The sequence below is a fragment of the Aeromicrobium sp. P2_G6 genome, assembly GCF_056403535.1.
Window position 1 is genome coordinate 386,410 of the sequence record NZ_JBFUFH010000002.1, and the last position, 54,389, is coordinate 440,798.

General features: G+C 68.4%; 62 protein-coding genes and 3 tRNA genes (2 of these 65 only partly in view). 37 read left to right on the forward strand and 28 right to left on the reverse strand.

Going from position 1 to position 54,389, the window contains the following annotated elements; genetic code table 11:
- The 5 genes from AC1DVU_RS08380 to AC1DVU_RS08400 all read left to right on the forward strand — a co-directional run.
- On the forward strand, positions 1-802 hold the 3' portion of the coding sequence (locus AC1DVU_RS08380; RefSeq protein WP_476921981.1) for a DEAD/DEAH box helicase. 893 nt of this gene lie to the left of the window's left edge; 802 of the gene's 1,695 nt are visible here — the last part of the coding sequence; its start codon lies off the left edge, out of view; its stop codon occupies positions 800-802.
- The gene (locus AC1DVU_RS08385) at positions 802-1,746 is read left to right on the forward strand and encodes an alpha/beta hydrolase (RefSeq protein ID WP_476921982.1); all 945 of its coding nucleotides are present in this window, start codon (positions 802-804) and stop codon (positions 1,744-1,746) included. Before AC1DVU_RS08380 ends, AC1DVU_RS08385 begins: the two co-directional genes overlap by 1 nt.
- 40 nt (positions 1,747-1,786) lie before the next feature.
- Positions 1,787-2,662 carry an oxygenase MpaB family protein gene (locus AC1DVU_RS08390; RefSeq protein ID WP_476921983.1) on the forward strand — a complete coding sequence of 292 codons (876 nt, stop codon included), beginning with the start codon at positions 1,787-1,789 and terminating at the stop codon, positions 2,660-2,662.
- 66 nt (positions 2,663-2,728) lie between these two features.
- Positions 2,729-5,239: a hypothetical protein gene (locus tag AC1DVU_RS08395; RefSeq protein ID WP_476921984.1), complete on the forward strand. Its 2,511-nt coding sequence runs from the start codon at positions 2,729-2,731 to the stop codon at positions 5,237-5,239.
- Positions 5,240-5,343: 104 nt separating this feature from the next.
- Complete coding sequence (locus AC1DVU_RS08400) at positions 5,344-6,369, forward strand: LLM class flavin-dependent oxidoreductase (RefSeq protein ID WP_476921985.1); 1,026 nt, start codon at positions 5,344-5,346, stop codon at positions 6,367-6,369.
- On the opposite strand, the gene AC1DVU_RS08405 is transcribed toward AC1DVU_RS08400, so the two are convergent.
- The 4 genes from AC1DVU_RS08405 to AC1DVU_RS08420 form a co-directional block, all read right to left on the reverse strand.
- Positions 6,366-6,851: an N-acetyltransferase family protein gene (locus AC1DVU_RS08405; RefSeq protein WP_476921986.1), complete on the reverse strand. Its 486-nt coding sequence runs from the start codon at positions 6,849-6,851 to the stop codon at positions 6,366-6,368. The genes AC1DVU_RS08400 and AC1DVU_RS08405 overlap by 4 nt on opposite strands.
- A 2-nt stretch (positions 6,852-6,853) precedes the next feature.
- Positions 6,854-8,146, reverse strand: coding sequence for a GNAT family N-acetyltransferase (locus AC1DVU_RS08410; protein WP_476921987.1), 1,293 nt, complete (start codon positions 8,144-8,146; stop codon positions 6,854-6,856).
- 323 nt (positions 8,147-8,469) lie between these two features.
- Entirely contained in the window at positions 8,470-9,027 is a 558-nt protein-coding gene (locus AC1DVU_RS08415) for an isochorismatase family protein (protein ID WP_476921988.1), read from the reverse strand.
- Positions 9,024-10,340, reverse strand: coding sequence for a nicotinate phosphoribosyltransferase (locus AC1DVU_RS08420; RefSeq protein ID WP_476922466.1), 1,317 nt, complete (start codon positions 10,338-10,340; stop codon positions 9,024-9,026). The genes AC1DVU_RS08415 and AC1DVU_RS08420 overlap by 4 nt, the downstream gene beginning before the upstream one ends.
- 292 nt (positions 10,341-10,632) lie before the next feature.
- Between AC1DVU_RS08420 and AC1DVU_RS08425 the strand changes: the two genes are divergently transcribed.
- From AC1DVU_RS08425 to AC1DVU_RS08435, 3 genes are all read left to right on the forward strand, one after another.
- A complete protein-coding gene (locus tag AC1DVU_RS08425; protein ID WP_476921989.1) occupies positions 10,633-11,628 on the forward strand; it encodes a CHAP domain-containing protein in 996 nt (331 codons plus the stop codon).
- Positions 11,629-11,717: 89 nt separating this feature from the next.
- Positions 11,718-12,014 carry an ATP-dependent Clp protease adapter ClpS gene (gene clpS / locus AC1DVU_RS08430; RefSeq protein WP_159541240.1) on the forward strand — a complete coding sequence of 99 codons (297 nt, stop codon included), beginning with the start codon at positions 11,718-11,720 and terminating at the stop codon, positions 12,012-12,014.
- Positions 12,015-12,108: 94 nt separating this feature from the next.
- Positions 12,109-12,693, forward strand: a complete 585-nt coding sequence (locus AC1DVU_RS08435; protein WP_476921990.1) for a DUF2017 domain-containing protein — start codon at positions 12,109-12,111, stop codon at positions 12,691-12,693.
- A gap of 4 nt (positions 12,694-12,697) precedes the next feature.
- Here AC1DVU_RS08435 and AC1DVU_RS08440 read toward each other — a convergent pair whose 3' ends face one another.
- Entirely contained in the window at positions 12,698-13,591 is an 894-nt protein-coding gene (locus tag AC1DVU_RS08440; protein ID WP_476921991.1) for an alpha/beta fold hydrolase, read from the reverse strand.
- 19 nt (positions 13,592-13,610) lie between these two features.
- Positions 13,611-14,204 (reverse strand): TetR/AcrR family transcriptional regulator, encoded by a 594-nt coding sequence (locus tag AC1DVU_RS08445; RefSeq protein ID WP_476921992.1) that lies wholly within the window; start codon positions 14,202-14,204, stop codon positions 13,611-13,613.
- A gap of 111 nt (positions 14,205-14,315) precedes the next feature.
- On the opposite strand from AC1DVU_RS08445, the gene AC1DVU_RS08450 reads away from it, so the two are divergent.
- The 13 genes from AC1DVU_RS08450 to rdgB all read left to right on the forward strand — a co-directional run bounded on the left by AC1DVU_RS08450 (position 14,316) and on the right by rdgB (position 24,210).
- Positions 14,316-15,446, forward strand: a complete 1,131-nt coding sequence (locus AC1DVU_RS08450) for a sensor histidine kinase (RefSeq protein ID WP_476921993.1) — start codon at positions 14,316-14,318, stop codon at positions 15,444-15,446.
- Entirely contained in the window at positions 15,443-16,105 is a 663-nt protein-coding gene (locus AC1DVU_RS08455) for a response regulator (RefSeq protein WP_476921994.1), read from the forward strand. Before AC1DVU_RS08450 ends, AC1DVU_RS08455 begins: the two co-directional genes overlap by 4 nt.
- Positions 16,106-16,225: 120 nt before the next feature.
- A complete protein-coding gene (locus tag AC1DVU_RS08460; protein WP_476921995.1) occupies positions 16,226-16,474 on the forward strand; it encodes an SHOCT domain-containing protein in 249 nt (82 codons plus the stop codon).
- Complete coding sequence (locus AC1DVU_RS08465; RefSeq protein WP_476921996.1) at positions 16,471-17,379, forward strand: ABC transporter ATP-binding protein; 909 nt, start codon at positions 16,471-16,473, stop codon at positions 17,377-17,379. The genes AC1DVU_RS08460 and AC1DVU_RS08465 overlap by 4 nt, the downstream gene beginning before the upstream one ends.
- Complete coding sequence (locus AC1DVU_RS08470) at positions 17,372-18,232, forward strand: ABC transporter permease (RefSeq protein ID WP_476921997.1); 861 nt, start codon at positions 17,372-17,374, stop codon at positions 18,230-18,232. Before AC1DVU_RS08465 ends, AC1DVU_RS08470 begins: the two co-directional genes overlap by 8 nt.
- 70 nt (positions 18,233-18,302) lie before the next feature.
- Positions 18,303-18,779 (forward strand): M67 family metallopeptidase, encoded by a 477-nt coding sequence (locus tag AC1DVU_RS08475; RefSeq protein WP_476921998.1) that lies wholly within the window; start codon positions 18,303-18,305, stop codon positions 18,777-18,779.
- A complete protein-coding gene (locus AC1DVU_RS08480) occupies positions 18,779-19,066 on the forward strand; it encodes a MoaD/ThiS family protein (RefSeq protein WP_476921999.1) in 288 nt (95 codons plus the stop codon). Before AC1DVU_RS08475 ends, AC1DVU_RS08480 begins: the two co-directional genes overlap by 1 nt.
- 10 nt (positions 19,067-19,076) lie before the next feature.
- Complete coding sequence (locus tag AC1DVU_RS08485; RefSeq protein ID WP_476922000.1) at positions 19,077-20,024, forward strand: PLP-dependent cysteine synthase family protein; 948 nt, start codon at positions 19,077-19,079, stop codon at positions 20,022-20,024.
- 118 nt (positions 20,025-20,142) lie between these two features.
- On the forward strand, positions 20,143-21,120 hold the full coding sequence (locus AC1DVU_RS08490; RefSeq protein WP_476922001.1) for a ribose-phosphate diphosphokinase: 978 nt from the start codon (positions 20,143-20,145) through the stop codon (positions 21,118-21,120).
- Between the two features lie 88 nt (positions 21,121-21,208).
- Positions 21,209-22,018 carry a glutamate racemase gene (gene murI, locus AC1DVU_RS08495; protein ID WP_476922002.1) on the forward strand — a complete coding sequence of 270 codons (810 nt, stop codon included), beginning with the start codon at positions 21,209-21,211 and terminating at the stop codon, positions 22,016-22,018.
- On the forward strand, positions 22,015-22,776 hold the full coding sequence (locus AC1DVU_RS08500) for an MBL fold metallo-hydrolase (protein WP_476922003.1): 762 nt from the start codon (positions 22,015-22,017) through the stop codon (positions 22,774-22,776). Before murI ends, AC1DVU_RS08500 begins: the two co-directional genes overlap by 4 nt.
- A 16-nt stretch (positions 22,777-22,792) precedes the next feature.
- Positions 22,793-23,512: a ribonuclease PH gene (gene rph / locus AC1DVU_RS08505; protein WP_476922004.1), complete on the forward strand. Its 720-nt coding sequence runs from the start codon at positions 22,793-22,795 to the stop codon at positions 23,510-23,512.
- Positions 23,509-24,210 carry an RdgB/HAM1 family non-canonical purine NTP pyrophosphatase gene (gene rdgB / locus AC1DVU_RS08510; protein ID WP_476922005.1) on the forward strand — a complete coding sequence of 234 codons (702 nt, stop codon included), beginning with the start codon at positions 23,509-23,511 and terminating at the stop codon, positions 24,208-24,210. The genes rph and rdgB overlap by 4 nt, the downstream gene beginning before the upstream one ends.
- On the opposite strand, the gene AC1DVU_RS08515 is transcribed toward rdgB, so the two are convergent.
- The 3 genes from AC1DVU_RS08515 to AC1DVU_RS08525 form a co-directional block, all read right to left on the reverse strand.
- Positions 24,207-24,914, reverse strand: a complete 708-nt coding sequence (locus AC1DVU_RS08515) for an SGNH/GDSL hydrolase family protein (protein ID WP_476922006.1) — start codon at positions 24,912-24,914, stop codon at positions 24,207-24,209. The two genes, rdgB and AC1DVU_RS08515, sit on opposite strands and share 4 nt — an antisense overlap.
- Before the next feature lie 132 nt (positions 24,915-25,046).
- Positions 25,047-25,511, reverse strand: a complete 465-nt coding sequence (locus AC1DVU_RS08520) for a tRNA (cytidine(34)-2'-O)-methyltransferase (protein WP_476922007.1) — start codon at positions 25,509-25,511, stop codon at positions 25,047-25,049.
- A 1-nt stretch (position 25,512) separates the two neighbouring features.
- Positions 25,513-26,691, reverse strand: coding sequence for a benzoate/H(+) symporter BenE family transporter (locus AC1DVU_RS08525; protein WP_476922008.1), 1,179 nt, complete (start codon positions 26,689-26,691; stop codon positions 25,513-25,515).
- 58 nt (positions 26,692-26,749) lie between these two features.
- Between AC1DVU_RS08525 and AC1DVU_RS08530 the strand changes: the two genes are divergently transcribed.
- Genes AC1DVU_RS08530 through AC1DVU_RS08540 form a run of 3 tightly spaced genes read left to right on the forward strand, consistent with a single transcriptional unit; the run spans position 26,750 to position 28,755 of the window.
- Positions 26,750-27,175 (forward strand): SRPBCC family protein, encoded by a 426-nt coding sequence (locus AC1DVU_RS08530; protein WP_476922009.1) that lies wholly within the window; start codon positions 26,750-26,752, stop codon positions 27,173-27,175.
- Positions 27,176-27,206: 31 nt separating this feature from the next.
- Positions 27,207-28,100, forward strand: a complete 894-nt coding sequence (locus AC1DVU_RS08535; RefSeq protein ID WP_476922010.1) for a DMT family transporter — start codon at positions 27,207-27,209, stop codon at positions 28,098-28,100.
- Positions 28,101-28,131: 31 nt separating this feature from the next.
- Complete coding sequence (locus AC1DVU_RS08540; RefSeq protein ID WP_476922011.1) at positions 28,132-28,755, forward strand: GntR family transcriptional regulator; 624 nt, start codon at positions 28,132-28,134, stop codon at positions 28,753-28,755.
- Positions 28,756-28,762: 7 nt separating this feature from the next.
- On the opposite strand, the gene AC1DVU_RS08545 is transcribed toward AC1DVU_RS08540, so the two are convergent.
- From AC1DVU_RS08545 to bcp, 4 genes are all read right to left on the reverse strand, one after another.
- Positions 28,763-28,924, reverse strand: coding sequence for a hypothetical protein (locus tag AC1DVU_RS08545; RefSeq protein WP_476922012.1), 162 nt, complete (start codon positions 28,922-28,924; stop codon positions 28,763-28,765).
- A 289-nt stretch (positions 28,925-29,213) separates the two neighbouring features.
- Positions 29,214-29,295, reverse strand: a tRNA-Leu gene (locus AC1DVU_RS08550).
- Positions 29,296-29,318: 23 nt separating this feature from the next.
- Positions 29,319-29,807, reverse strand: a complete 489-nt coding sequence (locus AC1DVU_RS08555) for an HNH endonuclease signature motif containing protein (RefSeq protein WP_476922013.1) — start codon at positions 29,805-29,807, stop codon at positions 29,319-29,321.
- Positions 29,808-29,841: 34 nt separating this feature from the next.
- Positions 29,842-30,309, reverse strand: coding sequence for a thioredoxin-dependent thiol peroxidase (bcp, locus tag AC1DVU_RS08560; RefSeq protein ID WP_476922014.1), 468 nt, complete (start codon positions 30,307-30,309; stop codon positions 29,842-29,844).
- A gap of 73 nt (positions 30,310-30,382) precedes the next feature.
- Between bcp and AC1DVU_RS08565 the strand changes: the two genes are divergently transcribed.
- From AC1DVU_RS08565 to AC1DVU_RS08575, 3 genes are all read left to right on the forward strand, one after another.
- Complete coding sequence (locus tag AC1DVU_RS08565) at positions 30,383-30,631, forward strand: DUF3618 domain-containing protein (protein WP_476922015.1); 249 nt, start codon at positions 30,383-30,385, stop codon at positions 30,629-30,631.
- Between the two features lie 34 nt (positions 30,632-30,665).
- On the forward strand, positions 30,666-31,784 hold the full coding sequence (locus tag AC1DVU_RS08570; protein WP_476922016.1) for an FUSC family protein: 1,119 nt from the start codon (positions 30,666-30,668) through the stop codon (positions 31,782-31,784).
- Positions 31,785-32,517: 733 nt separating this feature from the next.
- Complete coding sequence (locus tag AC1DVU_RS08575) at positions 32,518-32,685, forward strand: hypothetical protein (RefSeq protein ID WP_476922017.1); 168 nt, start codon at positions 32,518-32,520, stop codon at positions 32,683-32,685.
- Between the two features lie 67 nt (positions 32,686-32,752).
- On the opposite strand, the gene AC1DVU_RS08580 is transcribed toward AC1DVU_RS08575, so the two are convergent.
- Positions 32,753-33,628: an HpcH/HpaI aldolase/citrate lyase family protein gene (locus AC1DVU_RS08580; RefSeq protein ID WP_476922018.1), complete on the reverse strand. Its 876-nt coding sequence runs from the start codon at positions 33,626-33,628 to the stop codon at positions 32,753-32,755.
- An 8-nt stretch (positions 33,629-33,636) separates the two neighbouring features.
- Positions 33,637-34,686: an HpcH/HpaI aldolase/citrate lyase family protein gene (locus tag AC1DVU_RS08585; protein ID WP_476922019.1), complete on the reverse strand. Its 1,050-nt coding sequence runs from the start codon at positions 34,684-34,686 to the stop codon at positions 33,637-33,639.
- Positions 34,687-34,837: 151 nt separating this feature from the next.
- Here AC1DVU_RS08585 and AC1DVU_RS08590 point away from each other — a divergent pair, with 151 nt between their 5' ends.
- Genes AC1DVU_RS08590 through AC1DVU_RS08600 form a run of 3 tightly spaced genes read left to right on the forward strand, consistent with a single transcriptional unit; the run spans position 34,838 to position 38,818 of the window.
- Positions 34,838-36,766: an APC family permease gene (locus AC1DVU_RS08590; protein ID WP_476922020.1), complete on the forward strand. Its 1,929-nt coding sequence runs from the start codon at positions 34,838-34,840 to the stop codon at positions 36,764-36,766.
- Between the two features lie 4 nt (positions 36,767-36,770).
- Positions 36,771-38,147 (forward strand): sensor histidine kinase, encoded by a 1,377-nt coding sequence (locus AC1DVU_RS08595; RefSeq protein WP_476922021.1) that lies wholly within the window; start codon positions 36,771-36,773, stop codon positions 38,145-38,147.
- Positions 38,144-38,818, forward strand: a complete 675-nt coding sequence (locus AC1DVU_RS08600) for a response regulator (protein WP_476922022.1) — start codon at positions 38,144-38,146, stop codon at positions 38,816-38,818. The genes AC1DVU_RS08595 and AC1DVU_RS08600 overlap by 4 nt, the downstream gene beginning before the upstream one ends.
- Before the next feature lie 9 nt (positions 38,819-38,827).
- Here AC1DVU_RS08600 and AC1DVU_RS08605 read toward each other — a convergent pair whose 3' ends face one another.
- Positions 38,828-39,448, reverse strand: coding sequence for an FMN-binding negative transcriptional regulator (locus AC1DVU_RS08605; RefSeq protein ID WP_476922023.1), 621 nt, complete (start codon positions 39,446-39,448; stop codon positions 38,828-38,830).
- Between the two features lie 8 nt (positions 39,449-39,456).
- The gene (locus AC1DVU_RS08610; RefSeq protein WP_476922024.1) at positions 39,457-39,753 is read right to left on the reverse strand and encodes a DUF503 domain-containing protein; all 297 of its coding nucleotides are present in this window, start codon (positions 39,751-39,753) and stop codon (positions 39,457-39,459) included.
- Positions 39,754-39,789: 36 nt separating this feature from the next.
- Here AC1DVU_RS08610 and AC1DVU_RS08615 point away from each other — a divergent pair, with 36 nt between their 5' ends.
- Both AC1DVU_RS08615 and AC1DVU_RS08620 read left to right on the forward strand, forming a co-directional pair.
- Complete coding sequence (locus AC1DVU_RS08615; protein WP_476922025.1) at positions 39,790-40,374, forward strand: DUF6198 family protein; 585 nt, start codon at positions 39,790-39,792, stop codon at positions 40,372-40,374.
- 89 nt (positions 40,375-40,463) lie between these two features.
- A complete protein-coding gene (locus AC1DVU_RS08620) occupies positions 40,464-41,297 on the forward strand; it encodes a class I SAM-dependent methyltransferase (protein WP_476922026.1) in 834 nt (277 codons plus the stop codon).
- 10 nt (positions 41,298-41,307) lie between these two features.
- Here AC1DVU_RS08620 and AC1DVU_RS08625 read toward each other — a convergent pair whose 3' ends face one another.
- The 7 genes from AC1DVU_RS08625 to AC1DVU_RS08655 form a co-directional block, all read right to left on the reverse strand.
- Positions 41,308-42,162, reverse strand: a complete 855-nt coding sequence (locus AC1DVU_RS08625) for an NAD-dependent epimerase/dehydratase family protein (protein ID WP_476922027.1) — start codon at positions 42,160-42,162, stop codon at positions 41,308-41,310.
- Positions 42,163-42,290: 128 nt separating this feature from the next.
- On the reverse strand, positions 42,291-42,563 hold the full coding sequence (locus tag AC1DVU_RS08630) for a TFIIB-type zinc ribbon-containing protein (RefSeq protein WP_476922028.1): 273 nt from the start codon (positions 42,561-42,563) through the stop codon (positions 42,291-42,293).
- A 63-nt stretch (positions 42,564-42,626) separates the two neighbouring features.
- On the reverse strand, positions 42,627-43,748 hold the full coding sequence (locus tag AC1DVU_RS08635) for a glycosyltransferase (protein WP_476922029.1): 1,122 nt from the start codon (positions 43,746-43,748) through the stop codon (positions 42,627-42,629).
- 2 nt (positions 43,749-43,750) lie between these two features.
- Positions 43,751-44,350, reverse strand: coding sequence for a TetR/AcrR family transcriptional regulator (locus AC1DVU_RS08640; protein ID WP_476922030.1), 600 nt, complete (start codon positions 44,348-44,350; stop codon positions 43,751-43,753).
- Between the two features lie 57 nt (positions 44,351-44,407).
- Positions 44,408-44,752 carry a TraR/DksA family transcriptional regulator gene (locus tag AC1DVU_RS08645; protein WP_476922031.1) on the reverse strand — a complete coding sequence of 115 codons (345 nt, stop codon included), beginning with the start codon at positions 44,750-44,752 and terminating at the stop codon, positions 44,408-44,410.
- 59 nt (positions 44,753-44,811) lie between these two features.
- Positions 44,812-44,884, reverse strand: a tRNA-Lys gene (locus AC1DVU_RS08650).
- On the reverse strand, positions 44,875-46,503 hold the full coding sequence (locus tag AC1DVU_RS08655) for a phytoene desaturase family protein (protein ID WP_476922032.1): 1,629 nt from the start codon (positions 46,501-46,503) through the stop codon (positions 44,875-44,877). Before AC1DVU_RS08655 ends, AC1DVU_RS08650 begins: the two co-directional genes overlap by 10 nt.
- Between AC1DVU_RS08655 and AC1DVU_RS08660 the strand changes: the two genes are divergently transcribed.
- Positions 46,502-47,131: a UdgX family uracil-DNA binding protein gene (locus tag AC1DVU_RS08660; RefSeq protein WP_476922033.1), complete on the forward strand. Its 630-nt coding sequence runs from the start codon at positions 46,502-46,504 to the stop codon at positions 47,129-47,131. The genes AC1DVU_RS08655 and AC1DVU_RS08660 overlap by 2 nt on opposite strands.
- Before the next feature lie 3 nt (positions 47,132-47,134).
- Here the strand turns inward: AC1DVU_RS08660 and AC1DVU_RS08665 are convergent, their stop codons facing one another.
- Positions 47,135-47,809: a DNA alkylation repair protein gene (locus tag AC1DVU_RS08665; protein WP_476922034.1), complete on the reverse strand. Its 675-nt coding sequence runs from the start codon at positions 47,807-47,809 to the stop codon at positions 47,135-47,137.
- Positions 47,810-47,884: 75 nt separating this feature from the next.
- On the opposite strand from AC1DVU_RS08665, the gene AC1DVU_RS08670 reads away from it, so the two are divergent.
- Positions 47,885-48,871, forward strand: coding sequence for a pirin family protein (locus AC1DVU_RS08670; RefSeq protein WP_476922035.1), 987 nt, complete (start codon positions 47,885-47,887; stop codon positions 48,869-48,871).
- A 6-nt stretch (positions 48,872-48,877) separates the two neighbouring features.
- On the opposite strand, the gene AC1DVU_RS08675 is transcribed toward AC1DVU_RS08670, so the two are convergent.
- Positions 48,878-49,543 carry a histidine phosphatase family protein gene (locus AC1DVU_RS08675; protein WP_476922036.1) on the reverse strand — a complete coding sequence of 222 codons (666 nt, stop codon included), beginning with the start codon at positions 49,541-49,543 and terminating at the stop codon, positions 48,878-48,880.
- Positions 49,544-49,584: 41 nt separating this feature from the next.
- On the opposite strand from AC1DVU_RS08675, the gene glpK reads away from it, so the two are divergent.
- From glpK to AC1DVU_RS08690, 3 genes are read left to right on the forward strand one after another with little or no spacing between them, the layout of a single operon-like run.
- On the forward strand, positions 49,585-51,111 hold the full coding sequence (gene glpK, locus AC1DVU_RS08680; RefSeq protein WP_476922037.1) for a glycerol kinase GlpK: 1,527 nt from the start codon (positions 49,585-49,587) through the stop codon (positions 51,109-51,111).
- 45 nt (positions 51,112-51,156) lie between these two features.
- Complete coding sequence (locus AC1DVU_RS08685) at positions 51,157-52,905, forward strand: glycerol-3-phosphate dehydrogenase/oxidase (RefSeq protein ID WP_476922038.1); 1,749 nt, start codon at positions 51,157-51,159, stop codon at positions 52,903-52,905.
- Positions 52,905-53,678, forward strand: coding sequence for a DUF4097 family beta strand repeat-containing protein (locus AC1DVU_RS08690; RefSeq protein ID WP_476922039.1), 774 nt, complete (start codon positions 52,905-52,907; stop codon positions 53,676-53,678). The genes AC1DVU_RS08685 and AC1DVU_RS08690 overlap by 1 nt, the downstream gene beginning before the upstream one ends.
- A 44-nt stretch (positions 53,679-53,722) precedes the next feature.
- On the opposite strand, the gene AC1DVU_RS08695 is transcribed toward AC1DVU_RS08690, so the two are convergent.
- Both AC1DVU_RS08695 and orn read right to left on the reverse strand, forming a co-directional pair.
- Positions 53,723-53,798: transfer RNA gene (locus AC1DVU_RS08695), tRNA-His, on the reverse strand.
- A 61-nt stretch (positions 53,799-53,859) separates the two neighbouring features.
- Positions 53,860-54,389, reverse strand: the 3' portion of a protein-coding gene (gene orn, locus AC1DVU_RS08700) for an oligoribonuclease (RefSeq protein ID WP_476922040.1). It continues 94 nt past the right edge of the window; 530 of the gene's 624 nt are visible here — the last part of the coding sequence; its start codon lies off the right edge, out of view; it ends in the stop codon at positions 53,860-53,862.

The window sequence follows — 54,389 nt, forward strand, 5'->3', positions numbered from 1 at the left end:
GCTGTCGGACGAGTCGACCTCGAGCGCGCGCATCGCGGACTTCTCGGCCAGCATGACGCCGTGGATGGTCGCGGTGCGCATGGTCAGTGAGGGTGTCGACATCCCGCGGCTGTCCGTCGGTGTCTACGCGACGACGACCGCGACGCCGCTCTACTTCGCCCAGGCCGTCGGCCGGTTCGTCCGGGCGCGGCGCAAGGGCGAGACCGCGTCGATCTTCGTACCCAGCGTGCCCCGGTTGCTGGCCCTCGCGGCGGACCTCGAGGCGCAGCGCGACCACGTCATCGGCCGCCCGGTCAAGGACGAGGCCGACCTGTTCGCCGCTGAGGACGAGCTGATGGCCAAGGCCAACGAGGACCAGGGCGCTTCGGACCAGCTGGGGGAGTACCGCGCGCTCGCGAGTGACGCATCGTTCGACCGGCTGGTCTACGACGGCGGCGAGTTCGGCTATGACGCGCTGTCCGACGACGACGGCGAGCTGGACTTCCTCGGCATACCGGGGCTGCTCGACCACGACCAGGTCGCCGAGCTGCTGCGCACGTCGCGAGCCAAGCGCGCCAAGGTCAAGGCCAAGGATGCCGAGGCGCCCGAGGCCGATGTCGCATTCGAGCGGCGCAGCGAGCTCCGTCGCGAGCTGCACGCACTGGTTGGCGCCTGGCACCACCGCACGGGCGCACCGCACGGCGTGACGCACAGCCGGCTCCGGTCGCAGTGCGGTGGGCCGCCGGCGGCGCAGGCCTCGGCGGCGCAACTGCAGGAGCGCATCGACGCGATCCGCGCCTGGGCCCTCAAGGCGTCGGGCTGATGACGTCGACCATGGCCCTGCGCACGCGGGTGTTCGCCAGGCTCCTGAAGGCGTCCGAGAAGGGGATCGAGGACGTTCTCGACCTGCCGGCGCATCGGGCGAGGCGCAAGAAGCTGCAGCGCACGTTTGCCGGCAAGCTCGTCTTCGGCCGGGCCGACAAGGACGCGGCCGTCGAGGAGATCACGGTCGGCAACGGCTCGCGTGCGCTCGTCCACCGGCCGGTCGACGCGATGGCGCCGCTGCCGTGCGTCATCAACCTCCACGGCGGGGGATGGGTCCAGGGCAATCCCGAGCAGTCGCAGTGGATGGCGAGTCGCATCGCCGTGCGCAACCGCGCCGCCGTGATCTCACCGGCGTACGTCCTGGCACCCGAGCACCCGTTCCCGGCCGGTCTGGAGGACTGCTGGGCGACGCTCGAGTGGGTCGTCGCCCACTCCGAGGAGCTGGGCATCGACCCGCACCGCATCGCGGTGATGGGCGACAGCGGGGGTGGCAACCTCGCGGCAGCGCTGGCCCTGCTCGCACGTGATGCAGGCGCCCCCGAGCTCCGCTCACAGGTTCTGATCTATCCCTGCACCGAGATGTACGAACGCTGGCCCTCGGAGGATCGCCATGCCGACGCACCGGTGCTGACGTCAAGCAACATGCGTGCGTTCGCCCGGCTCTACATGGGCGAGCAGTACGGCGACGAGGACTTCCGGGCCTCGCCGATCAGGGCGGCGTCGCACGCCGGACTGCCCAAGGCGTTCATCCTGACCGCCGAGCTGGACCCGCTGCTCGACAACGGGGCGCGCTACCGTGACGCGCTGGTGGCCGCGGGCGTGCCGGTCAGGTACGCCGAGTACGACGGCGCGATCCACGGGTTCATGAGCCTGCCTGGCGTCGTGCCGGCCTCCAAGCGGGCACTCGACGACATCGTCAACTTCCTCGCGCAGACGCTCTGACGGCATTGTGACAGTGGCGCTGTCAAGGTAGCGTCGGTCCATGCGACGGGACCACTGGCAGCGCAAGATCGCCGAGCTCGTTCCGGAGACGCAGTACGAGGAGATCTCGCGGATCGCGTTCTACTACGAGTTCCCGTGGGACTACCAGCAGGCGCTGAGCTTCGCGTTGTTCCGGACGTATGCCGTCCCGTCGATCGGCCGACTGTTGTTCGACACCGGCGAGTTCATCGAACGCACCCAGAAGCGGCACGACGACACCGCCCTCGTGCTGGAGTCGATGCTGGTCGACGGCGTCGAGTCACAGGGTGGCCGCGCAGCCGTACGCCGCATGAACCAGATGCACGGCAGCTACGACATCTCCAACGACGACCTCCGCTATGTCCTCGCGACGTTCGTCGTGGTGCCGCACCGCTGGCTCCGTGACTATGGCTGGCGCAGGACCACCGAGAACGAGATTGCCGCGTCCGTGCGCTACTACCAGCGGCTCGGCGCCTTGATGGGCATCAAGAACATCCCGCACGACCTCGCCGGGTTCGAGGCGCTCATGGATGCGTACGAGGCTCAGCACTTCACGCCAGACCCCAAGACCCGGGCGGTCGCCGATGCGACTCTCGAGCTGCTGGTGTCGTTCTACCCACGCATCCTGGCCAGGCCCGTCGAGGTGTTCAGCCGGGCGCTGATGGACGACGCGTTGCTGGCGGCGTTCGGGTTCGAGAAGCCGTCCCGCCTCACCGTGGCATTGGCTCGTGGGGGCCTGCGGTTGCGCGGCCGCTTCGTACGGTTCATGCCGCCGCGCCACAAGCCCCGCTATGCCAAGGACCTCAAGCGCATCAAGACCTATCCCGGGGGATTCATGGTCGAGCGACTCGGCACGTTCCCGGCGACGATGCCGGAGATGGTCGACGGCTCCGCATAACCTGGACGATCGCGTGACTTCGTGACGTACGTCTCGTTGTGACTCTCAAGTAACTTGGGAGGCTCCATGCGGCCGGTCTCACGCCACCGTCATTTCTGGCCCATCACGATCGCGGTCACCACGATCGCCGTCACGATGGGCACGTTCCCGGCATACGCCTCGTGGACCCAACGGTTCCACGACCAGTCGGCCCCGAGCGCAGCGGCGGCACCGGTCGACGAGTCCAAGCCGCACACCCATAACGACCCGGCGACCAAGAACGCGATCTCGCGGGCCCCGCAGTCGGCCGACACGGCTGACCCGACGACGTTCACCCAGGCCATCGCGCACTCCAGCAGCGTCGTGGCGCAGCGCAGCGAGCCGGATCCGACGCTCGTGCCCACGGCCTCGCCGGCCGCTCGCGCCACCGTGCCACAGGACCGCTACGCCATGGCCGGCGGCTGCTACGCCCTGCAGTCCGCGACCACCGGCAAGTGGGTCGTCCGCGACGGCGGCGGCTACGCGGCGAACGGCACGGCACTGACCGGTGCCCTGCCGTTCCACTTCCAGGCGACCGACCTCGGCACCTACCTGCTCTACGGCCCCGACCAGACGTTCCTCGGCGCGAACCTCCTGCTGAGGCCCAGCCCGCACGCCGGCCCCAGCACGATGGCGGACTGGACCGTGACCAAGTCCGGCTCGACGTTCACCTTCACGCTCCCGGCCAAGAAGCTCTCGCTCGGCACGTCGGCAACAGGCGCGCTCGTCAACGGGGCAGCCGCGCCGTTCAACCTCCGACTGACGACACGCTGTGCGTCCTGGCCTGAGGTCGACGTCAACGTCACCGGCAACCCATTCGGCGGCACGACGTCCTACCAGGAGGTGCGCGGCTACCTGGATGCGCACACGCACGGCATGGCGTTCGAGTTCCTGGGCGGCGACGTGCACTGCGGTCGCCCGTGGCACCCGTACGGCGTGGCGTACGCGCTCAAGGACTGCCCCGACCACGAGCTCACGGGCGGCAGCGGCGCGGTGCTCGAGAACTTCCTCAAGGGCGGCACGATCGAGCCGCACGACACGGTCGGCTGGCCGACGTTCAAGGACTGGCCGGCGCCGGACTCGCTGACGCACGAGGGTACGTACTACAAGTGGCTCGAGCGGTCCTGGCGAGGCGGCCAGCGCATCCTGGTCAACCTGCTGGTGGAGAACAACCAGCTCTGCACGCTCTACCCGCTCAAGCGCAACTCGTGCAACGACATGGACTCGATCCGCCTCCAGGCGGCTGACATGCGCAAGCTCGAGCGCTACGTCGACGCGCAGAGCGGTGGGCCCGGCAAGGGCTGGTACCGCATCGTGACGGACCCGTTCCAGGCGCGCCAGGTCATCAACCAGGGCAAGCTCGCGGTCGTCATGGGCATCGAGACCAGCGTGCCGTTCGGCTGCTCGAGCAAGCTCGGCATAGCGCAGTGCACGGCGGAGTCGATCGACAAGCAGCTCGACGAGGTGCATGCGCTCGGCGTGCGGCAGATGGAGCTCGTCAACAAGTTCGACAACGCGCTGTCGGGCGTCGCCGGAGACACCGGCTCGGCTGCGCCCTTGATCAATGCGGCCAACTTCCTCGAGACCGGGTCGTTCTGGGACATGCGGACGTGCCCGGACGGCAGCGATCCGGAGGTGCATGACAAGGACCAGCTCGCAATGCCGACGGTGGCCCCGGAGCAGGACGCGCTGTTCGGCGCGATCGCGGGGCTCTACCTGCCGATCAAGCTCCCGCTGTATGCCGCTGGTCCGCACTGCAACGCGCGCGGGCTCACGACGCTCGGCGACCACACGATCGAGGAGCTGGCCAAGCGCAAGATGATCTTCGATCCTGATCACATGAGCGTCGCGGCCCGCAAGTCGTCGCTCGACCTGACCGAGAAGCTCGGGTATTCCGGTGTCGTCTCGAGTCACTCGTGGTCGACGCCCGACGCGTACCCGCGGATCTACCGGGCCGGCGGGGTCGTGGCGCCATACGCGGGCGACAGCTCGGGGTTCGTCGAGAAGTGGCAAAAGCACCTGACGTGGGCGGACCCGCGCTACTACTTCGGCTTCGGCTTCGGCGCGGACATCAACGGCCTCGGCGCGCAGGGCAACCCGCGTGGTGCGGACGTGGCCAACAAGGTGACGTATCCCTTCACGGGTCTCGGCGGCATCACGATCGACAAGCAGATCAGCGGCCAGCGCACGTACGACATCAACGTCGACGGTGTCTCGCACTACGGCCTCTACCCGGACTGGATCGAGGATCTCCGCAAGCAGGCCGGACAGGCGATCGTCGATGACATGGCGCGCGGCTCCGAGGCGTACCTCGAGATGTGGGAGCGTGCCGTCGGAGTCACGAACGATGCGTGCCGCGATCCCGAGGTGATCAAGAACGAGAGCGTCATCAAGGGCATCCCGCTCGGCACCGCGGTGCAGGACGTACTCCTCAAGGCCGGCCAGCCGCACACCCGACTGGCGACCAAGTTCAGCTATTGCAGTCGCACCAACGCAGGCACGACCGTCACCCGCACCGTGACGTTCGGCTCATCCGGCAAGGTCGTCAAGATCAGCTGAGAAACCACCTGGTTTCGAGGCTCCGCTTCGCTCCGCACCTCAACCACCGGGGGTTGGGGAAGCATCGGTGGGGGTCGCGCGTTGGCACTGGTGTGAGACTTTCCGTGCTGGACCTTGTCCCCGTTCGCTCCGACCAGTCGACGGGTGACGCGCTCGCCGCCACCGTGTCGCTGGCACAGGTCGCCGATCGGCTCGGCTTCACCCGTTACTGGGTCGCGGAGCACCACAACATGCCAGCGGTCGCCGCGACCTCACCGCCGGTCCTGATTGCGATGCTCGGCGCGCAGACCACGTCGATCAGGCTGGGCTCCGGCGGTGTCATGCTGCCGAACCATGCTCCGCTCGCGGTTGCCGAGCAGTTCGCGCTGCTCGAGGCGGCCAACCCCGGCCGCATCGACCTCGGCATCGGCCGAGCACCTGGCTCCGACCCTGTGACGTCGATGGCGCTGCGCGGCGCTGCCGGGCGCGATGACACCGACATCGAGAACTTCCCGCAGTACCTCGACGACGTCGTCGCGCTGATGGGCGCCGACGGCGTACGCGTCGCGGTGCCGCGGCAGAACTACGTCCTCAAGGCCACACCGGCCGCGTCGACGGAGCCGCGGATGTGGCTGCTCGGATCGTCGATGTACTCGGCGCACCTCGCTGCGGCCAAGGGCCTTCCCTACGTCTTCGCGCACCACTTCTCCGGCCAGGGCACGGCCGAGGCGCTGCAGGTCTACCGCTCAGAGTTCCAGCCCAGCGACCTGACGCCGGAGCCGGTCACATTCCTGACGGTCAACGCCTCCGTGGCGGAGACCGAGCGGGAGGCGGCTGCGTTGATGCTGCCCAACCTGCAGATGATGGCGCGGCTTCGCACGGGTCAGCCGCTCACGGCGCTTGACCTCGTCGAGGACGCCCAGGCGATGGAGCTGCCTCCTCAGGTCGAGGCGATGATCAGCTCCGGGCTGGCGCGAGCTGTCGTCGGCACGCCGGAGCAGGCTGCGGACCAGATCCAGGAGCTGGCCTTCCAGTTCGGCGTCGACGAGGTCATGGTCAATCCCGTCGCGTCAGCCAGGCGCGGCACCGATGCGCGTACGGCACCGGGTCGCGAGCAGACGCTGGAGCTGCTGGCGAAAGAGCTGCTCTAGAGCTCGATGTACATGACGTGCAGCCCGACGCGACCCTGCGTCGGGTGGTCGAACGCTCCCGGGACCGTGCCGACGACGACGAAGCCGTGGCGCTCGTAGAGGTCGACGGCTGAGCTGTTGGAAGCCGCGACGGCGTTGAACTGCATGCCGCCGTAGCCGCGACCTCGAGCCCAGTCGAGCGCGTCACGAACCAGCGCGCCGCCGATGCCGCGGCCCCGCGCCTCGGCGGCGACCATGAAGCTGGCCGTCGCTACATGTGCCCCAGGACCCGGCCGGTTGGTGTTCATGTGCGCCGTGCCGAGGATCGTGTCGGCCTCAAGCGCGACGACCGTGCGGCCCGGAGAACGCTGGACCCAGACGTCGTGCGCCTGCTCGACTGTCATCTCGGGGTCGTAGGTGAAGGTGTCGCCCGCACGTACGACCTCGCGAACGATCGGCCACACCTGTGACCAGTCGTCGTCCTCGAAGTCTCGGATCTGCACGCTCAGAACCAGATGCTGAGGAACGGGGCGATCGGGGAGCGGAACATCGCCTCGAGCTCGGCCGCCTTGCCGCTCACCCGTCCGGCCGCGGCCAGCATGAGCGGTGAGATGCCGCCGAGGTAGACCGCGGCGAGCTCTTCGACCGTCATCGACACGTCCGACGGCTCGTCTGTCGCCGTGACGATCGCGTTGCCAGACGGATCTACCTCGAGTGCCCACGATCCATCGCAGGCTCCGAATGGATCCGTCACGCCGAGGACCAGGCGACCGGGTGCCGCATAGGTGCGTGCCTGAAGGGCAGCCGGGACGTCGAGGATGCGGATCCAGAGGTGATCGAGCTCCGCGACCCTGACCGAGCGGAAGTCAGACACCATCCAGCGCACCGGCTCGTCGACCGGCCTCAGGTGCGCCTTGACCTCGGACACGAGGTCCATCTCGAGCACGAAGCGCCACAGCGCGGCATACGCGTCATCGGTTGCCGTCACGAGGTGCAGCAGGTCGAGCCGGTGCTGGGTGAAGTCGTCGGGGTTCTCGGTGAGCTTGTAGCTGGCGAATCCCTGCAGCTGGCCGGTGGCGTCGTCGTAGCGGACGAAGCGCTGCTTCTTGGCGTCCTCGTCGCCGAGCATGAGCCCGAGCTGGCGATCCCAGAGGATGCCGTCGTAGGCGATCTGTCCCGGGGTTGCGAGGCGTACGCGCTCGACGAGGGCGAGCCCGTCCTCGAGCAACTGTCGCCCGGAGACGAAATGGACGCGACCGTCAGGCTCTGGTCCGGTCCACCTGGCACGGCGCGTGTCGATCGTGAGGTCGCGGGCCAGTGCTGCCGGTGCGAAGCCGAACCGACCGTAGATCGTCGACTCCGACACGGTCAGCGTGGCAATCGGGGCGCCGTATGCCTGCGCGGTGCGGAGCTCGGCCTCGAGGAGTGCCCGAGCGACTCCGCGCCGACGGTGCGTGGGCGCCACGGTGACGCCGCTGATGGCCCATGACGGCACGGAACGTCCGCCCGGGACGGTGAGATCGGCCGGCCACACCTCGGTGGTCGCGACCGGCTCCTCCGGGACTGCGACCGAGTCGTCGAACACCCCGGTCGTCCGGCGCCCTGCGACGTAGCCGCGGCGCTGCTCGATCGCCTCCTCGGTCTCCACGCCGTTGTGGAAACCCCGCGACTCAGCGCGGGACCACGCGGCGTACGCCTGCTTGTCGGAGTTGTCGAGCAGCTCGAGTCGCAGTCCGTCGGCCGCGAGCCGCTCGCGTGACGTGGAGTCGACCGGCAGGTGGAGGTGGTCGGTGCCCATTGCCTCAGGCTATCCGTGCCGCCAGACAAGCTGACGCCGGCCGATCCTGCGATGTTCACCCGGATGTCATCCGCTCGTGAACACGGCGCGAGATCGTCGAAGCATGTCAGACGTCACGCTGCCATCGCGCTGGTCCCTGCTCCTGCGTTCCCTCACCGTGCCGACGCTCGCCGGTGTCATCGCCGGTTCGGTCGCGGCGATCGTCGTGCCGCTCCGTCAGTGAGTCACGCGTCGCTCGGCTTGGCGGTTTACCACGTTCTCCTGGTAAACCGTCACTTCTCCGGGCAGATCTGCATGGAGGAGTGACGGTTTCCCCGGTGAAGTCACGCGTCGCTGACGGTCACGCCGGCCGCCGCCCAGTCGCGGTGCACCTCGGGCAGGTTGGCCGGCGACACGGCAGCGGTGAGGCCCTCGATGACCCGCACCGAGAAGCCCTCGCGTGCGGCGTCGAGAGCGGTCGCCCGTACGCAGTAGTCCGTCGCGATGCCGCACACGTCCACCGCGTCGATGCCAGCATCGCGGAGCCAGGCGGCGAGGCCCACGCCGTCCGCCGAGGCGCCTTCGAAACCGGAGTAGGCAGCGGCGTACTCGCCCTTGTAGAAGATCTCGTCGAACATGGCCGGCTCGAGCGGCGGGTGGAACTCCTCGCCCGACGTGCCGACCACGCAGTGCCGCGGCCAGGAGTCGACGAAGTCGGGCGTGTCCGAGAAGTGTGCGCCCGGATCGATGTGGTGGTCGCGGGTTGCGACGACCGTGGCGTACGTCCTGGCGGCCAGCAAGTCGGCCACGTCCGTGGCGACCTGCGCGCCTCCCGCAACGGCGAGCGAGCCGCCCTCGCAGAAGTCGTTCTGCACGTCGACGACGATCAGTGCGGTTGTCATGCTGTGGTCTCCTCGTAGACGGTGTCGATGGCCGGCTCGCCGCGCAACAGCTGCATCGCCGACTGCGGCAGCTCGGCGAGCGAGGCGCGGAGCCGCTCGCGGGCGTCGTCGAGGGTTTCCTTGTGCACGCGGGCGCCGTCGCGTACGAGCTCGACCAGCAGCCTCCGGTCGTCGCCGTCATCAGCCGGCTCGAGGCCGATGCCGATGACCTCGGCCTGCGCCGTGCCGTCGGTGTCGCGGCGACGCAGTGCGGACTTGCGGCCGCCGACCGAGATCTTGTCCTTGCTCTTCTTTGCGACCGGGACCAGCTCTCCGTCGTCGTCGGCGCGTGCCACGAGCTTGTAGACGAAACCGCTCGTCGGCGCTCCGGATCCCGTCACGAGTGCGGTGCCGACGCCGTACCCGTCGACCGGGGCAGCGGCCAGCGCCGCGATGGCGTACTCGTCGAGGTCGCTGGTCACGGTGATCCGAGTCGACGTCGCACCGAGCTCGTCGAGCTGCTTGCGCACCTCTGCCGCCAGCGCGACGAGGTCGCCGGAGTCGAGGCGTACGCCGCCCAGCTCGGGACCTGCGACGTCGACCGCTGTGCGGATCGCCTCGGGGATGTCATACGTGTCGACCAGCAGCGTCGTGCCGGGGCCGAGCGCCCGGACCTGAGCCTCGAAGGCGGCGCGCTCGGTGTCGTGCAGCAGCGTGAAGGAGTGCGCGCTGGTGCCCGTCGTGGGAATCCCGTACGTACGCCCGGCCTCGAGGTTGGAGGTGGCGGCGAATCCGGCGATGTAGGCCGAGCGCGCCGCGGCGACGGCTGATGCCTCGTGCGTACGGCGAGAGCCCATCTCGATGCACGGCCGGTCGCCGGCCGCCGAGATCATCCGGGCCGCCGCCGAGGCAATCGCGGAGTCGTGGTTGAGGATCGAGAGGAACACCGTCTCGAGGATGACGCACTCGGCGAACGTTCCCTCGACGATCAGCACGGGGGACTGGGGGAAGTAGAGCTCGCCGTCGGGGTAGCCCCAGACCGTGCCGGTGAACCGGTAGTCGGCGAGCCACTCGATCGTGTCGGCGTCGACCACGTTCGCCTCGCGGAGCCAGTCGAGCTCGGCCTGCTCGAAGCGGAAGTCGTCGAGCGTATCAAGGAGGCGTCCGACGCCGGCGACCACGCCGTAGCGACGACCCTCGGGCAACCTGCGCGCGAACAGCTCGAACACCGAGCGCCGCTGCGCCGTGCCGTCCCGCAGCGTCGCTTGCAGCATCGTGAGCTCGTAGCGGTCGGTCAGCAGCGCCGTGCTGGCATTCGCGTTCACGGTGTCCAGCGTAGAACCCAGCGCGCCCGTGGCAGCCCCAACAGCTGCGGGAGGGCCGTCCTCGAGCACGAGAAATTGTCACACCGGTTTACGGAACAACCTGTCCAAAGTCGATTTATCGTCGGAAACAGGTGCCAAACGTCCAAGGGGTGGGCAGAGGCAATCTGGGGGTAGAAAGATGAACAATTCACAACGATTCATTCGTCGGGTTCTCGGGATCTTTCTCAGCTCGATATTTTTCGTCGCCACACTCACGCTGGCTCCAGCGGCGCAGGCCGGGTCGACCAGGTTGTGCACAGGGATGCTCGCCTGTCTTCTGGCCGGCCGGAGCGATGGCGGCTACACGGCCGTCTCGATCCTGCCGTATTGGAATCAAGTGACAGGGCACAACTGCACGAACTACATCGCCTACCGACTGACTCACGGCGGTCGCATGGTCGCCAGGCCCCCTGGCACGGCCGGGGCTGCGACCTGGGCAGACGCAGCACGAGCCTGGGGGGTGCCGGTCAACAACGTTCCGGCAGTGGGTGCCATTGCCTGGTGGCCCGCCGGTGTGCCTGGCTCGCCCACCGGGCACGTCGCCTACGTTGAGCAGGTCATGTCCGACGGATCGATCCTGGTCTCCGAGGACAGTCTGGGAGGCGACTTCGACTGGCGACAACTCACACCGGGGACCGGCTGGCCCTCAGCCTTCATCCACTATCCACCGTCGAACGGCACTCCTCAGGGTGTCTTCACCTCGGTGACCTCGACCGTGGCCGGGCAGATCGACTTCTGGGCAACGTCCGCCGATCCCGACAACGCTCTCCTCGAACCTGGCTATCTGGTGACGCTCGGCGGCCCGCGTGGGACTCCGGGTGTCGAGACCTTCAGCTTCACAAGTCCGTACTTCACGTTCCACCGCATCAAGACCGTCAAGACCCGCGGTCCGACGACGATGTACCTCTACGCGCTCAACACGCTGCTCACGGCGGGCAGCGACGTCCTGCTCGGGTCGCGCCCGGTGACCATCCGCAGCGCCTCGACCACGACCGCTGCGATGGTCGACCCCACGATCACCGCTGCCACGGTGCCGAAGATCACCGTCACCGTCGCGCCCAGTGCAGCGAGCGGCAAGCTGGACATCACGCGAGGGACAACTCTGCTCACGTCCGTCACGGTCGCAGCAGGAGGGACGCACACCTTCACGCTGTCGCTCCCCAAGCAGGTCAAGGGCACCCACGCGATCCAGGCGCGCTACCGCGGGTCCACCACCTATCTGGCGAGTAGTGCGCAGGTCACGGTGACGGTCAGCTGATCGTGATCGTCAGGCATCGAAGAGGCGGGCAACCACTGGGTTGAGCAGACCCGTTTCGCCTCGTCAGGTGCCTGCGACACAATGGCTGTATGTCCACACCGTCGCCCGTTGAGATCGCGGAGCCCGACGTTGATGAGATCGTCGAGCTCGAGGATCCCTGGGTCACCATCGTCTGGAACGACCCGGTCAACCTGATGTCGTACGTGGCCTATGTGTTTCGCAACTACTTCGGCTACACCGAGGAGAAGGCGCACGAGCTCATGCTCGCGGTGCACCACGAAGGCAAGGCCGTGGTTTCGAGCGGCAGCCGCGAGCAGATGGAGCGTCACGTGCAGGCCATGCACGAGTACGGACTGTGGGCAACGCTGGAACGGCAGGACGCCTAGTGCTGACGCAACCATCGGCCGAGCGGAGCGAGGCAGGGCTTCTGGGCGAAGCCCAGCGGCGACGCAGTCGCCGACACAGTGAGCGGAGCGAGATGTGAAGCCGTTCAAGAAGCGTCGCCGCGGCGGCATCACCGCGACGTTCGAGGCCGGCGAGGCGCATCTGCTCGCGAGCCTGTCGGGGCAGGTCGTCGAGCTGCTGCGGGATCGCAACGGTGCCGACGAGTCCACCGCCGATCCGCTGGCGACACAGCTCGGCATGGGCGGTCCGTCGCTGCCGCCGGAGGACCCCGTCCTCTGGCGCCTGCTGCCGGATGCGTACCGCGACGACGAGGAGGGCGCCGGCGAGTTCCGGCGGTTCACCGAGCGCTCGCTGACGTCGGCCAAGGTGGCCAATGCCGAGGCCCTCATCGGCTCGCTTGTCGACGGTGGCCTCACGTTCGGGACGCCACCCGACGATGTCGAGGAACCGATCGAGATCGAGCTCGACGACGACGAGGTGCAGGCCTGGCTCCGGGCGCTGACGGACGTACGCCTGTCATTGGCCGTGCGTCTCGGCATCGAGGAGGAGGACGACATCCTGCTCGTGGCGCAGTCCGAGGACGAGGCCATCGCTGCGATGTCGGAGATCTACGACTGGCTCGGCTACGTGCAGGAAACCCTCATCGCCGCGCTCGACTGACCGTTCACGCGGTCTGCTCCAGCTCGTCGAGCTGACCGGCGATGACGAAGGCCACGACCTGCCGCACGACGGCGTCGTCCGTGAGGATGCTCCGGTGACCAAGGCCTTCGGTCGTGGTGAGCTGCGCGCCCTCCCAGCTGTCGACGAGCTCCACGGTGGAGGCGTACTTGGCGGAGCGATCGTTGCGGTCATGGATCACCAGAAGCTCCGGCCGCTCGATCTCCTGGGCGAGGCGTACGAAGTCGACCTCGTCGACGGCAAGCCCGACGCGCTCGTACGCCCGCTGCTCGAGGCGCTTGCGGATCCGGGGCCCGAAGCCGAGTCCCGCCTGGAGGACGGGCAGGTGGTCGCCGATGCGGACCATCGGCGCGACGAGGGCCAGTCGCTCGGTGCCCAGCCAGCCGTAGCGGAGGGTCAGCCCTGTGGCGAGGCCGCCCATCGAGTGCGCGACGACGGCGTGTGCCGGGCCGTGGACCGCCGCCACGGCGTCGAGGGCACGGCCCATCTCGACCGCGTGGCTCTGGCCGGCGACGGCACCCGGATCGGAGCTGCCGTGACTCGGTGCGTCGTGGGTGACGACCGTGAACCCGGCTGCCACCAGCGGCGGCACCAGCTTGGCCATCTGGGTCTCGTTGCCGCCCCAGCCGTGCACGAGGTAGACCACGGGGCCCGATCCCCAACGATGTCCTCGGACGGTGCTGCCTTGTGCCTCGACCTCGAACGACGTGCTCCCGTGCGGAAGGTCCCCGACAGGAGAGGTCGGCAGCCTGAACCACCACCGGTCCGCCCATCGGGCGCCGGCGGAGGGCAGTGTGTGCTCGAGCATCCGGAACGACGCCCGCAGCAGCTGCTGAGAAGGCCGAACGATCGTGCTTTTTGGTGCGGATGAGACTGCCATGACGGTTCCTTCGATGGGTTCAGGCCGGCTGGCCGGCGTGGGTGATGAGCGAGTCGAACGCGCGACGCACGCGCTCGGGGGCCTTGGGGTCGCGCAGCAGTCGCGAGGCGTGCTGGTGGGCGAGCGTGAGGGCGTGCACCTCGTAGGCGAACTGGTCGAGGTCGAGGTCGTCGCGGAACTCGCCCTCGCTGACGGCCGTGCCGGCGACGGTGGCGATCATCTCGAGCCAGTCACGCTCGTCGCGGACGAGGGCGTCGCGAACGGGTCCGGGCTGGTCGTCGAGCTCGGAGCACGCCGCGACGAACAGACAGCCGCCGTCAGCGGACGCCTCCGACCAGGTGACCCATGCGTCGAACAGCACCCGGAGTCGAGCCACGCCGCGCGGGGTCTGCAGCGCCGGGCGTACGACCTGGTCGACGAACCGCTCGCGCGTATGACGCAGGATCTCGATCTGCAGGGCCTCCTTGGACGCGAAGTGCGCATAGAGGCCGCTCTTGGACATCCCGGTGTGCGCCGCGAGCTGCCCGATCGTCATGCCGGTCAGCCCGACCTTGGCGGCCACTGCGGTCGCCTCGGTCAGGATCGCGTGTCGCGTCTCGTCACCCTTGGACATCCATCAGTTATAGCACGGTCGTTCTTTTCTTGTCGACTACGCCCGCTGGCGTACGCCCACATCCTCCGTCGGTGCGATGACGCGCCTGTGCGGTTCGCCTACCGTGAGGACATGTCCGTCGACCTGAGAGCCGTGCCGCGGCCTGCGCTCTTCGGACTGCTGCCGCTGGCGTTCTTCCAGGTCGCGGGCACGATCGGCGCGAGCCGCAACCAGACGGGTCAGCGCGAGCTCGACGCGCTCGCCATCGCGATCGCGGTGCTCGGTCCGGCCTCGCTGCTGCTCCTGCTTCGCTGGCCGCGGCAGGTCTTTGCGTTCGTCGTCGCCATCACGGCGACCTATCTGCTGCGCGACTACGCGTACGGTCCGGTGTTCGCGAGCCTGGCGATCGCCACCGTGGGGACCGTGGTGCGCGGTCATCGCGTGACGGCGTGGCTCGGGCTCGGTGCGCTCGACGCGGTGTTCGCGGTCCAGCGGCAGATGTACGACCACCCGTGGTCGTGGTCCTTGCTGTCCGGGGTCGTGGCGTGGTCGCTCGTCGTGTTGGCCTTCGGCGAAGTCGTGCGGGTCCGGCAAGAGCGGTTCTCGGCCGCCCGGCAGGCGCGTGCCGAGTCGGCGCGCCGGCAGGCCAACGAGGAACGCCTCCAGATCGCCCGCGAGCTGCACGACGTCGTGGCGCACCACATCTCGCTGATCAACGTGCAGGCCGGCGTCGCGCTGCACATCGTCGACCGCAAGCCCGAGCAGGCACAGACTGCGCTCGAGGCGATCAAGGACGCCAGCAAGGAGGCGCTCGTCGAGCTCCGGTCGTTGGTCGGCATCCTGCGCGACGTCGACGAGCAGGCGCCCCGCCGGCCGACCGGCACGCTGGCGTCGCTCGACGATCTGGTCGAGCGCAGCGGTCATGCCGGCCTGGAGGTGCGCAAGACGATCCGGGGCGACGTACGGCCGCTGCCATCGTCGGTCGAGCTCGCCGCCCTGCGGATCGTCCAGGAGGCGATCACCAACGTCGTACGCCATGCCGCCGCGACGCACGCCGACATCGTCCTTGCGTACGAGCCCGAGGAGTTGACCGTGACGGTCGAGGACGATGGCCGCGGATTCGTCGAGGCCGACTCAGGCGGGACCGGCATCGTCGGCATGCGCGAGCGGGCCGCAACCCTCGGCGGGACGATCGAGGTCGGCCGCGGACATGCCGGAGGGACGCGCGTGCACGCCTCCCTGCCGCTGAGGAGTCGCTCATGATCCGCGTCGTGCTCGTCGATGACCAGGCTTTGCTGCGGGCCGGCTTCCGCGCGCTGCTCGACGCCGAGGACGACATCGACGTGGTCGCGGAAGCCTCGAACGGCGGCGAGGCGCTGGAGGTCATCACGCGGCACGCACCCGACGTCGTGCTCATGGACATCCGCATGCCCGGAATCGACGGCCTCGAGGCCACCCGCCGGATCACCGCCGACCCGGCGCTCGAGGGTGTCCGGGTCGTGATCCTCACGACGTTCGACCTCGATGAGTATGTCTTCGAGGCGATCCGGATCGGTGCGAGCGGGTTCCTCGTCAAGGACACCGAGCCGGCCGAGCTGCTGGCCGGCATACGCGCCGTGGCAGCGGGTGATGCGTTGCTGTCGCCGGGTGTGACGCGCCGGCTGATCTCGGAGTTCGCGGACCGCAGCCGCAGCACCGCGAGCCCCGCCGTGCTCGAGCCACTGACCGAGCGCGAGCGGGAGGTCGTGGCCCTCGTCGGCGAGGGGCTCAACAACGAGGAGATCGGGGCGCGGCTGTTCATGAGCCCGGCGACGGCGAAGACGCACGTCAGCCGGGCGATGATCAAGCTGCACGCGCGCGACCGGGCCCAGCTCGTCGTGATGGCGTACGAGTCCGGTCTCGTACGCCCGGGGTGGTCCTGAGCTCCGCTCGGTACGCCCTCGGGCGTACGTGAAGAGACTCCGCCTGGCCGATTCGCCGGAGGTGAGCTCTCACGAGACTCGAAGAGTCAGCAATTTCAGTCTCGTTCAAGGAGTTTCATCATGTTGTCCACCCAGCTTCTCGCCCACGACGCCTGGGACGGCCCGGGCCCGTGGTGGCCGCTCATCCCGCTGTTCTGGCTCGCGTTCATCGTCATCGTCTTCGCGACATTCGGCCGCTTCGGCCGTCGCCGCTGGCACCGCGGATCGTACGCGGGGGAGTCCCGGCTGGCTGAGCGTTACGCGGCCGGAGAGATCAACGAGGCCGAGTACCGCGAGCGCCTGGCGGTGCTCCGGGAGAGGGACAAGTGAGCGCCGAGACGGTCGTCGAGATCCGTGACCTGACCAAGACGTACGACACGGTCACGGCCGTCGACCGGATCAGCCTGACCGTGCGGCGCGGCGAGGTCTACGGATTCCTCGGCCCCAACGGCGCCGGGAAGACGACCACGCTGCGCATGCTGCTGGGCCTCATCCGGCCGACGAGCGGGGACGTCACGGTCCTCGGCCGTCGGCCGGGCGATGCGGGGGTGCTCGCGCGGGTCGGCTCGATGATCGAAGGGCCGGCGTTCTACCCCTTCCTGTCAGGTCGGGCCAACCTCGAGGTCGTCGCGCGCTATGCCGGCACGGGGTCGGCGACGATCGCCGAGGCGCTGAAGACGGTCGACCTGGCCTCGCGTGGCTCCGACAAGTTCGCGACGTACTCGCTCGGCATGAAGCAGCGCCTCGGCGTCGCGGCCGCGCTGCTCAAGGACCCGGACCTCGTGGTGCTCGACGAGCCCACGAACGGCCTGGATCCCGCGGGCATGCGCGACATGCGGGCGCTCATTCGCAGGCTCGGCGACTCGGGCCGCACCGTGATCCTGTCGAGCCACATGCTCGGCGAGGTGCAGCAGATCTGCGACCGCGTGGGCGTCATCAACGCCGGGCGCATGGTTGTCGAGAGCACGGTCGAGGAGCTTCGCGGCGACAGCGAGCTCGTCATCCGGGCCACGCCGGCCGACGTCGTCCGGGCGACGCTGGACCAGCTGGCGTACGTCCAGACGATCCGCACCCTCGACAGTGAGCTGCGATTGCGCGTTGACGAGCGTCATACCGGCGAGGTCACCCGCGCCCTCGTCCTCGCAGGCACCGACGTGCACGAGGTCCGCCGGGTCGACCGCCAGCTCGAGGACGTGTTCTTCGAGATCACCGCAAAGGAGTCCAGTCATGTCTAGCGTCGTCGACGTCACCCGAGCCGAGCTGTTCAAGCTCGTACGCCGTCCGGCCGCCTGGACGTTGCTCGCCGCGGCCGTGCTGCTGAGCCAGGTCTTCGGCTACCTGGTTCCGTACCTCTCCTTCGCCGGTGACGGCGGCTCGGGGCCGATCGAGGGCGCGTCGAAGGAGGCGATCCTCGCCAGCACACTGCCCGACCAGATCGTGGCCAGCGCGCTCGGCGGCTTCCCGGTGTTCGCCGGTGCGCTGGCGCTCGTGTTCGGCGCACTGGTGCTCGGCAGTGAGTACGGCTGGGGCACGGTCAAGACGATGCTTACGCAGCGCCCCGGGCGTACGACCGTGCTGGCGGGGCAGGCCATCGCCCTCGCGGTCTCGGTGGCGGTCGGCGTGCTCGTCCTGTTCATCCTCGGTGCAGCCAGCTCGACCGCGATCGCGCTCGGGCAGGGTGAGTCGACCACGTTCCCCTCGCCGCTCGACCTGCTCGGCGGGTACGGCGCCGGCGTCGCGATCATGCTGATGTGGGCGGGCCTGGGCGGCGCGCTCGGCGTCGTGCTCCGCGGTGTCGCGTTGCCGATCGGGCTCGGGGTGGTCTGGGTGCTCGGCGTCGAGAACCTCATAGCCGGTGTCGCCAGCTCGGTGCTCACGGCGCTGCGTCCGCTGCGCGACGTGATGCCGGGCATCAACGCCGGGTCCCTGGCCTCCGCGGTGATGCCGACGCGTCCTGCGGGTGTCGAGACGCCTCCGGGGATCAACTCCGACGTCGCTGACGGCCGCGCGCTCGTCACGGTGGCCTGCTACATCGTGGTGTGCCTGGCCGTGGCGCTGTGGACGTATCGCCGGCGCGACGTCGCCTGACCCGTCATCGCGGCGTCTCAGCGGATGGCCGGCGCTGAGACGCCGCGGTGTGGGCCGATAAACTCGGCTGGTGCTGACCATCGACCGAGCCACGCATGACGCGATCATCGCGCACGCGCGACGCGACCACCCGGACGAGGCCTGCGGCGTCGTCGCCGGGCCGATCGGCTCCGACGTGCCCGCACGGTTCATCCCGATGCTCAATGCCGCGATGTCCCCGACGTTCTACGAGTTCGACTCCGGCGACCTGCTCAAGCTCTACCGCGAGATGGACGACCGCGACGAGGAGCCCGTCGTCGTCTACCACTCGCACACCTCGACCGAGGCCTATCCGTCGCGCACCGACATCAACCTCGCGGGTGAGCCGGGAGCGCACTACGTGCTCGTGTCGACCCGTGACGGCGCCGATCAGGGTGGACCGGTGGAGTTCCGGTCCTACCGGATCGTCGACGGCGAGGTCACCGAGGAAGAAGTTCGCGTCGTCGACAGTTATGAAGACGACGAAGTCACCGACGCCGAAGCACCCCAACAGAAGGCAGAACACTGATGGCCATCGAGGTCCGCATCCCCACGATCCTGCGCCCCTACACCGATGGCGAGCGTGCCGTCGCAGGCAGCGGAGCGACGGTCGCCGAGCTGATCGACAAGCTCGAGGTCGACCACCCCGGCATCCAGGAGCGCCTGCTCGAGAACGGTGAGGCCCGCCGCTTCGTCAACATCTACGTCAACGACGAGGACATCCGGTTCACCGGTGGCCTCGACACCGCGGTCGCCGACGGCGACACCGTGGTGATCCTGCCGGCGGTCGCCGGCGGCGCTGTCTCCGGGTTCTAGGACACCCAGAGTGCGCTTCGACTCCCTGATCGACTCCGTCGGCGGCACGCCGCTGGTCGGGCTCCCCAATCTCTCGCCGACCCCGGACGTACGCCTGTGGGCCAAGCTCGAGGACCAGAACCCGACCGGGTCGATCAAGGACCGCGCGGCGCTCAGCATGATCCTGCGGGCGGAGAAGGACGGTCAGCTCTCGCCCGGCGCCACGATCCTGGAGCCGACCAGCGGCAACACCGGCATCTCGCTGGCAATGGTGGCGAGCCAGCGCGGCTACAAGCTGATCTGCGTCATGCCCGAGAACACCTCGATCGAGCGCACGCAGCTGCTGACGATGTGGGGCGCCGAGATCATCCCGTCGCCCGCGGCGGGCGGCTCCAACGAGGCCGTGCGCGTGGCCAAGGGGCTCGCTGCCGAGCACCCCGACTGGATCATGCTCTACCAGTACGGCAACCCGGCCAACGCCGACGCGCACTACGAGGGCACGGCTCCGGAGATCCTCGCCGACCTGCCCGAGGTCACCCACTTCGTCGGTGGCCTCGGCACGACGGGCACCCTGATGGGTGTCGGCCGGTTCTTCCGCGAGCACAAGCCCGAGGTGCGGATCGTTGCAGCTGAGCCGCGCTACGGAGAGCTCGTCTACGGGCTGCGCAACCTCGACGAGGGCTTCGTCCCCGAGCTCTATGACGGGTCGCTGATCGACTCACGGTTCAGCGTCGGCCCCCGCGACGCCGTACGCCGGGTGCGAGAGCTGATCGAGTCCGAAGGCATCTTCGCCGGCATCTCCACCGGCGCCATCCTGCACGCTGCTCTCGCCCAGGCGGCCAAGTGCGTCAAGGCCGGCGAGACCGCCGACATCGCGTTCGTGGTCGCGGACGGCGGCTGGAAGTACCTCTCGACGGGTGCGTACGAAGGCACGCTCGACGAGGCCGAGGACAAGCTCGACGGCCAGCTCTGGGCCTGACGACCCAAGCCCCTCGATTCGTGACGATCTGCACGTGTCTGCGGTCGCGGAGGGGTGCAAATCGTCACAAATCGCCGAGGTCGTATCGCAACGCCACCCCGTCGGTTAGCCTCGTCCCGTGAGCCAGATCGTGGTGTTCTCCGGAAGCGCTCATCGACCCCTCGCCGAGAAGATCTGTTCCGAGCTCGGCCAGCCGTTGTCGGCGTCCGACACGATCCGCTTCAGCAACGACTGCCTCCAGGTGCAGCTGCTCGCCAACTGCCGCAAGAAGGACGTCTTCATCATCCAGCCGCTGGTCCCGCCGACGCAGGACCACCTGATGGAGCTGCTGCTCATGATCGACGCGGCCCGCGGTGCGAGCGCTGACTCCGTCACAGCGGTCATCCCGCACTACGCCTACGCCCGGTCGGACAAGAAGGACGCCTCCCGCATCTCGATCGGTGGCCGTCTCGTCGCCGACATGCTGACGACCGCCGGTGCGGACCGGGTCGTCACCATGACGCTGCACGCGCCGCAGGTGCATGGGTTCTTCAGCGTCCCGGTCGACCACCTCACCGCGATCGGCGAGCTCGCCGACTACTACCGCAACCGCGACCTCGCCAACACCGTCGTCGTCTCGCCCGACCTCGGCAACGCCAAGACCGCGTCGCTGTTCGCCCGCCTCCTCGGCGTACCGGTCGCAGCCGGCAGCAAGCAGCGCCAGGCCGACGACAAGGTCGTGATCGACGCGATCGTCGGTGACGTCGCCGGCAAGACGGCGATCGTGCTCGACGACGAGATCGCCACCGGCGGGTCGATCATCGAGCTCATGAACAAGCTGGAGGAGGAAGGGTGCACCGAGGCGTCGGTTGCCTGCACGCACGGCCTCTTCACCGGCAAGGCGGTCGAGCGGCTCCGCAACCACCCCTCCATCACCGAGGTCGTCACGACCGACACCGTGCCGCCGCCGGCTGACTGGCCCGAGCTCCAGGTGCGTTCCATCGCCGGCCTGTTCGCCGAGGCGATCGCCCGCATCCACGCCGGCGAGTCCGTCTCGTCGCTGTTCGACGGCGTCGACCCGGCGCACGCCCCGCCACAACCCAAGCTCCCGCTCTAGCTCCGATGAGCGGGGGAGCCGAGGATCACGTGTGATCTGCGGCCTGTTCACTTTGTCGTAACACGCGACACCCGTACGCTTTTCGGTTGTGAGCAATTCACCGATCGGCATCTTCGACTCCGGCTTCGGCGGCTTGACCGTCGCCCGCGCCGTTCTCGACCAGCTGCCGCACGAACCGGTGCTCTACCTGGGCGACACCGCCCGCCAGCCGTACGGCCCCAAACCCATCTCCGAGGTGCGCGAGTACGCCCTGGAGTGCCTCGACCACCTCGTCGCCCAGGGCGTCAAGGCCCTGGTCATCGCATGCAACTCCGCCAGCGCCGCGGTGCTGCGCGACGCCCGCGAGCGCTACGACGTACCGGTCGTCGAGGTCATCGTGCCGGCCACTCGGCGGGCGGTCAGCGCCACGCGCAACGGCTCGATCGGCGTGATCTGCACCGAGGCGACTGCGACCTCCCAGGCGTACGACGACGCCTTCGCAGCCAACCCGGGCATCACGTTGCACACCCAGGCGTGCCCCGCATTCGTCGACCTCGTCGAGGCCGGCATCACGAGCGGCCCCGAGCTGCTCGCGGCCGCCGAGGGCTACCTTCGCCCGCTGATCGACCTCGAGGTCGACACGCTCGTGCTCGGCTGCACCCACTACCCCCTGCTCACGGGCGTGCTGTCGTACGTCATGGGCGACGGCGTCACGCTGGTCTCGAGCGCCGAGGAGACCGCCAAGGATGTGTACGCGCTGCTGGTCCGTGAAGGCCTCGAGCGTGACCTCGCGCTGCCGGAGCCGGAGCACTTCTTCCTGACGACCGGCCGCCCTGAGGAGTTCACGGCGCTCGCCCGCCGGTTCCTCGGACCCGAGGTCGAGTCGGCCCGCCAGTTCTCCTGGGTCGGTGCCACATGAAGCTCACCGTGATCGGCTGCGCCGGTTCGTTCCCCAGCCCCGACTCGCCGGCGAGCTGTTATCTCGTCGAGGCGCCGTTCGAGGGCCGCACCTACCGGCTGGTCATCGATCTGGGTTCGGGCGCGCTCGGCAACCTGCAGCGTGCCTGCGACCTCCGCGACATTGATGCCATCGTGATCTCGCACCTGCACGCCGACCACTGCTTCGACCTCTCGGGTTTCTACGTCGTCAGCAAGTACCACCCCGACGGCGCGCTCGACCGCATCCCGGTGCTGGCGCCGGCCGGGGCGGGGGACTACCTCGCCACGGCCTACGGCATCAAGGACCCGGTTGGCATGAGCGAGCAGTTCGACTTCCGCGACTGGCAGGACGGCGGCACGGTCGAGCTCGGGCCGTTCACGGTCACCTCGATCCTGGTCGACCACCCCGTGCCTGCCTACTCCATCCGCGTCGCCACCGAGGCGCACTCGCTCGTCTACTCCGGTGACACCGGCCCGACGGAGTCACTCGTCGACCTCGCCGGCGGCGCCGACCTGTTCCTGTGCGAGGCGTCGTTCGTCGAGTCCGCCGACAACCCGCCCAACCTTCACCTGACGGGTGCTGAAGCCGGTGACTACGCGACCCGTGCCGGCGTGGGCCGCCTGCTCGTGACGCACATACCCGCGTGGACCGATCGCGCCGAGGTCGAGTCGGACGTCAAGACGACGTGGAACGGCCCCTACGAGCTGGTGACCGCCGGCTCCACCTGTCAGCTTTGATGGATAGGCTCGCGGCATGACCCGCGAAGATGGCCGCAGTGCCGATCAGCTCCGACCCGTGACCATCACCCGCAACTGGCTCGACCACGCGCAGGGCTCCTGCCTCATCGAGTTCGGCAAGACCAAGGTGCTGTGCGCCGCCAGCGCCAGCGAAGGCGTGCCGCGCTGGCGCAAGGGCTCCGGCCTGGGCTGGGTCACCGCCGAGTACGCGATGCTGCCGCAGGCGACGCACGACCGATCGCCGCGTGAGTCGGTCAAGGGTCGCGTCGGTGGGCGTACGCACGAGATCTCGCGCCTCGTGGGGCGCTCGCTCCGCGCCGCGATCGACTACAAGGCGCTCGGCGAGAACACCATCACGATCGACTGCGACGTGCTCCAGGCCGACGGCGGCACCCGCACGGCGGCGATCACCGGCGCCTATGTCGCGCTGGCCGACGCCGTCGAGCACCTCCGGTCCAAGGGCGCGCTGATCGGTGAGCCGCTCGTCGAGTCGATCGCCGCGATCAGCGTGGGCATCATCGACGGAGTCCCGCTGCTCGACCTCCCGTATGTCGAGGACGTCCGCGCCGAGACCGACATGAACGTCGTGATGACCGGCAGTGGCAAGTTCATCGAGGTGCAGGGCACCGCCGAGGGCGCGCCGTTCGACAAGCCCGAGCTCGACGCCCTGCTCGAGCTCGCCGCCAAGGGCTGCGCCGACCTGACCAAGCTGCAGAACGACGCCCTCGGTTCATGACCCAATCCACCCCAGAAAACCGCGGCCGCCCCGGCAGCGCTCGAGACCGGCACGTCGACACGCGGCCGCGCTTTCCCGGGGACCCCGGAAAAGCGGTCGTCCTGGCGTCCAACAACGCCAAGAAGCTGGCCGAGCTGCGCAGGATCCTTGAGCCGCTCGTGCCGGGCATTGAGGTGTACGGCCTCGCCGATGTCACGCCGTACGACGAGCCGGCCGAGACCGAGCCGACCTTCGAGGGCAATGCGCTGATCAAGGCGCGAGCCTGCCTCAAGGCGACCGGACTGCCGTCGCTGGCCGACGACTCGGGCCTGTGCGTCGACGCCCTCAACGGCATGCCGGGTGTGCTCTCGGCACGGTGGTCCGGTGTGGCCAAGGACGCCGGGGGAGATGCCGCCAACAACGCTTTGCTGCTCAGCCAGCTGTCGGACGTGCCGGACGAACGGCGCACCGCGCAGTTCCGCTGTGCCGTCGCGCTGTGCACGCCGGACGGGACCGAGGTGATCGAGCTCGGTGAGATGCCCGGCCGCATCCTCCGGGGAGAGCAGGGTGCCGGTGGCTTCGGCTACGACCCGCTGTTCGCCGCCGACGGCTACGACGTCTCGACGGCCGAGCTGCCGGCTGCTGAGAAGGACCGCATCAGCCACCGTGGCAAGGCGCTCACCGCGATCGCTCCCGCAGTGGTCGCCGCCCTGACTTAGGACGTCTTGTCGAGCGCGGCGATGACCCGCCGTGCGATGGCCAGACTGCCCTGGCGATTGGGGTGGACACCGTCGATCACCCGGTCGGCGGTCAGGGCGCCGCGCGTGCTGACGAACTGGATGCCGTGCTGCTTGGCCTGCGCCCGGATGATCGCCGTGACCCGTGCCCCGTTCGCGGGGTCGAGCGGGCCCCACGGCGGACCCAGCACGACGATGCGGGTCGACTTCGGCAGGAACGTCTGCAGGGTGTCGAGGTAGCGGTCGACGGCGTGCTCGATCATGTCGTTCGGCGCATCGACGAAGCCACCGTCCTCGCACGCCGCCCAGTCGTTGCGGCCGCCCTCGACGATGAGGAGTGACGGAGCCGGTCCGGCGTACGCGTCGGGGCGATCGATGAACGTGTTTCCCGTGCAGGCGTGTCCGGGGCGGAGATAGCCGGAGCCGGACTGCGCATACCGGGTGACCTGCGCGTGGAAGTGGTCGCCCGTGATGCTCCACCAGCCCTGCCGCTCATCGCCGGGATCGTCGTTGTAGCGGGCGGTGATCGAGTCGCCGACCACGACGATGCCGCGTGGCGCGATGCGCGAGACCGTGACGCGCTCATCACCCGTTGCGCCCTGCCAGGCGATGAAGGGGGCGATCAACAACGCGGCCAAGGTGGCGAGGACAACGGATCGGCGGGTGATCACCCTGGGAATGGTCATTCAGTGCGCTTTCTTGATGCTGAGAGCGCCACTCTAAGTCGGATTTGTTGTCCGCCTTGACCAAATGGCTGAAGTCCATCCAAAAGTCATCAAACTTCATCCGAACGGTTCATGAAAGCCTGACTCGATGGACTACTCCGGGAGGGTGAAACCCTGCTGGCGCCACGCTTCGAACACCGCAACCGAGGCCGTGTTGGCGAGGTTCATCGAGCGCCGGCCCGGCAGCATGGGCAGGCGTACGCGCGCCGTCACGCGAGGGTCTTCGAGCACATCGGCCGGCAGGCCGGTCGGCTCGGGACCGAACATCAACACGTCGCCCGGCTCGTACGCCACGTCGGTGTAGAGCTCGTCGCCCCCGGCTGTGAACGCGAAGACGCGGGCCGGGCCGATGGCATCGAGAGCGGCGTCGAGATCTGCGTGGACCGAGACGACGGCGAGGTCGTGGTAGTCGAGCCCGGCCCGCTTGAGCTTGGACTCCTCGAGGTCGAAGCCCAGCGGTTCGACGAGGTGCAGCTCGGCGCCCGTGACGGCGGCCAGCCGGATCGCCGCGCCGGTGTTGCCGGCGATGCGGGGCTCGTAGAACAGGATTCGGAACACGTCAGCCACGCCTCTTCGGGGTCCAGTCCAGCACGGCGTGCACCACGAGTCCGGCGACGATCGCCCAGGCCGCGGACCCGACGCCGTACGCGGTGATGCCCGACGCGGCGACGAGGAACGTGACGACCGCGGCCTCGCGCCCCTTGCGCTGCGACATCGAGCCCTCGAGGGAGTCTGCGAGCGTGCCTAGCAGCGCCAGGCCGGCGACCGTCGCTATGACGCCGACGGGTGCGACTGCGACGAGTGCCGCCAGTGCGGCGGAGGCGGCAGCCAGCACGAGGTACGTCCACCCGGCCGACTGCGACGCGATCCACCGCCGGCTCTTGTCGGGACCGGCGTCGGGCCCTGCCGCGAGCGCGGCGCTGATCGCGGCGAGGTTGGTCGAGTGGGCGCCCGCGGGTGCCCCGACGATCGTGGCGACGCCAGCGGTCACGATCGCGTCCCGCCACGGCACGCGATATCCGAGCGACTTCATGATCGCGACACCCGGGACGTTCTGGGACGCCATCGTGACGATGTAGAGCGGCACCGCGATGCCGACCACCGCCTCCCAGGTCAGCGACGGCCAGGTCAGCGAGAGCTCCGGAACCAGGGACGACGACGCGATGCCTTCGCCGCGACGCAGCATGTCGATGCCGATCACCACGCCGGCGGCCAGGAATGCGGCCGGCACGGCCCAGCGCGGCGCCAGGCGTACGCCGATGAGCCACACCAGGACGATCGGCACGATGGCGCCCGGGTTGTCGACCAGGCTCTCGACCGGTGCGAGGCACAGCTTGAGCACGACGCCGGCAAGCATCGCCTGCGCGATCGGAGCCGGGATGCGCGCGATCAGCCGGCCGAGAGCCGGCCAGAATCCCGTGAGGACGTATGCCGCGCCGGCCAGCATGAACGCGCCGACCGCCGCCGGCCAGCCTCCGTCGACCGTGCTCATGCCGGCGAGCAACGCGGCGCCGGGAGTCGACCAGGCCAGGATGATCGGCATCCGGTGGCGGCGGCTCAGCCACATGACGCCGGCAGCCTGGGTCACGCACAGGGCGAGCAGCCCGGAAGCCGCCTCGTGCCGGTCGGCGCCGACTGCCGACAAGCCGGTGAGGACGACGGCGAACGAGCTCGTGTAGCCCACGATCATCGCGATGATCCCGGCGCTGACCGGCTGCTGCAGCTCCGAACGGCTCATCGGCGACCCGAGAGAATGCACTGCCGCTCCATGAGCATTCACCCTAGACTCTGGCTCCATGGCCTCACCCCAGCGCGTCCACGTCACGCACACGTACACGTCCGATCCCGCCACCGTCTTCGAGAAGCTGTCGGAGCACGAGAACCTTGGCCCGGTGTTCGGTGCCAGGATCACTCGCATCTGCGACGGCGACACGTCGCGCAACGGGCCCGGGTCGACACGTGCGCTGAAGATCGGGCCGATGCCGGAATTCGAGGAGACGACCACGAAGGCTGAGCCCCACTCGCTGATCGAGTACAAGATCAGCAAGGGTGGCCCGCTCCGCGGTCACTGGGGAGTCCAGAAACTCACGCCGACCGCCGATGGCGGCACGACGCTGGACTACACGATCGGCTTCGACATGCCGATTCCGGGGATGGCTCCGCTGGTCGGCAAGGCGCTGTCCCGGGGCCTCAAGAAGGGCCTGCCGAAGCTCACGCCCTGACCTGATGCGCCAGATTGTGTAACAATATGACGTGCGCCCTGCTCTGTTCGTCGTTGCCGCTGCCGTGTGCTTCGCCACGACAGGGACAGCCCAGGCATACGGTCCGGACGATGCATCGGCCACATCTGTCGGGTTGATGCGAATCGTCGCCGGCGGCTCGTTGCTTGCGCTGGTTGCGTGGCGGGTGGCGGACCGGTCAGGCGCACGCGCACCGACGCGGCAGCTGCAACTCGGCGTCGTACTGCTGGGTGGCGCGGCCGTCCTGACGTATCAGCCGGCATTCTTCGCCGGTGTCCGGCTCAACGGCGTGGCCGTCGGCACCGTCGTCGCGCTCGGCGCGGCGCCCGCGATGACCGGACTGCTCGAGTGGCTCCTCACGCGGAGACTGCCGTCGCGGCCGTGGTTCGTGGCCACGGGGTGCGCGGTGATCGGGGTGGCTCTGCTCGGCGGCCTGTTCGACCGGACCGATGCGGGCATCAGCCTCGCCGGGATCGCCGGGTCGCTCGGAGCGGCGCTGTCGTACGCGGTCTACGCGATCGCCGCCAAGCGACTCCTCGAGGACGGTGCGAGCGCCCCCACGGCGATCGGCAGCCTCTTCGGCACAGGGGCGCTGATGGGTGCCCCCTTCCTCCTGCTCGTCGACCTGTCGTGGCTCCGCACGGCCTCAGGGCTGGCGATGGTCGCCTGGCTGGCTGGCGCGACCGTCGCCCTCGCGTACGTCCTCTTCGCGATCGGTCTGCAGAGTCTCAAGGCCTCGACGGTCTCGACGCTCACGCTGGTCGAGCCCATGACGGCGTCCCTCCTCGGCCTCGTGCTGCTCGATGAACACCTGTCGGCGCCCGGCTGGATCGGGCTCGTGGTACTGCTCGCCGGGGTCGCGCTGCTGGCGGTGCCAGGTCGCCGAGTCCAGCCGGTGGCGGCATGAGCAAGCGTGGGCTTCTTGAGGAGGCTGCGGCATGAGCAAGCGTGGGACGGGCGCCGATCGACTCGCCGACGAGCTGCGGCGCCGGGTGTTGTCCGGCGAGCTCGAGCCCGGCGCGCCTCTGCGCGAGGAGGCGTTGTCCGAGGAGTACGACATGTCGCGGCACACGGTGCGCCGCGCCCTCGAACGCCTCGTCGCCGATCGGCTCCTGGTGTCGGAGGCATTCCGGGGTGTCCGCATCACGTCGTTCACGGATGCAGACGTCGTCGCGCTCCAGCAGCTGCGAACGGCACTCGAGTCCGAGGCGGTCCGGCTGATCCGGGTCGAGCACGGCGACTCGTGGCCCGACGACCTGATCGCGCCTCTGGCCGCGGCGGTCGACAAGTTGGCCACCGACCCGTCACCGGAACAGGCGCACTCGGCGTTCCATCGGGCGCTGGTGGGGTCGGCCGGCAGTCCGCGGATCAGCCAGGCATACGAGCGGCTCGACACCGAGATGCTGTTGTTCCTCCGACAGCTGCGCTCGCAGTACGACGGTGCGCTGCTGTGCACCGAGCACCGTGACTACCTCGACGCTGTCCAACGCGTCGGCGAAGAAGCTGTCCGCGAACACCTGGCGCACGCCACGACGATGCTGCTGGAGTCGCGCGGCAGGTGAGGCGCGATCAGCCTTTGGCGTGCGTGTCGTCGGAGGCCGTCGTCTCCGACGAGTCGTGCCAGTGGTCCTGCTCGTCGAAGTACCCGTCACGCCGGTGGCGTGGGTGGGGGGTCGCCTTCCGGGTGTCGGCGTGGCGCTTGCGGCTGAACGGTGTGACGACGTTCGGCATAGGGGATCCCTCCCTCTAGTGGCCCCCACTGTGGGAACCGTCCAGCGCAGATACCCCTCCGGAGGCAGGCGAAACCCCGGGAATCCCAGAGAAATCGGTGCCGATGACAGGACTTGAACCTGCACGTCCGAAGACACGGCATCCTCAGTGCCGCGTGGCTCCGTGGTCACGCACAGGTGAGATGCGACTGCGAGCCTTGGCTCCGTCGCACACGCTCGCAATGCGAAGGGCGCCGGGAATGCGCGAACTGCGCCAGTGCCGATGACAGGGAATGCGCGAACTGCGCGAGTGCCGATGACAGGACTTGAACCTGCACGTCCGAAGACACGGCATCCTAAGTGCCGCGTGTCTACCAGTTCCACCACATCGGCTTGCGCGACCGATCCTAGTCGGGTCAGTGGTGTTCCGTTGAACTGAATCTCCCTCGACTACGACCGGCGAAATTTGGAGTCTGACGGTGGCAGTTCGGGCAGAGGAAGCGCAGATTGACCCTCTGATTGTTGTGGAAGTCGCCATCGATGTGATCGACATCGAGTGTCAGTGGCAATCCAAGCCAGGTGCCGTCGTTGTGGCACGTCGCACAGATGTACGGGACACCTGACTCAAGTAGCGCTCGCCGGAGGAGGGCGGGCTTTTGACGTCTGCTTCGGTCCGTCTGGCGCACGAGGACCTGTTCGGGCGACAACCGGATTCGGCGCGCACCAGGCGGGTAGCGAGTGAAATGCGAGGTGTCGAGGTCGAACTTCTTGATTGTGCGGCTGATATGTGTGTGGGTGCCGCCGTCTTCTCGCAGACCGAGTAATCGAAGCACCCCCGCCACCGAGGTCGCCTGAGCCACGAGCGGCGTCAGAATGTCCCGTGTGTACTTGCGTGCCATCCCCATGTTTCGACGTTAGGCGGAGGCACCGACATGGTTCCTAGTCGAGGCCGAGGTCCCTGCGGAGCTTGGCCACGTGGCCTGTCGCCTTGACGTTGTACTGGGCCAGGGCAATCGTGCCGTCCTCGACGACGAACGTCGACCGGATGACACCTTCGACGACCTTGCCGTAGAGCTTCTTCTCGCCGAACGCGCCCCACTCCTGCAAGACCTCCTTCGACGGGTCCGACAGCAACGTGATCGTCAATCCGTCGCGCTCACGGAACTTGGCAAGCTTTTCGGGCTTGTCCGGTGAGATGCCCAGCACGGTGTAGCCCTCGGCCTGCAGGCGATCGATCGAGTCGCTGAAGTCGCAGGCCTGCTTGGTGCATCCCGGCGTCATGGCTGCGGGGTAGAAGTAGACGATGACCTTCTGGTCCTTGAGGTGCGAGAGCGTGACCTCATCACCGGCGTCATTCGTGAGCGTGAAGTCGGGTGCCTTGTCTCCGGGCTGCAGGCGCGTCGTCATGGGCACTATCCTGACGTATGTGTGCAGGTGAGTGGCTTGCACCCTCCGCAGACCCAGATGAGCGAGGCACGACGTGGCGAAGGCGAAACCCGACGAGATGGTCGACGAGATCGATGAGATCCGCGAGCGACTGGCGGACACCGTCGACGCGCTGATCGACCGCACCAACCCTCGCAACATCGCCCGCCGGAGTCTCTACAACCTGCGCTCCCGATTCATCGACGAGACGGGTTCTCCCAAGCTCGGCACGATCGTCCCGCTGGTCGGTGGCACGGTCGCGGTCGTGGCCGGGATCATCGTCATCCGCCGGCTCGTGCGCTGACCATGTGGCGTACGTTCATGCGTCGTTCTGACTCATGAGCCCGGCGCGCGACATCCCCCTGCGTCGCCTCCGGCTGCGCAAGCCCGCCGAGACGCTGCAGGACCGGCTCTACGTGCTGCGCCGCCGCTGGCGCACGCTGCTGCGGCTGAGCCTCGGCACTGCGATTGCGTACTTCGTCGCGACCCAGGTCCTCGACCACCGGCAGGCCTTCTTCGCCCCGATCGCGTGCATCATCGTGCTGATCTCCGGCGCGGGACTCCGGGGCCGCACGTCGTACGAGCTGGTGGTCGGCGTGTCCCTCGGCGTGCTGGTGGGGGAGCTGCTGATCCTCGGCATCGGTCGGGGCACGTGGCAGATGGCGCTGATCGTGACGCTGACGGTCCTGACCGGGACGCTCCTCGGGCTCAAGGGCCTCGCGTTGACCCAAGCCGCCACCTCCTCGGTGCTGCTCGCAGCGGTCATCCCGGTCGCAGGCTCCGGCAACCCGGCGGTGACCCGCTTCCTGGATGCCCTGGTCGGCGGGGCGGTGGGCCTCGCGATGGTGCTGCTGATCCCGCGCAACCCGATCCGCGACATCGACCGCGAGGTTCAGGGGTTCCTGAGGCGACTCGCCGGTGTCCTCAGCCGCACGGCGCAGGCGCTCCGCACGGTGGATGCGGCGCTTGCCGACGTCGCTCTCGCCGAGGCGCGTTCGATGCAGCCGCAGGTCGAGTCGATGACGTCGACCGCGGCCAACGTCAGCGAGATCGCCCGCATGTCGCCGATGCGCTGGAAGCAACGTGACCACGTGCAGACGTACGTCGCCACGGTCCGCGACCTCGACAACGCTATCCGAGACGCCCGGGTGCTGGCCCGCAAGACCTCGGCCCTGTTGCGCCACGGCGAGGTCGTGCCGCCGGACATGGACCTGGCGATCGATGCGCTGGCGCACGCGATCGGCATCTTCGCCGACGACCTCTCCGAGCACGAGGACTTCGACCACGCACGTCAGGAGCTCGTCGAGGCAGCCAGGATGGCCTCGGCCGCGCTGCCGGACGCCATGACGATGAACAGCGCCTCGATCGCCGCGCAGGTTCGTTCGTTGGCGGCCGACCTGCTGTACGCGAGCGGGTACTCCAGGGACGAGATCGACGAACGCCTGGAATTTGATTGAACCAAGCGAGCCCTGCGAGCGGCGTTCAATCAGGTTGAGCCGAAGCGCGGCGAAGCCGCCAGCTAGTCGAAACCTCGTGAGACGACGACGCGACGCGACAACCAAGCGAGCTCTGCGAGCGCGCGCGAAGTCAGGTTGAGTCGAAGCGCGGCGAAGCCGCCGGCTAGTCGGAACCTCGTGAGACGACGACGCAACGTCACCCAGATGGTTTCGAGGCTGCGGCCGCGGGCGGCCTCCGCACCTCAACCATCGTTGACCCGACCGCCGCGCTGAGTTCAGCCGGGGTTCACTGCTGTCCGGTGGAGTGCAGTCATGGAGTGTCGCGGTCGACCAAACACGCTTTGGAGGACTGCGACACGCCGGATGTTTTACAACCTGTCCCCGGATGCGATACGTTTCTCAAACTGCTCCGCAAGGGGCTCGAACTGTAGAAGGAGGTGGACCCATGAAGAAGCTCAACAACCCGACTCTCGCCCGTACGTGGCGCGATGCCGTCGCGTCTTTTGCCGGTCCGACCTCCGAAGCAGTGCACCTGAAGTAGCCCACACCAGTTGGCCCTTCTGCCGCTTCGGATCCTAGATCTGAGGCGGTTTTTTCTTTGTCCGAACACCTATTCCACCCATCCGACCTTCCAGAAAGGAGGCGCGCTATGACTACGAAGCCCGAAACACGACTCATGCCCGCACAGAACCCGACCGATCTCCACCCGACGACAGGATCAGATGGAGAGGGGGTGAAGGCCGTGGGAATCCTCAACCCCCGCAAGGGCCGCAAGCGCGCCTGGGATGAGATGTCCGAGATCGACCGTGCTGTGCTCCTTGAGAGCGTGCGACAGCGTCGCAAGGTCCAGAAGCAGAACATCGCGATCCAGAACGAGATCCGCTTGCGCAGCATCCGCTGAGCGTGACGACAGATGAGGAGCGGCGAGTGGGGAGTGATCCCCGCTCGCCGCTCGTCTGCGTGGGGGCTCAGCGCGCGGTGATGGCCTCGTCGAGCGCGAGGATACGTCGCGCATCGTGTACGTGGAGCTCCTCGACCATGCGGCCGTTGAACGTGACGACGCCCTGACCTGCAGCCTTGGCCTCCTCGAAGGTCGAGATCATCGCCTTGGCGTGCTCGACCTCGTCGGCTGAGGGGCCGAAGATCGCATTGGCCGGCTCGACCTGGCTCGGGTGGATCAGGGTCTTGCCGTCGAAGCCCATCTCGCGGCCCTGGCGCGCCTCGGCATCGAAGCCTTCGAGGTTCTTCACGTCGTTGTAGACGCCGTCGAGGATGACCTTGCCGGCGGCTCGGGCCGCAAGGAGTGCGATCGAGAGGGACGTCAGCACGACCGGGTTGCGGCCTGGCACGTGCAGGCCGTACGTCTCGTTGACCACGTCGTTGGTGCCCATGACGATCACCGTGAGCCGGTCATGAGCAGCGGCGATCTCACTCGCCTGGAGGAGCGCGATCGGCGTCTCGACCATCGCCCAGAGGGCAGTGGTGTCAGGTGCGCCCGCCTGCTCCAGCTCGGCGACCAGCTGCAGGACCTCAGCAGCAGAGTTGACCTTGGGTACGAGCACGGCATCGGGTCCGGCCTTGGCGGCGGCCGCGATGTCGGCGTCGTGCCACTCGGTGCCGATGCCGTTGACGCGGATCGCCAGCTCACGGTGGCCGTACTCGCCGGACGTCACCGCCGCACACACCCGGTCACGCGCTTCGGGCTTGGCGTCAGGGGAGACGGCGTCCTCGAGGTCGAGGATCAACGCGTCGGCGTCGATGGTCTTGGCCTTCTCGAGCGCTCGCTCGTTCGCGCCGGGCATGTAGAGGACCGAGCGGCGAGGCCGCAGGAGATTGTCAGTCATGGGAGCTCCTAGAGGTCGTAGGCGGCGGCGAGCTCGGGATCGCGCTCGGCGAGGGCCTTGGCGAGATCGAGCATGACCTGGCACTGCTTGCAGGAGGCGTCGTCCTCCATCTTGCCGTTGATCATGACGGCGCCCGAGCCGTCGCCCATGGCCTCGACGACCTCCTTGGCGTGGGCCACGTCGGCCGGATCGGGGGAGAAGACCTTGCGGGCGATGTCGATCTGGACGGGGTGCAGGCTCCAGGCGCCGACGCAGCCGAGCAGGAAGGCGTTGCGGAACTGGTCCTCGCACGCCACGACGTCCTTGATGTCACCGAACGGACCGTAGAACGGGAGGATGTCGTTGGCCGCGCACGCGTCGACCATCCGCGCGATCGTGTAGTGCCACAAGTCCTGCTGGTACGTCGTGCGGCCCTGGTAGAGGTCGTCGCCCTTCGGGTCCTCGCGCACCAGGTAGCCGGGGTGTCCGCCGCCGACCCTCGTGGTCTTCATGCGGCGGCTCGCGGCGAGGTCAGCGGGTCCGAGCGAGATGCCCTGCATGCGCGGGCTGGCGCCGGCGATCTCCTCGACGTTGGTCACGCCCTCGGCGGTCTCGAGGATCGCGTGCACCAGGATCGGCTTCGTCAGGCCGGCGCGTGCCTCGAGCTGCGCGAGCAGCCGGTCGATGTAGTGGATGTCCTGGGCGCCCTCGACCTTCGGGACCATGATGACGTCGAGCTTGTCGCCGATCTCGGTCACCAGCGTGATGAGGTCGTCCAGCGCCCACGGCGAGTCGAGGCTGTTGATGCGGGTCCACAGCTGGGTCTGACCGAAGTCGGTCTTCTTCGCGATGTCGACGAGGCCCTGACGCGCGGCTTCCTTGTTCTCGGTCTTGATGGCGTCCTCGAGGTTGCCGAGGATGATGTCGACCTTGGCCGCGATCTCCGGGACCTTCGCCTGCATCTTCTCGTTGCTGGGGTCGAAGAAGTGGATCATCCGGCTCGGGCGGAACGGGATGTCCGCCGCAGGGGTGGGGGCACCCACGGCCAGGGGGCGAAGGAATGCTCGGGGATTGCGCACGCGGTTCATCTTTCTTTTCGGCAGAGTCTGTCGAGGACAAAACTTCTCCCAGTATGTCCATCAGTCCAGGTGAGCGCCTAGGGCGGGGATCACACGTCAAGGTTCCGTCAAGGAAAGGCCGGATCACGGATCTCGGCGGTTCGATGATTCTGTGAACACAGCCATCACCAAACGCCTGCTCGTCGGCCGCCCGCTCAGCTCCGCGCGCATGGAGGAGACCTTGCTGCCGAAGTGGCTCGCCCTTCCCGTCTTCTGCAGCGACCCGCTCTCGTCCAATGCGTATGCCACGGAGGAGATCCTGCTCGTGCTGAGCCTCGGCGGGCTGGCGCTCCTGCACCTGTCGCCCTGGGTCGCTCTCGCCGTCGTGGCGCTCCTGGCGATCGTCGTCCTGTCCTACCGGGAGACGTGTCGCGCCTACCCGAACGGCGGAGGCGCTTACACAGTGAGCCGTGACAATCTCGGGCGCAACGCGTCTCTCGTCGCCGCCAGTGCGCTGCTCGTCGACTACGTGCTCACCGTGGCCGTCTCGGTCGCCGCCGGGGTGTCGAACATCGTCTCGGCATTCCCAACCCTCGGCCCACATGCCGTGCTGATCGCATCAGGGTTCGTCGCAGTGCTGGCGCTGATGAACCTCAGAGGGGTCAAGGAATCCGGCACGTACTTCGCCGTCCCGACATACGGCTTCATCGCCTGCATGTTCGTGATGATCGCGGTCGGGCTCTGGTCGACTGCAACGGGTGCTGCGCCCCGAGCGGAGTCGGCCGGCATCACGGTGCAGTCGACCGGCGAGTTCTCCGGACTGTTGCTGGCGCTGCTGCTTCTGCGCGCGTTCGCATCCGGGTGCACCGCACTGACCGGCGTGGAGGCCGTCAGCAACGGGGTGCCGAGCTTCCGGAAACCCTCGAGCCGCAATGCCGCCGCGACACTGGCGATCATGGGTGGCCTGACGATCGTGATCTTCGTCGGGATCACCGCGCTCGCCCTGATCACCAAGGTCCATGTCGCGGCCGACTCGTCCCAGCTCGTCGGAGCGCCCCACGGATATGCGCAGAAGACCGTCATCGCCCAGGTTGCGGGTGCCGTGTTCGGCCTGGACTCCCTCGGGTTCTATGCCGTGCAGGCGTTCACGGCGGCGGTCCTGATCATGGCGGCGAACACGGCCTTCAACGGCTTCCCGATCCTGGCCTCGATCCTGGCGAAGGATGGCTTCCTCCCCCGCCAGATGTCCCGCCGCGGCGACCGCCTGGTGTTCTCGAACGGCGTCGTGATCCTGGCCGGGCTGTCGATCGCGCTGCTGTGGTTCTTCGACGCCAACACCACACGGCTGATCCAGCTCTACATCATCGGCGTCTTCGCCTCGTTCACCCTGAGCCAGGCTGGAATGGTCCGGCACTGGCTGACGCTGCGTCCCTCGGTCACGGCACCGGCCGATCGACGCCGGCTGGTTCGCTCGCTCGGCATCAACGCGCTCGGTGCGGCGACGACGATGCTCGTCCTGGTCATCGTGCTGATCACCAAGTTCACCCACGGGGCCTGGATCGTCGTCATCGCGATGCCTCTGGTGTTCGCCATGATGACTGCAGTCCGCCGCCACTATGACCGGGTGGCCCGGGAGTTGACGGCCGGTCCGGGCGGAGTGCCGTTGCCGAGCCGGGTCCACGCGATCGTCCTGGTGTCCAACCTCCAGATGCCGACGCTCCGCGCGCTTGCCTTCGCGCGGGCGACCGATCCGAGCACACTGACCGCGGTCACGGCGCGGACGTCCACCGAGGAGACCGAGGCGCTCGTCGCGGCGTGGGAGGCCCGCGAGATACCCGTGCCGCTGACGATCCTCGATGCGCCGTTCCGCGATCTCACCCATCCCGTGCTGGCCCACATCCGCGGGCTGCACCGCGAGAGCCCGCGAGACGTCGTGGCAGTCTTCATCCCGGAGTATGTCGTGGGTCGCTGGTGGGAGAACTTGCTGCACAACCAGAGCGCGTTGCGGCTCAAGGCACGGCTGTTGTTCGAGCCCGGCGTCATGGTGACGAACGTCCCCTGGCAGCTCGACCGCCCACAGCACGTCCCTGTGGGACGCTGACGGCATGGAGCAAAGCGGTCTTCCGCCGGTCGTCTCCGGTCTGGGCGTCCGTCGTCGCCGAGCCGGCCTGGTCGGGTCAGTGGCCGGGCCGATCGTGTTCACGCTGATCCTGCTTCCGTGGCGCGGGGACGCCGACCTCGGCGCGGTGCTACCGGCATACCTCCTGCTGGTGGTCGGGATTGCCGTGATCGGTGGTCTGGGCCCGGCCTTGACCGCCGCGTTCATCTCCTTCCTGCTCGCCAACTGGTTCCTGACCCAGCCGTTCAACACCCTCTCGGTCGACCGTGGGGACGCGCTGGCCCAGCTCGTCGTGTTCGTCGTGGTGGCCATCCTCGTCAGCCTGGTCGTCGAGGCAGGAGCTCGGTCGCAAGCCTTGGCGGCGCGTCGATCTGCCGAGACCGAGGTCATGTCGCGGCTGGCCCGCTCGAGGGTGGGTGCCACATCCGTCGAAGCGGTGCTGACCGAGACGATGCAGCTGTTCGACCTCGATGGCGTGGTCTTCACGCCGTCGGACGAGCCTGTCGATGCTGTGGCGGTCGGAGTCCGGCACGGCTCCGAGCCGACGCACAGCATCGCGACAGCCGGCGGTGCGACGCTGCAGACGTGGGGGGCGCCCTCGTTCGCCGACGACCTGCGGCTGCTGCGCTCGTTGGCAGATGCCAGCGAACGGGCGTGGCATGAGCAGGTCCTCGAGCGTGAGGCATCACGTGCCGCTGCGCTCGGCGAGGCGGACCGTGTGCGTACAGCCCTGCTGGCTGCCGTCGGACATGACCTGCGTACGCCACTGGCCGTGATCAAGGCCGCCGTCAGCAGCCTGCGGTCGGGCGAGGGGGCATGGACCGACGACGATCGGGACGACCTGCTGGCAACGGCGGATGACTCCGTGGACCGACTGGCGTCGTTGATCGACAACCTGCTGGCGATGAGCCGGATCGAAGCCGGTGCGCTGTTGGTGCGCCTCGAACCGGTGGCACTGGTCGAGGTCGTGGCGCGGGTCCTGATCGACCGGCCAGATGTGGCGATCGATGTCCCCGACGAGCTGCCTCTGGTGTCGGCCGACGAGGCCTTGCTCGAACGGGTGATGGCGAATCTGGTGGACAACGCGATCCGGCACGGCGGGGGAGCGATTGAGGTCGTGGCACGTGCAGCCGCCGACTTGGTCGAGGTGGCGGTGATCGATCACGGTCCGGGGCTGCCCGCGACCCGGTCCGCTGAGCCGTTCGTGGCACGCCCGGGATCGGACCGAGTCGGCTCGGGTGCTGGCCTGGGTCTGGCGATCGTCGCGGGGTTGGTCAGTGCCATGAACGGCGTCGTTGAGGTCGGCGGGACGCCCGGCGGTGGCACGACGGTGACCGTACGACTTCCAGTGGCGTCCTCGTGACCCGCGTGCTGCTCGTCGAGGACGACACGACACTCGCCCGCGCGCTGGCCATCACCCTTCGCACGCGCGGGTATGACGTCACGGTGGCGCGCGACGGCGCTTCGGCCCTGCGGGATGCGTCGTCGGCGCGACCGGACGTCGTGGTCCTTGACCTCGGGCTGCCGGACATGGACGGGACGGAGGTCATCCGATCGTTGCGGTCCTGGACGCAGATGCCGGTCATCGTGTTGTCCGCTCGCGACGGTCAGCGCGACAAGGTCGGTGCCCTCGACGCAGGCGCCGACGACTATGTCTCCAAACCGTTCGGAATCGATGAGCTGCTGGCTCGTCTGAGGGCAGCAACACGGCGGGCGGCACCACGTGATGACGAACCTGTCGTCGCGGCCGGCGAGCTGGTGATCGACCTGGCGGCCGCACGAGTTCGGCGGGACGGAGCCGATGTGCGCCTCACCCCTACGGAGTGGCACCTGCTGGAGGTCTTGGTGCGACGCCGCGGGACGCTCGTGGCTCGCGCCGACCTGCTTCGCGAGGTGTGGGGTCCGGCCTACGAGTCGCAGACCAACTACTTGCGGGTCTATCTCGCCCAGTTGCGACGCAAGCTCGAAACGGACCCGTCCAGCCCACGCCATCTCGTCACCGAGGCCGGGCTGGGTTACCGCTTCGAGCAGTGACCCAGCCCGTCAGAGCTCGGCTTCCATCGCGTCGGCGACGGCGGGGTTGCCGCCCTCGGCACGCAGGCCGGCCACGACGCCTGCGCGGTCGGCATCAGACCTGTTCTGGCTCAGCTTGGCCTTGGCCTCGACGCGCTCGACCAGCAGCTCCAGCCCGACGATCGCCTTGAGGTTCTTCTCGACGTATGTCTCCGGTGCGTCGGTGACGGCCCAGGGCTGCTCGCGCGGCTGCTCGTGGTGGTCGGTCAGGCTCGTCACCGCCTCGCGAACCCATACGGGGTCGTCGTGCACCCGCACGGTCCCGATCAGGTGCACGGCGGAGTAGTTCCAGGTCGGGACGACCCGACCGTGCTCGGCCTTGGCGGCGTACCAGGAGGGCGAGATGTACGCCTGTGGCCCGGCGACGATCGCCAAGAACCGCGATCCGTCCTCGATCTGGCGCCAGTGCGGGTTGGCGCGGGCGACATGGGCGATCACCGTGCCGCCGTCGGCGCTCCACAGGATGGGAAGCAGCGTCGCGACCGGTGTGCCGTCATCTCCGACCGTCACGATCTCGGCGCTGCCGATCGACTCGACGAACGCACGGATGTCGGCGGGGTCGTCCATCACGTTGAAGCGGGGGATGTACATGTCGGTTCCTAGACGTCGTTGCTGTTGCTGATGCCGCGTCGTGCGGACAAGAGGTCGATCTCAGGGCGCCAGGCTACGAAGTTCTCGACCGTGTCGAGCACGTCGATCACGTGCCTGCTGTCGACGGCGACGAGGCTGACGCCCACGCCTGCACGGCGATGCAGGTCGAGGCTCCCGGTCTCGGCGGCCGCGACGTTGAACGTACGCCTGAGGTCGGCCACGAGCGGCCGGACGATCGAGCGCTTGGCCTTGAGTGAGTGGACGTCGCCCAGCAGGATGTCGAACTCAATCCAACCGATCCACATGACTCGATCATGACAGGGGCCTGCGAGGATCGGTCCGTGGTGTCCCAGCTCCTGCGACTCGTGGTGTCCTGCGCCATCCTCGGCGTCGGTGTCGCGATGCTGCTCATCGCGTCGCTCGGCTCTGACGGCTACTCGACCATGATCAACGGGCTCTCGATCGCACTCGACGTGGAGTTCTTCGTGGTCAACCTCGTCGTCGGCATCGTGCTCGTCGCGATGGCGTGGGCCCGCGGGCTCAAGCCGGGACTCGGCACGATCACCCAGCCGCTCGTCGTCGGCCTAGTCGTCTCGGGTCTCCTGGACGCCTTCGCTGAGCCAGATGCGATGTGGGTGCGGGTGGCGCTGCTGGTGTTGTCGTTCCCGGTCCTGGCGGTCGGGGTTGCTGGATACCTCGCAGTCGATGCCGGAGCGGGGCCGACCGAGGCGGCTGCGCTGGCGTTCGACCCGCCGGTCCCGTTCAAGTGGAGCTACAGCGTCGTGCAGGGCGGCGGCGCGCTGCTCGGCTGGCTGTGTGGTGCCGCGGTCGGGCCTGGGACGCTGCTGGTGATCGTCCTGCTGGGCCCGCTGGTCGACCTGCTCTCGGCGCGGTTCCCGGTGTTGTCGATCGACCGCTCCGTCTAGCAGCCACTGACGTTCCCGGTCCGAAAACGGATGATTTGCTGCGAATTCAGGCGCATTCTTGGTGGAAACGCCATCACGAGGAGATGCAGATGAGCAGCAACATCGAGGAGATCGAGGCCGACCGCGCACTCAAGACCAAGCACAAAGCGTTGTGGTCGCTCGGCGACTATCCAGCCGTGGCAACCGAGGTCATTCCGGCGACCGGCCCGGCAGTGGTGGAAGCCTGCGGCATCAAGGCGGGCCAGCGGGTGCTGGACGTCGGAGCGGGATCGGGCAATGCTGCGATCCCGGCCGCACGGACAGGAGCAGATGTCGTGGCGTCGGACCTGGCGCCGGCGCTGCTCGAGGTCGGCCGGCAGAACGCCGCCGCGGCAGGCGTGACCCTGGACTGGCAGGAGGCTGATGCGGAGGCGCTGCCGTATGCCGATGGTGAGTTCGACGTCGTGATGTCCTGTGTCGGCGTGATGTTCGCCCCGCATCACCAGGCGAGCGCTGACGAGCTCGTGCGCGTGTGCCGCCCGGGTGGCACCATCGGGCTGCTGAGCTGGACGCCCGAGGGCTTCATCGGCCAGATGTTCGCGACCATGAAGCCGTACGCCCCGCCGCCACCTCCGGGAGCTCAGCCGCCACCGCTGTGGGGCGACGAGTCGCACGTACGTTCACTGCTCGGCGACCGGGTGACCGGCGTCGACGCACGCAAGCAGAACCTGACGGTCGACCGGTTCGGGTCGCCGGAGGACATGCGGGAGTTCTTCAAGCGGACGTACGGCCCGACGATCGCGGTCTACAGCAACATCGCGGCAGAGCCTGACAAGGTGGCAGCCCTCGACCGTGAGCTGGCCGACCTGGCGGGACGCTACTTCGACGCCGAGACCGGCACGATGGAGTGGGAGTACCTGCTGTTCACGGCCACCCGGGACTAGCCCGACCGGCTCAGGCAGCCTCGCCGTAGCCCGCCCGCAGCGCTTCGACCAGGCTCGGGCGGGTCGGCTGCCAGCCGAGCTCGCTCCTGGCCCGTGTGCCGGACGCCTGCTGGTCGAGCAGGAGCGCCTCGCCGAACCCGCCAAGCCGTTCGACGGTTGCGTCGGGGCTCTCGGGCGCAACCTCGTGACCCAGCGCCTCGCCGAGCTCGCGCACGGTCGGGTTGTGCCCGCTGGCGCCGATGTAGCTCCGGCCGCCCGGCGCCTGCTCGAGCACACGGACGTACAGGTCGGCGAGGTCGTCGACGTGCACCGTCGTCCAGCGCTGCTCGCCGGTGCCGATGAGCGGCACCGTGCCGCCCTGGGCCGAGCCGGCGATCATCGCCGGGATGCCCTTGCCGTAGCCGTACACGATGCCCGGCTGAACGACCGACGCCTTGACGCCCGACTCGAGGAGCCGCTGCTCGCCCGCCGGGCGCCACGAGGTGAGCGCCGGGGAGTCGAACGGGCTCGCCTCGGTGATGGCGTGATTGTTGCCGTAGGCCCAGATGCCACCCGTGTGGATGAACGGCTTGGTCGTGCCGCCGAAAGCGGTGATCACGGCATCGATGACCGAGTCGTTGAGGGCGGCGTCGCGCCCGTCGCTCCCGGCTGCGGTGTGGATCGCAGCGTCGTGGCCGCGCAGCTCGGCGGCGAGCCACTTCGGATCGAACAGGTCACCGATGATCCCGGTGGCGCCGGCGTCCTGCACCTGGAGGGAGGACTTCTGGTTACGGACGACTGCGGTGACGCGATGGTCCGACCCGACCAGCTGGTCGAGCACGGCTGATCCGATGAAACCGGTTCCCCCGGTGAGCAAGATCTTCATGACAGTGCCAACCGGGGGATCCATGACGCTATTTCGTGACGTGGTTCACACGACCCCATCTTCGCGGTTCCTAGGGAGGCTGCCCGCGGCCGACCGGGAGCGAGCTGTGCGAGCGAAGGGCGCTTGGCTCAGTCAAACAGCTCAGTGAGCCAGTGCTCTTTCTTCTTCTTGCGGTACGGCTGTTGCTGCCGGTTGTCGTAGCGCGGCTGGTCGTAGCGCGGCTCCGCGTACTGCTGGGGCTGCGCGGGCGCCGTGGCCGGGGCGTCGGCGGTCGCGCGGTCGAGGATCTTGTCGAGCTCCCCGCGGTCGAGCCACACCCCACGGCACTCGGGGCAGTAGTCGATCTCGATGCCGGCACGTTCACTCATGACGAGGGTGGCGTTGTCGGTCGGACACTTCATGGATGATTCCTCCTTGCCCCGCCCAACTAGCGGGGCGGGGCCGAAGTTCCCGATCCACGTGGTTCAGTGCCGCTCCGTCGAGGCCCTCCCTGCGGTTGCAGGAGTCTTCTGTGGGAGCAGGCCTTCGACCAGGTCGGCGCCCGTCTCCGCGCCTCGGGCACCACGGATTGCCGCGCCCAGCTGCGCGGCGACCGCGTGGTGCGGGCCGGCCTCGAGCAGCTCGGCCAGGATCGGCCGCAGGTCGTCCGGACCCGCCTCCTTGCTCAGCAGTCGTCCAGCGCCCGCGGCCTCGAGTGCCTGTCCGACCATCGGCTGATCGAGCATCGGGTGCATCGGCATGACCGCGACCGGGAGGTCGTTCGCCAGCGCCGCCATCGTCGTGGCGTGACCGCCGTGGCCGACGACGAGCGACACCTGCGGCATCAGCTCGGCGTGCGGGACGTAGCGGTGCACCTCGGCGTTGTCGGGGACTCGCAGCTCGGCCGCGTCGATGGCCGGGCCGGTCGTGACGATGACCCGGGTGTCGATCGTCGCGAGCGCGTCGAGGATGTTCTGCATCGCCGGGGTCTGGCCAGGGAAGTTGTACGTGCTCAGGCTGACCAGCACGCCGGACTCACCGCCGGTCCGCAGCGAGCCGGTCACGGCTGGACCGCTGTAGCGCACGTTGTCGGCGTGGTTGCGCTCCGCTGTGTCGAGCTCGGCGAAGCTCGCCACCAGGCTCATCGCGGCGGCGTCCCAGCAGCGTTCCGGCTCGAGGACCTGGACCGGCGGCGCCATGCCCATCGTCGCGAGCCACGTCGTGCGCAGGAAGCCGTCGAAGAGGTGCTCGAGGTTGACGTAGCGCAGGCCGGCCTCCATCGCGGCGTGCTGCGCGCCGATCAGCAGGCAGTCGATCACGACGAGGTCCGTGGGGTGCTGCTCGACGTACGCGACGAGGTCGGCGCCCATCGCCTGGTCGCCGAATGTCGCGGCAACGACCTCGGGCGGGCTCCCGGCGGCGGACGAGAACGGCGCGGCGGTCTCGAACGCGTCGAAGAGGAACCCCTCGGCGGTGATCGCATCGCGCTGGACCGCGTGGCCGAGGAAACGTACGTCATGGCCGCGGTCCCGAAGGACAGCGGCGATGGCGAGGGCAGGCGGGACGTTGCCGCCGCCGTCCCAGGTGGTGAAGAGGATCGATGACATGGTCAGGACTCCTTGACAGCGCTGCTGAGGATGGCCTCCAGCAGGCGCCTGATGCGTTCTTCGGTGGCCCCCCGGCTGTGGGCCCGGTCGCGCCGTAGCAGCTTCCAGGTGTAGACGTCGGTCGCCACGACGAGGAGGTCGATGAGGGCCTCTCGCTCGGTGGCCGGCGACATGTCGAGCTGGGGCGCGAAGACGTCGCGCACCCAGTCGCGGTGCAGTCCGCGGCCGTGCTCGGTGACCTTGGCGATCGCCTCGTGGTCGCGTTCCTGGGCGAGCATGAGGATGACCCCGTCGCCCCTCAGCTCGTAGTGATCGACGATGACCCGGACGGCGTCGGCGATGTCGCCGGGTGTCGTGCGGCGCTCCTCCGTGACGACCGCCGCGCCGTACGCCATGGCCGCCTCGAAGACCTGCGTCCGGTTGCCGAACTGACGCAGCACGGTCTGCACGCTCACCCCAGCGAGCTCGGCGATGTCGTCGAGCGAGATCGACGCCCAGAGCTTCTGGCTCTGCAGGTCCCACGCCGCCTGCAGGATGCTGCGGCGCGTGGCTTCGACAGCCTCGGCACGGCTCGTCATGGTGTAGGTGCGTGGTGTTTTCATGTCAATCTGAGTGAACATCAAATTATCATTGACGTCAACCGTAATTAACGCGAAATATCAGGCGGTCGCGCACCTCACACATGTACGCGCCACGGGTCGCGCCTCGAGCCGCCGGTCCGGGATCTGCTCGCCGCAGACCTCGCACCGGCCGTACGTTCCCTCGTCGACGCGGATCCGGGCAGCCTCGATCTCGAGGAGGCGTTGCTTCGCCTGATCGATGAGTGCGCCGACCTGGGACCGTTCGAACGCGATCGTCGAGCCCTCCGGGTCGTGCTCGTCGTCCGCGTTGGAGTCGGCCGAGGCGTCGACGATCCCGGTGAAGTCGCGAGTGAGCGTGGCCAGCAGGGCCAGCGCCGCCTGTCGCTCCTCGTCGAGCAGCGCGAGCGCGTGGGCGAGATCCATGCAGTCGGCCTCCTGAAAAGAGTGAAGACCCCGTTCGGCGAGGAACGGGGCCTTCACAGTGCGGCATCAGGGACTCGAACCCCGAACCCGCTGATTAAGAGTCAGCTGCTCTGCCAATTGAGCTAATGCCGCGAAGCGGGTGCAACGTTATCAGCCGTCCCCGGTTCGCCCATAATCGGGAGAGCCTCGAGGATCGCGTGGGCTGCATTGTGTCCGGCGATGCCGCTGACGGCACCTCCGCGACGGGCCCCGCTGCCGCACATCAGGACCCGCGGATGGCTCGTCGCGACTCCCCAACGGTCCGCGGGATGACGGGGCTTTTCGTCCTCCTCGAGCCACGGCCACTGAAGGTCGCCGTGGAAGATGTGCCCGCCCGGCATCGCCAACGCGTCCTCGATCTGGGCCGGCGTCTTGTGCTCGACGCCGAGGATCAGCGGTTCGATCGGCTCTTCGAGGTGGGCATTGATCGCGGTGAGGAACTCCTCGTACGCCCTCGCGGCAGCAGCCTCGTCGGGCAGCACCTCGTACGGCGTGTGGAGGCCGAAGTACGTCAAGGTCTGGGCATCCGAGGCGGCGAGGTCGGGGCCGAGGATTGTGCGATCGGTCAGGGTGTGGCAGTAGAGCTCACCGGAGGCGAAGTCCGGCAGCGATCCGGCGGACGCCTGCGCCCACGCCGCCTCGAGCTCGCTCATCGACTCGCCCAGGTGGAACGTGCCGGCGAACGCGATCGCGGGGTCGATGCCGGACGTGAGCCGCGGCAGGCGCGAGACCAGCAGGTTGATCTTGAACTGCGAGCCAGACGGCTTCGGCGGTGCCGGCTTGCCGAGCAAGCGCGCCAGGACGTACGGAGCGACGCCGCTCAGGACCCACTCGGCCTCGATGACGAATCCGTCGCCGCACACGGTGGCACCCACGTCGTACGCGTCGATGCCGTCGACCTCGCAGTTGGTGCGGATGTCGACGCCAGCCGTGCGTGCGACGCGCTCCAGCTCGGCCGTCACGGCGCCCATGCCGCCGACGGGCACGCGCCACTCGCCGGTGCCGTTGCCGATGAGGTGATAGAGGAAGCAGCGGTTCTGGATCAGTGTGCGGTCGTGCAGCGAGGCGAACGTGCCGATGAGGGCGTCTGTGCCGACGACCCCGCGCACGAGGTCGTTGGAGAACCGCCGTTCAAGGGCGGTGCCGATGGGCTCGTCGACCAGGTCGGTCCAGATCGCCATCTCGACCTGGTCGCGCAGCTCGCCGATGTGGGGGAGCGGCTCCAGCAGGGTCGGGGCGATCGCGCCGGCGACGGTAGCCACCTCGGCGTAGAACTGTCGCCAGGCGTGCAGCTCGTCATCCGAGCCCGTCAGCGTCCTGAACGACTCCTCGGTGGCCTCACCGGGAGATGTCTCGACGAGCAGGCCGCCGCCGTCGTAGGGCGTGTAGGACGCGGTGTCCCGGGACCTGAGCTCGAGGTCGAGGCCCAGCTCGCTGATCAGTGACTGGGGCATGAGGCTGACGAGGTAGGAGTAGCGGGACAGTCGCGCGTCGAGTCCGTCGAACACCGGGGCGCTGATCGCCGCTCCACCGACGTGGGCCAGCCGCTCGAGGATCGTGACGCTGAGCCCGGCGCGGGCGAGGTAGGTCGCCGCGACCAGAGCATTGTGGCCGCCGCCGACGATCACGACGTCGTGCTTCTCGGTTGCTCGTTCCATGTCCTCAGAGTAGGTCCGATTGTGCTCGGAGCGGCGTGGGTATGTCGCGCACATGGAGCATCAGGGCGCGGAGGAATGGGTGCCCTCGTCGCGCAGCGTGGCGAAGCTGGGTGAGGCCGCCGAGGCGTGCCGCGGATGTGACCTGTGGCAGGACGCGACCCAGGTCGTGTTCTCGCGGGGTCGTGCCTCGGCTCGCATCGTGCTCGTCGGCGAGCAACCCGGTGACCAGGAGGACCGTGCGGGTGAGCCGTTCGTCGGTCCGGCGGGCAAGGTCTTGATGGACGCCCTCGAGGCAGCGACCCTCGACCCGTCGACGGTCTACCTGACGAATGCGGTCAAGCACTTCCGCCACACGGTGCGGGGCAAGCGACGCATCCACGAGAAGCCCGCCATCGGGCACATCACGGCATGTCACCCGTGGCTCGAGGCGGAGCTGTCGGTCGTACGCCCGCACGTCGTCGTCTGCCTGGGAGCCACCGCGGGCCGTTCGGTGCTCGGGCGCCCTGTCCGGATCGGCGCCGAGCGCGGCAAGCTGATCGACCCGGTCGAACCCGGTGGCGCGCAGGTCGTCATCACGACTCATCCCTCGGCGTTGCTCCGCCTGCGTGACCGCAGCGAGTGGGGTGAGGCGTTCGACGGGTTCGTCGCCGATCTCAAGGTCGCTGCCGCGGCTGCTGACTGATGGTCAGAGGTGCTTGAGCGCTTCCCGCTTCGAGAGGCCGCTGAGGTCGTCGTGGTCCGCGACGAACGTTCGGACCCACTCGGGCTCCACGCGGGCGTACTCCCGCAGCGCCCACCCAATCGCCTTCCGGATGAAGAACTCCCGGTCGGCGATGTTCGGCTCGATGACTTCAGCCAGCAGTGCGCGGTCGACCCGGTCCCGACGGCCGAGCTGGCTGATGATCGCGAGCCGCCGCAGCCAGAAGTCGTCGGCCCTGCTCCAACGGCGTACGATCGCCGCCGCCTCGGTCGGATGTGCGTCGTGCAGCTCCGCGACGCGGTGCGCCAGGTCGTCCACGTGGTCCCACCACGCACCGGTGGTGGCGAGGTGCTCGTACAACGGGACGAGCTCGAGCCGGCCGGCGCCGATCTTCGTGGCGAGCAGTGCGCTCGCGGCGTAGCGCTCCTCGCGGAACTCCGCCTCGTCCCACAACGTACGCACGGCGGTCTCCAGCTCCTCGACCGTCAGCAGCGGATACGTCCGTGCGGCGGCCTTCGTGATCGCGCGGACCGCTGGCATCGGCACGCCGCGAAATGGCATCGGCGACTTCATGTACGCCTGCATGCCCGGGGCGCGTTGGGCGTCGGCCGCGTCACGAAGGGCATCTCGTATCGCGGTGAGAAGCGGCGCAACGCTCATGGCAACAGATTTTACGGGAATGCTTGACGGTGATTGAAGGTTAAACTAGATTGAAGACCTACTGAGGAGCATGAGATGCCTGCTGTGAATGTCGCCGACTGGACCGTCCTGCCTCGCGTGATCGCGGCACCGACGCAGACCGAGGACCGTGCGCCGGTCACCGTGACCACCGCACCCCAGGGATTCGAGGGCGAGGGGTTCCCGGTGCGCCGGGCCTTCGCGGGCGTCGACCCGAGCAAGCTCGACCCGTTCATCCACATGGACCAGATGGGCGAGGTCGACTACGCGCCGGGCGAGCCCAAGGGCACGCCGTGGCACCCGCACCGCGGCTTCGAGACCGTGACCTACATCGTCGACGGCGTCTTCGACCACCAGGACAGCCATGGCGGTGGCGGCACGATCACTGACGGAGACACGCAGTGGATGACCGCAGGCAGCGGCCTGCTCCACATCGAGGCGCCGCCGGAGTGGCTCGTCGTCAAGGGTGGGCTGTTCCACGGCCTGCAGCTGTGGGTCAACCTGCCCAAGGCCGACAAGTGGCTGCCGCCTCACTACCAGGACATCCGCGGTGGTGACGTCGGCCTGGCGTCCACCCCGGATGCGGGCGCCCTGATCCGCGTCATCGCGGGCGAGGTCGACGGGGTCAAGGGCCCGGGCTCGACCCACACCGCGATGGCGATGGTGCACGCGACGGTCCTGCCGGGTGCGGAGATGACGGTGCCATGGCGCACGGACTTCAACGCGCTGGTCTACGTCATGAGCGGGAGCGGCTATGTCGGTCGCGAGCGCCGGCCCATCGAGTCGGGCCAGCTCGCGGTCCTCGGTCACGGTGAGACCATCACCGTCGGTGCGGACCAGCGCCAGGACAGCCGTCACCCGGCGCTCGAGGTCGTGGTGCTGGGCGGGCTGCCGATCCGTGAGCCGATCGCGTGGGCCGGGCCGTTCGTCATGAACACCAAGGCCGAGGTCCTGCAGGCGTTCGAGGACTTCCAGAAGGGCCGCCTCGGCCAGATCCCGACCGTCCCGCACGCCGAGGTGCACGGCGAGATGCTGCAGGACTGACCGCTGTCAGTCCTCGAGCGGCTCTGACGCAGGGCTGTGGTCAGACGACACGCCCATGGCGGCCGCCTCGCTGACGCTCTCGCCGAGCCACGACTCGACCTCCCAGCCCGTCTCGCTCGAACCCTCGACGACGACGATGCCGGTGTTGACGACGTAGTGGTTGCTGACGAAGTCGAGGTCGATGTTGGCCGCACGAGCCGCGCACCATGCGCGGATCATCGCACCGTGGCTGACCAGCACCACGCTGTCGACGCCCAGTGCCTCGGCCTCGTCGACGACCTCGTCGAACCTCGTGATGACCTCGTGGCCGGTCTCCGCACCGGGCATACGCACGTCGAGCTCTCCCGCGCACCACTCGAGCAGCGTGTGGACATACTGGTGGACCGAGGCCTCGTCGGTCTTGCCCTCGACGTCGCCGGCCGCGATCTCGCGGAGACCGTCGCGTACGGCGGGCTCGATGCTGCGTGCTGCCACCAGAGGCGCGGCGGTCAGGTGCGTGCGGATCATCGACGACACGAAGATCGCGTCGATCTTCTCGTCGGCCAGTGCCTCGACGAGCTCTTCGGCCTGTTCGTGACCCAACGCAGTGAGGCCGGGGCCGGGAATCGTCGACTCGAGGATGCCGTCGACGTTGGCGGGCGTCTGGCCGTGGCGGACAAGGATCAAGCGCATGCTCCGACCCTATGCGTCCTGACCTCGCTAGGCTCTCGCGCATGGCAACGGAAGCTCAGCCGCAGTACGTCGGCGCGATCGACCAGGGGACGACCAGCACCCGGTTCATGGTCTTCGATCACGATGGTCACGAGGTCGCCCGCCACCAGCTCGAGCACGAGCAGATCCTGCCGCAGGCCGGCTGGGTCGAGCACGACCCGCACGAGATCTGGGAGGCGACGCAGGACGTCATCGAGGCCGGCCTCGGCCGGGCCGGCATCACGTTCGAGGGGCTTGCCGCGATCGGCATCACCAACCAGCGCGAGACCACGGTCGTGTGGGACCGGCGCACCGGCGAGCCCTACTACAACGCGATCGTCTGGCAGGACACGCGCACGGACAAGATCGCGAGTGACCTCGGCCAGAGCGCGGGCGGTGACCTGATCCGCGAGCGCGCCGGCCTGCCGCCGGCGACGTACTTCTCCGGCGGCAAGATCCAGTGGATCCTCGACAACGTCGACGGCGCGCGCGCGGACGCCGAGGCGGGCCATGCGATCTTCGGCAACACAGACAGCTGGCTGATGTGGTGGCTCACCGGTGGACCCGACGGCGGCCTGCACCTCACCGACGTGACGAACGCGAGTCGCACGATGCTGATGGACCTCGTGACGCTGGACTGGGACGACGAGCTGCTCGCGCTGTTCGGCATACCGCGGGCCATGCTGCCCGAGATCCGCTCGTCGTCCGAGGTCTACGGTCACACCCGTGCGGACGGCCCCTTCGGCGGCGAGGTGGCGATCGCGGGTGACCTGGGCGACCAGCACGCTGCGCTCGTCGGGCAGGTGTGCTTCCAGCCCGGCGAGCTCAAGAACACGTACGGCACCGGCAACTTCCTGGTGCTCAACACCGGCACGGAGATCGTGAAGTCCAGCAACGGGCTGCTCACGACGGTGGGCTACAAGCTCGGGGACGCTCCGGCGGTGTACGCCCTGGAGGGCTCGATCGCCGTCACCGGCTCGGCCATCCAGTGGCTGCGGGACCAGCTCGGCATCATCAAGGCAGCAGCGGACTCCGAGAGCCTCGCCGAGAGCGTCGACGACAACGGCGGGGTGTGCTTCGTCCCGGCGTTCTCGGGGCTGTTCGCGCCCTATTGGCGCAGTGACGCTCGTGGCGTGATCGTCGGGCTCTCCCGCTACAACACCGTGGCGCACATCGCTCGCGCCGCGCTCGAGGCGATCTGCTACCAGAGCCGTGACGTCGTGGACGCCATGGTCGCGGACGCCGGGCTGGACCTGAGGATCCTGCGGGTCGACGGCGGGGTGACGGCCAACGAGCTGTGCATGCAGATCCAGGCCGACGTCCTCGGCGTGCCCGTCAGCCGGCCGGTCGTGGCCGAGACCACGGCGCTCGGTGCGGCGTATGCGGCAGGCCTCGCGGTGGGATTCTGGGCCAGCACCGACGAGCTCGTCGCCAACTGGCACGAGTCGAAGCGGTGGGAGTCGACCTCGACGCAGGAGCAGCGCGAGACCGGCCACGCCCAGTGGAAGAAGGCCGTCGAGCGTACCTACGGCTGGGTCGACGTCGACTGAACCCGCCGGGAAACCGCTGGTTTGCGAACCTGATTGACTAGGGCCATGCGATCGGTAGCCCTGTCACCTGAGAACCGTCAAGCCGCTCTCGACGCGATGGCGGCGACCCCGTTGGACATCCTGGTCATCGGCGGTGGCGTGGTCGGCGGGGGAGCGGCGCTCGATGCCGCGACGCGTGGGCTGTCGGTCGGCCTGGTCGAGGCGCGCGACTTCGCATCGGGCACGTCGAGCCGCTCCAGCAAGCTCATGCACGGTGGCTTGCGCTACCTCGAGATGCTCGACTTCCGGCTCGTCGCCGAGGCACTCAAGGAGCGCGGCCTGAGTCTGCAGAAGCTCGCGCCCCACCTCGTACGCGAGGTCGGCTTCATCTACCCGCTGACGCACCGCGTGTGGGAACGCTTCTACGCCGGTTCCGGCGTCGCTCTCTACGACGCGATGAGCAAGGCGTCCGGCTACGGGCAGGGCGTGCCGCTGCACCGCCACCTGACCCGCAGGGGAGCGCGGCGCATGATGCCTGCCCTCCGCAAGGACGCCCTGATCGGCGCGCTCCACTACTACGACGGACAGGTCGACGACGCCCGTCACACGATGTTCCTGTCGCGCACCGCGGCGGCGTACGGCGCGCACGTCGCCAGTCGTACGCGCGTCATCGGGTTGCTCCGCGAGGGTGACCGCGTCACGGGCGCCACGGTCAAGGACCTGGAGTCGGGTCGAGAGTTCGACATCCGTGCCAAGGCCGTCATCAACTCGACCGGCGTGTGGACCGACGAGACGCAGGCGCTGACCTCCGAGCGGGGCCAGTTCCACGTCCGATCGAGCAAGGGTGTGCACCTGGTGGTGCCGCGCGACCGGATCCGTGGTGAGTCGGGTCTGATCCTGCGCACGGAGAAGTCGGTGCTGTTCGTCATCCCGTGGGGTCGCCACTGGATCATCGGTACGACCGACACGGACTGGTCGCTGTCCAAGGACCACCCCGCGGCAAGCCGCAGCGACATCGACTACCTGCTCGACCACGTCAACCGGGTGCTGGTCGAGCCGCTGACCCACGACGACGTCGAGGGCGTCTACGCCGGCCTGCGGCCGCTGCTGGCCGGCGAGGACGAGGCGACCAGCAAGCTGTCCCGCGAGCACGCGGTCGGCACGAGCGTCAAGGGGCTCGTCGTCATCGCCGGCGGCAAGTACACGACGTACCGCGTCATGGCCGAGGACGCGGTCGATGCCGCGGTTCACGGCATGTCCACACTGCTCGATCGCAAGATTCCGAGCTCGTGCACGGAGGACGTGCCGCTGCTGGGCGCCGACGGCTACGAAGCCGTGTGGAACCAGCGGCAGATGCTCGCAGCGTCGAGCGGACTGGGCGTCGGGCGCGTCGAGCACCTGCTGCACCGCTACGGGTCCCTCACGCTGGAGCTGCTCGACCTGATCTCGGAGCGACCCGACCTCGGCGAGCCACTGACCGGCGCCGATGACTACCTCCGCGCCGAGATCGTCTATGCCGCGACCCACGAAGGCGCGCGCCACCTCGACGACGCGATCGCCCGGCGCACGCGCATCTCGATCGAGACGTTCGACCGCGGCACCGATGTCGCGGTCGAGGTCGCCGAGCTGATGGCAGGGGTGCTCGGCTGGACCAACGCGCAAAGGGACAATGAGGTCGACCACTACCTCAAACGAGTTGAAGCCGAACGGGAGAGCCAGACGATGCCGGACGACGAGACAGCCGACGCCGCTCGCATGGGAGCAGAAGACGTCGTGCCGATCGCGACCACGTCGTCAAGGGCGAAGACCGCCTGATGGCGGAAGAGACCGTTGCGGACTACGACGTCCGCTCACCGGCGTCGCGCACCTTGCTGACGGTGATCGTCACGATCCTGACCGTCCTGCTCCTGGGCGGACTCGTGCTGGGTGCCTCGCTCATCCAGCGCGAGACGCGTTATGCGACGGCTGATGTCGAGCTGGGGGACGTCGCGCAGCTCGTGATCAATGCCGGCACGGCCGACGTACGTCTCGTCGAGGGCGACGAGGGCATGGTCAGGATCCGCGCACGTGTCACCTCAGGCCTGCGCAAGACCGACTACCAGCTCGGCCGCAAGAACAACGAGATCAAGATCGTCTCGGACTGCCAGACCTGGTTGTCGCCGGGCTGTGGTGTCTCCGCGACGCTCGAGGTGCCCAAGGGGCTGCCCATCGTCGTCAAGAGCACGTCGGGCGACGTCAAGGCCGACTCGCTCGCGGAGGGCGTCCTCACCGTGGCCACGATCAGCGGCGACGTCACCGTGTCGGACCTCAAGGTCGACGAGTTCGCGGCCGACACCGGGTCCGGCGACATCAAGGCGACATTTGCCACACAACCGTTCGGCCTCAAGGCCAAGACCAGCAGTGGCGACATCCACGCGACCGTGCCGGCCGGCAAGCGCAAGTACGGCGTGGTGGTGTCGTCCAAGTCCGGCGACATCGACAACACCCTCGACGGTGACGTCGCGAACTCGTTGTCCGTACGCGAGGCGGGCAACGGATTCGTCCTCGCCTCGACCGACAGCGGCGACATCACGCTCGCGAACCGGTGAGCCAATGACAAGACCCCCGTTCCTTGCGGAAACGGGGGTCTTCGTGGGGTGAGTGACGGGACTTGAACCCGCGACCACCGGCACCACAAGCCGGTGCTCTACCAGCTGAGCTACACCCACCACGCGTGCCGGGCATGCGCCCGACACGGCGTTGAGAAGTCTAACGCAAGCCTGCGGCGACTCAGACCGTAGGCCGGGCCTCACCCGTCAGTGATCCGGCGACCTCGGCGGCGATGGCCCTCGCGGTGTCGGAGTCGATGCCGGGATCCGGGGTGAAAACGGCTCGGCGGTAGTAGCGAAGCTCCTCGATGCTCTCCTGGATGTCGACCAGAGCGCGGTGGTGGCCGGCCTTGGCCGGTGCGGCGAAGTAGGCCCGCGGGAACCATTGCCGGGCGAGCTCCTTGATCGACGACACGTCGATGACGCGGTAGTGCAACCAGCTCTCGAGCTCGGTCATGTCCCGGGCGAGGAATGCCCGGTCGGTCCCGATCGTGTTGCCGGCCATGGGCGCCTTGCCGGGCTCCTTGACGAACTCGCGGACGTAGGCCAGTACCTGCTCTTCGGTGTCACGCAGGCTCAAGCCGTTGTCGAGCTGGGTCAGCAGTCCGGAGCTGGTGTGCATCTCGCGGACGAAGTCGTTCATCTGCTCGAGCGCGGCCTGCGGGGGCTTGACGATGAGGTCGATCCCGTCGCCCAGGACGTTGAGGTCGT

Coding starts and splice junctions, on each gene's coding strand:
- AC1DVU_RS08385 (WP_476921982.1), top strand. CDS start 802: ATGACGTCGACCATGGCCCTGCGCACGCGGGTGTTCGCCAGGCTCCTG.
- AC1DVU_RS08390 (WP_476921983.1), top strand. CDS start 1,787: ATGCGACGGGACCACTGGCAGCGCAAGATCGCCGAGCTCGTTCCGGAG.
- AC1DVU_RS08395 (WP_476921984.1), top strand. CDS start 2,729: ATGCGGCCGGTCTCACGCCACCGTCATTTCTGGCCCATCACGATCGCG.
- AC1DVU_RS08410 (WP_476921987.1), bottom strand. CDS start 8,146: ATGGGCACCGACCACCTCCACCTGCCGGTCGACTCCACGTCACGCGAG.
- AC1DVU_RS08415 (WP_476921988.1), bottom strand. CDS start 9,027: ATGACAACCGCACTGATCGTCGTCGACGTGCAGAACGACTTCTGCGAG.
- AC1DVU_RS08425 (WP_476921989.1), top strand. CDS start 10,633: ATGCTCGCCTGTCTTCTGGCCGGCCGGAGCGATGGCGGCTACACGGCC.
- clpS (WP_159541240.1), top strand. CDS start 11,718: ATGTCCACACCGTCGCCCGTTGAGATCGCGGAGCCCGACGTTGATGAG.
- AC1DVU_RS08440 (WP_476921991.1), bottom strand. CDS start 13,591: ATGGCAGTCTCATCCGCACCAAAAAGCACGATCGTTCGGCCTTCTCAG.
- AC1DVU_RS08445 (WP_476921992.1), bottom strand. CDS start 14,204: ATGTCCAAGGGTGACGAGACGCGACACGCGATCCTGACCGAGGCGACC.
- AC1DVU_RS08450 (WP_476921993.1), top strand. CDS start 14,316: ATGTCCGTCGACCTGAGAGCCGTGCCGCGGCCTGCGCTCTTCGGACTG.
- AC1DVU_RS08455 (WP_476921994.1), top strand. CDS start 15,443: ATGATCCGCGTCGTGCTCGTCGATGACCAGGCTTTGCTGCGGGCCGGC.
- AC1DVU_RS08460 (WP_476921995.1), top strand. CDS start 16,226: ATGTTGTCCACCCAGCTTCTCGCCCACGACGCCTGGGACGGCCCGGGC.
- AC1DVU_RS08470 (WP_476921997.1), top strand. CDS start 17,372: ATGTCTAGCGTCGTCGACGTCACCCGAGCCGAGCTGTTCAAGCTCGTA.
- AC1DVU_RS08480 (WP_476921999.1), top strand. CDS start 18,779: ATGGCCATCGAGGTCCGCATCCCCACGATCCTGCGCCCCTACACCGAT.
- AC1DVU_RS08500 (WP_476922003.1), top strand. CDS start 22,015: ATGAAGCTCACCGTGATCGGCTGCGCCGGTTCGTTCCCCAGCCCCGAC.
- rph (WP_476922004.1), top strand. CDS start 22,793: ATGACCCGCGAAGATGGCCGCAGTGCCGATCAGCTCCGACCCGTGACC.
- rdgB (WP_476922005.1), top strand. CDS start 23,509: ATGACCCAATCCACCCCAGAAAACCGCGGCCGCCCCGGCAGCGCTCGA.
- AC1DVU_RS08515 (WP_476922006.1), bottom strand. CDS start 24,914: ATGACCATTCCCAGGGTGATCACCCGCCGATCCGTTGTCCTCGCCACC.
- AC1DVU_RS08525 (WP_476922008.1), bottom strand. CDS start 26,691: ATGAGCCGTTCGGAGCTGCAGCAGCCGGTCAGCGCCGGGATCATCGCG.
- AC1DVU_RS08530 (WP_476922009.1), top strand. CDS start 26,750: ATGGCCTCACCCCAGCGCGTCCACGTCACGCACACGTACACGTCCGAT.
- AC1DVU_RS08540 (WP_476922011.1), top strand. CDS start 28,132: ATGAGCAAGCGTGGGACGGGCGCCGATCGACTCGCCGACGAGCTGCGG.
- AC1DVU_RS08545 (WP_476922012.1), bottom strand. CDS start 28,924: ATGCCGAACGTCGTCACACCGTTCAGCCGCAAGCGCCACGCCGACACC.
- AC1DVU_RS08555 (WP_476922013.1), bottom strand. CDS start 29,807: ATGGGGATGGCACGCAAGTACACACGGGACATTCTGACGCCGCTCGTG.
- bcp (WP_476922014.1), bottom strand. CDS start 30,309: ATGACGACGCGCCTGCAGCCCGGAGACAAGGCACCCGACTTCACGCTC.
- AC1DVU_RS08570 (WP_476922016.1), top strand. CDS start 30,666: ATGAGCCCGGCGCGCGACATCCCCCTGCGTCGCCTCCGGCTGCGCAAG.
- AC1DVU_RS08580 (WP_476922018.1), bottom strand. CDS start 33,628: ATGACTGACAATCTCCTGCGGCCTCGCCGCTCGGTCCTCTACATGCCC.
- AC1DVU_RS08595 (WP_476922021.1), top strand. CDS start 36,771: ATGGAGCAAAGCGGTCTTCCGCCGGTCGTCTCCGGTCTGGGCGTCCGT.
- AC1DVU_RS08605 (WP_476922023.1), bottom strand. CDS start 39,448: ATGTACATCCCCCGCTTCAACGTGATGGACGACCCCGCCGACATCCGT.
- AC1DVU_RS08610 (WP_476922024.1), bottom strand. CDS start 39,753: ATGTGGATCGGTTGGATTGAGTTCGACATCCTGCTGGGCGACGTCCAC.
- AC1DVU_RS08620 (WP_476922026.1), top strand. CDS start 40,464: ATGAGCAGCAACATCGAGGAGATCGAGGCCGACCGCGCACTCAAGACC.
- AC1DVU_RS08625 (WP_476922027.1), bottom strand. CDS start 42,162: ATGAAGATCTTGCTCACCGGGGGAACCGGTTTCATCGGATCAGCCGTG.
- AC1DVU_RS08630 (WP_476922028.1), bottom strand. CDS start 42,563: ATGAAGTGTCCGACCGACAACGCCACCCTCGTCATGAGTGAACGTGCC.
- AC1DVU_RS08635 (WP_476922029.1), bottom strand. CDS start 43,748: ATGTCATCGATCCTCTTCACCACCTGGGACGGCGGCGGCAACGTCCCG.
- AC1DVU_RS08640 (WP_476922030.1), bottom strand. CDS start 44,350: ATGAAAACACCACGCACCTACACCATGACGAGCCGTGCCGAGGCTGTC.
- AC1DVU_RS08645 (WP_476922031.1), bottom strand. CDS start 44,752: ATGGATCTCGCCCACGCGCTCGCGCTGCTCGACGAGGAGCGACAGGCG.
- AC1DVU_RS08660 (WP_476922033.1), top strand. CDS start 46,502: ATGGAGCATCAGGGCGCGGAGGAATGGGTGCCCTCGTCGCGCAGCGTG.
- AC1DVU_RS08655 (WP_476922032.1), bottom strand. CDS start 46,503: ATGTGCGCGACATACCCACGCCGCTCCGAGCACAATCGGACCTACTCT.
- AC1DVU_RS08665 (WP_476922034.1), bottom strand. CDS start 47,809: ATGAGCGTTGCGCCGCTTCTCACCGCGATACGAGATGCCCTTCGTGAC.
- AC1DVU_RS08670 (WP_476922035.1), top strand. CDS start 47,885: ATGCCTGCTGTGAATGTCGCCGACTGGACCGTCCTGCCTCGCGTGATC.
- AC1DVU_RS08675 (WP_476922036.1), bottom strand. CDS start 49,543: ATGCGCTTGATCCTTGTCCGCCACGGCCAGACGCCCGCCAACGTCGAC.
- glpK (WP_476922037.1), top strand. CDS start 49,585: ATGGCAACGGAAGCTCAGCCGCAGTACGTCGGCGCGATCGACCAGGGG.
- AC1DVU_RS08685 (WP_476922038.1), top strand. CDS start 51,157: ATGCGATCGGTAGCCCTGTCACCTGAGAACCGTCAAGCCGCTCTCGAC.
- AC1DVU_RS08690 (WP_476922039.1), top strand. CDS start 52,905: ATGGCGGAAGAGACCGTTGCGGACTACGACGTCCGCTCACCGGCGTCG.